General features: G+C 44.4%; 53 protein-coding genes. 23 read left to right on the forward strand and 30 right to left on the reverse strand.

The window, feature by feature from the left end:
* Nucleotides 1-244 precede the first annotated feature (244 nt).
* Genes proX through proV form a run of 3 tightly spaced genes read right to left on the reverse strand, consistent with a single transcriptional unit; the run spans nucleotide 245 to nucleotide 3530 of the window.
* A complete protein-coding gene (gene proX, locus AB6E85_RS22825) occupies nucleotides 245-1252 on the reverse strand; it encodes a glycine betaine/L-proline ABC transporter substrate-binding protein ProX (protein WP_017065372.1) in 1008 nt (335 codons plus the stop codon).
* On the reverse strand, nucleotides 1245-2339 hold the full coding sequence (proW, locus tag AB6E85_RS22830; protein WP_048617625.1) for a glycine betaine/L-proline ABC transporter permease ProW: 1095 nt from the start codon (nucleotides 2337-2339) through the stop codon (nucleotides 1245-1247). The genes proX and proW overlap by 8 nt, the downstream gene beginning before the upstream one ends.
* Nucleotides 2340-2342: 3 nt before the next feature.
* Entirely contained in the window at nucleotides 2343-3530 is a 1188-nt protein-coding gene (gene proV, locus AB6E85_RS22835; RefSeq protein WP_372144349.1) for a glycine betaine/L-proline ABC transporter ATP-binding protein ProV, read from the reverse strand.
* Nucleotides 3531-4170: 640 nt separating this feature from the next.
* Between proV and AB6E85_RS22840 the strand changes: the two genes are divergently transcribed.
* Nucleotides 4171-4908: an HAD-IIB family hydrolase gene (locus tag AB6E85_RS22840; RefSeq protein WP_372144350.1), complete on the forward strand. Its 738-nt coding sequence runs from the start codon at nucleotides 4171-4173 to the stop codon at nucleotides 4906-4908.
* 40 nt (nucleotides 4909-4948) lie between these two features.
* On the opposite strand, the gene AB6E85_RS22845 is transcribed toward AB6E85_RS22840, so the two are convergent.
* The 3 genes from AB6E85_RS22845 to AB6E85_RS22855 all read right to left on the reverse strand — a co-directional run bounded on the left by AB6E85_RS22845 (nucleotide 4949) and on the right by AB6E85_RS22855 (nucleotide 8867).
* Complete coding sequence (locus AB6E85_RS22845) at nucleotides 4949-5161, reverse strand: TIGR02450 family Trp-rich protein (protein WP_048609433.1); 213 nt, start codon at nucleotides 5159-5161, stop codon at nucleotides 4949-4951.
* Between the two features lie 141 nt (nucleotides 5162-5302).
* Complete coding sequence (locus AB6E85_RS22850; protein ID WP_372144351.1) at nucleotides 5303-7750, reverse strand: molybdopterin guanine dinucleotide-containing S/N-oxide reductase; 2448 nt, start codon at nucleotides 7748-7750, stop codon at nucleotides 5303-5305.
* Between the two features lie 22 nt (nucleotides 7751-7772).
* Nucleotides 7773-8867: a NapC/NirT family cytochrome c gene (locus AB6E85_RS22855; RefSeq protein ID WP_372144352.1), complete on the reverse strand. Its 1095-nt coding sequence runs from the start codon at nucleotides 8865-8867 to the stop codon at nucleotides 7773-7775.
* 307 nt (nucleotides 8868-9174) lie between these two features.
* On the opposite strand from AB6E85_RS22855, the gene AB6E85_RS22860 reads away from it, so the two are divergent.
* Both AB6E85_RS22860 and AB6E85_RS22865 read left to right on the forward strand, forming a co-directional pair.
* Entirely contained in the window at nucleotides 9175-9450 is a 276-nt protein-coding gene (locus AB6E85_RS22860; RefSeq protein ID WP_050645067.1) for a nitrogenase-stabilizing/protective protein NifW, read from the forward strand.
* 135 nt (nucleotides 9451-9585) lie between these two features.
* Nucleotides 9586-10710, forward strand: coding sequence for a M14-type cytosolic carboxypeptidase (locus AB6E85_RS22865; protein ID WP_048614453.1), 1125 nt, complete (start codon nucleotides 9586-9588; stop codon nucleotides 10708-10710).
* A gap of 158 nt (nucleotides 10711-10868) precedes the next feature.
* On the opposite strand, the gene AB6E85_RS22870 is transcribed toward AB6E85_RS22865, so the two are convergent.
* Both AB6E85_RS22870 and AB6E85_RS22875 read right to left on the reverse strand, forming a co-directional pair.
* The gene (locus tag AB6E85_RS22870) at nucleotides 10869-11225 is read right to left on the reverse strand and encodes a hypothetical protein (RefSeq protein ID WP_017060329.1); all 357 of its coding nucleotides are present in this window, start codon (nucleotides 11223-11225) and stop codon (nucleotides 10869-10871) included.
* A 267-nt stretch (nucleotides 11226-11492) separates the two neighbouring features.
* A complete protein-coding gene (locus AB6E85_RS22875; protein WP_372144353.1) occupies nucleotides 11493-12119 on the reverse strand; it encodes a LysE family translocator in 627 nt (208 codons plus the stop codon).
* Between the two features lie 209 nt (nucleotides 12120-12328).
* Here AB6E85_RS22875 and AB6E85_RS22880 point away from each other — a divergent pair, with 209 nt between their 5' ends.
* From AB6E85_RS22880 to AB6E85_RS22890, 3 genes are all read left to right on the forward strand, one after another.
* The gene (locus AB6E85_RS22880; protein ID WP_086970315.1) at nucleotides 12329-13567 is read left to right on the forward strand and encodes a DEAD/DEAH box helicase; all 1239 of its coding nucleotides are present in this window, start codon (nucleotides 12329-12331) and stop codon (nucleotides 13565-13567) included.
* A gap of 253 nt (nucleotides 13568-13820) precedes the next feature.
* Nucleotides 13821-14042, forward strand: a complete 222-nt coding sequence (locus tag AB6E85_RS22885; RefSeq protein ID WP_017057116.1) for a hypothetical protein — start codon at nucleotides 13821-13823, stop codon at nucleotides 14040-14042.
* Between the two features lie 127 nt (nucleotides 14043-14169).
* Nucleotides 14170-14472, forward strand: a complete 303-nt coding sequence (locus AB6E85_RS22890) for a thiamine-binding protein (RefSeq protein ID WP_050652252.1) — start codon at nucleotides 14170-14172, stop codon at nucleotides 14470-14472.
* A gap of 57 nt (nucleotides 14473-14529) precedes the next feature.
* Here AB6E85_RS22890 and AB6E85_RS22895 read toward each other — a convergent pair whose 3' ends face one another.
* Together AB6E85_RS22895 and AB6E85_RS22900 are read right to left on the reverse strand one after the other, a co-directional pair.
* Nucleotides 14530-14697 carry a hypothetical protein gene (locus AB6E85_RS22895; protein WP_009846446.1) on the reverse strand — a complete coding sequence of 56 codons (168 nt, stop codon included), beginning with the start codon at nucleotides 14695-14697 and terminating at the stop codon, nucleotides 14530-14532.
* Between the two features lie 109 nt (nucleotides 14698-14806).
* Entirely contained in the window at nucleotides 14807-15070 is a 264-nt protein-coding gene (locus tag AB6E85_RS22900; protein WP_082241990.1) for a DUF1289 domain-containing protein, read from the reverse strand.
* A 188-nt stretch (nucleotides 15071-15258) separates the two neighbouring features.
* Between AB6E85_RS22900 and AB6E85_RS22905 the strand changes: the two genes are divergently transcribed.
* From AB6E85_RS22905 to AB6E85_RS22925, 5 genes are all read left to right on the forward strand, one after another.
* Nucleotides 15259-15705, forward strand: coding sequence for an META domain-containing protein (locus tag AB6E85_RS22905; protein ID WP_004734625.1), 447 nt, complete (start codon nucleotides 15259-15261; stop codon nucleotides 15703-15705).
* Between the two features lie 382 nt (nucleotides 15706-16087).
* Entirely contained in the window at nucleotides 16088-17251 is a 1164-nt protein-coding gene (locus tag AB6E85_RS22910; RefSeq protein WP_372144354.1) for an ABC transporter substrate-binding protein, read from the forward strand.
* 5 nt (nucleotides 17252-17256) lie between these two features.
* Nucleotides 17257-18957: an ABC transporter permease gene (locus AB6E85_RS22915; RefSeq protein ID WP_372144355.1), complete on the forward strand. Its 1701-nt coding sequence runs from the start codon at nucleotides 17257-17259 to the stop codon at nucleotides 18955-18957.
* Complete coding sequence (locus AB6E85_RS22920) at nucleotides 18923-19573, forward strand: ATP-binding cassette domain-containing protein (protein WP_372144356.1); 651 nt, start codon at nucleotides 18923-18925, stop codon at nucleotides 19571-19573. The genes AB6E85_RS22915 and AB6E85_RS22920 overlap by 35 nt, the downstream gene beginning before the upstream one ends.
* Complete coding sequence (locus AB6E85_RS22925; RefSeq protein WP_372144357.1) at nucleotides 19563-20180, forward strand: CDP-alcohol phosphatidyltransferase family protein; 618 nt, start codon at nucleotides 19563-19565, stop codon at nucleotides 20178-20180. Before AB6E85_RS22920 ends, AB6E85_RS22925 begins: the two co-directional genes overlap by 11 nt.
* 81 nt (nucleotides 20181-20261) lie before the next feature.
* Here the strand turns inward: AB6E85_RS22925 and AB6E85_RS22930 are convergent, their stop codons facing one another.
* The 4 genes from AB6E85_RS22930 to AB6E85_RS22945 form a co-directional block, all read right to left on the reverse strand.
* Entirely contained in the window at nucleotides 20262-21215 is a 954-nt protein-coding gene (locus AB6E85_RS22930) for a class I SAM-dependent methyltransferase (protein WP_372144358.1), read from the reverse strand.
* Between the two features lie 8 nt (nucleotides 21216-21223).
* Entirely contained in the window at nucleotides 21224-21922 is a 699-nt protein-coding gene (locus AB6E85_RS22935) for a TIGR01621 family pseudouridine synthase (protein ID WP_050634665.1), read from the reverse strand.
* A gap of 178 nt (nucleotides 21923-22100) precedes the next feature.
* Entirely contained in the window at nucleotides 22101-23717 is a 1617-nt protein-coding gene (locus tag AB6E85_RS22940) for a methyl-accepting chemotaxis protein (RefSeq protein ID WP_019824264.1), read from the reverse strand.
* Nucleotides 23718-23924: 207 nt separating this feature from the next.
* Nucleotides 23925-25358, reverse strand: a complete 1434-nt coding sequence (locus AB6E85_RS22945) for a sodium-dependent transporter (RefSeq protein WP_082151314.1) — start codon at nucleotides 25356-25358, stop codon at nucleotides 23925-23927.
* A 367-nt stretch (nucleotides 25359-25725) separates the two neighbouring features.
* On the opposite strand from AB6E85_RS22945, the gene cls reads away from it, so the two are divergent.
* Together cls and AB6E85_RS22955 are read left to right on the forward strand one after the other, a co-directional pair.
* On the forward strand, nucleotides 25726-27180 hold the full coding sequence (gene cls, locus AB6E85_RS22950; protein WP_048609417.1) for a cardiolipin synthase: 1455 nt from the start codon (nucleotides 25726-25728) through the stop codon (nucleotides 27178-27180).
* A gap of 183 nt (nucleotides 27181-27363) precedes the next feature.
* Nucleotides 27364-28548, forward strand: a complete 1185-nt coding sequence (locus tag AB6E85_RS22955) for a cystathionine beta-lyase (RefSeq protein WP_048614468.1) — start codon at nucleotides 27364-27366, stop codon at nucleotides 28546-28548.
* 86 nt (nucleotides 28549-28634) lie between these two features.
* On the opposite strand, the gene AB6E85_RS22960 is transcribed toward AB6E85_RS22955, so the two are convergent.
* The 9 genes from AB6E85_RS22960 to pspA all read right to left on the reverse strand — a co-directional run bounded on the left by AB6E85_RS22960 (nucleotide 28635) and on the right by pspA (nucleotide 37469).
* Nucleotides 28635-29105, reverse strand: a complete 471-nt coding sequence (locus tag AB6E85_RS22960) for a hypothetical protein (protein ID WP_372144359.1) — start codon at nucleotides 29103-29105, stop codon at nucleotides 28635-28637.
* The gene (locus AB6E85_RS22965; RefSeq protein WP_372144360.1) at nucleotides 29096-30034 is read right to left on the reverse strand and encodes a transcriptional regulator; all 939 of its coding nucleotides are present in this window, start codon (nucleotides 30032-30034) and stop codon (nucleotides 29096-29098) included. Before AB6E85_RS22965 ends, AB6E85_RS22960 begins: the two co-directional genes overlap by 10 nt.
* Before the next feature lie 109 nt (nucleotides 30035-30143).
* Nucleotides 30144-30710, reverse strand: coding sequence for a DNA-3-methyladenine glycosylase I (locus tag AB6E85_RS22970; protein ID WP_048609413.1), 567 nt, complete (start codon nucleotides 30708-30710; stop codon nucleotides 30144-30146).
* 78 nt (nucleotides 30711-30788) lie between these two features.
* A complete protein-coding gene (locus tag AB6E85_RS22975) occupies nucleotides 30789-33899 on the reverse strand; it encodes an efflux RND transporter permease subunit (RefSeq protein WP_372144361.1) in 3111 nt (1036 codons plus the stop codon).
* Entirely contained in the window at nucleotides 33892-34977 is a 1086-nt protein-coding gene (locus AB6E85_RS22980; protein WP_048609411.1) for an efflux RND transporter periplasmic adaptor subunit, read from the reverse strand. Before AB6E85_RS22980 ends, AB6E85_RS22975 begins: the two co-directional genes overlap by 8 nt.
* Nucleotide 34978: 1 nt before the next feature.
* On the reverse strand, nucleotides 34979-36013 hold the full coding sequence (locus tag AB6E85_RS22985) for an efflux RND transporter periplasmic adaptor subunit (protein WP_372144362.1): 1035 nt from the start codon (nucleotides 36011-36013) through the stop codon (nucleotides 34979-34981).
* Nucleotides 36014-36170: 157 nt separating this feature from the next.
* On the reverse strand, nucleotides 36171-36557 hold the full coding sequence (gene pspC / locus AB6E85_RS22990) for an envelope stress response membrane protein PspC (RefSeq protein WP_372144363.1): 387 nt from the start codon (nucleotides 36555-36557) through the stop codon (nucleotides 36171-36173).
* The gene (gene pspB, locus AB6E85_RS22995; protein WP_004734605.1) at nucleotides 36550-36783 is read right to left on the reverse strand and encodes an envelope stress response membrane protein PspB; all 234 of its coding nucleotides are present in this window, start codon (nucleotides 36781-36783) and stop codon (nucleotides 36550-36552) included. Before pspB ends, pspC begins: the two co-directional genes overlap by 8 nt.
* A 14-nt stretch (nucleotides 36784-36797) precedes the next feature.
* On the reverse strand, nucleotides 36798-37469 hold the full coding sequence (pspA, locus tag AB6E85_RS23000) for a phage shock protein PspA (protein WP_372144364.1): 672 nt from the start codon (nucleotides 37467-37469) through the stop codon (nucleotides 36798-36800).
* A 274-nt stretch (nucleotides 37470-37743) separates the two neighbouring features.
* Between pspA and pspF the strand changes: the two genes are divergently transcribed.
* The 7 genes from pspF to AB6E85_RS23035 all read left to right on the forward strand — a co-directional run bounded on the left by pspF (nucleotide 37744) and on the right by AB6E85_RS23035 (nucleotide 44923).
* Nucleotides 37744-38766 carry a phage shock protein operon transcriptional activator gene (gene pspF / locus AB6E85_RS23005; RefSeq protein ID WP_050621873.1) on the forward strand — a complete coding sequence of 341 codons (1023 nt, stop codon included), beginning with the start codon at nucleotides 37744-37746 and terminating at the stop codon, nucleotides 38764-38766.
* A gap of 102 nt (nucleotides 38767-38868) precedes the next feature.
* Nucleotides 38869-40491, forward strand: coding sequence for an ABC transporter substrate-binding protein SapA (gene sapA, locus AB6E85_RS23010; RefSeq protein WP_048614481.1), 1623 nt, complete (start codon nucleotides 38869-38871; stop codon nucleotides 40489-40491).
* Nucleotides 40491-41453: an ABC transporter permease subunit gene (locus tag AB6E85_RS23015; RefSeq protein ID WP_048609408.1), complete on the forward strand. Its 963-nt coding sequence runs from the start codon at nucleotides 40491-40493 to the stop codon at nucleotides 41451-41453. Before sapA ends, AB6E85_RS23015 begins: the two co-directional genes overlap by 1 nt.
* Nucleotides 41440-42327 (forward strand): putrescine export ABC transporter permease SapC, encoded by an 888-nt coding sequence (gene sapC / locus AB6E85_RS23020; protein WP_017065331.1) that lies wholly within the window; start codon nucleotides 41440-41442, stop codon nucleotides 42325-42327. Before AB6E85_RS23015 ends, sapC begins: the two co-directional genes overlap by 14 nt.
* Nucleotides 42327-43328, forward strand: a complete 1002-nt coding sequence (locus AB6E85_RS23025; RefSeq protein ID WP_017060305.1) for an oligopeptide/dipeptide ABC transporter ATP-binding protein — start codon at nucleotides 42327-42329, stop codon at nucleotides 43326-43328. The genes sapC and AB6E85_RS23025 overlap by 1 nt, the downstream gene beginning before the upstream one ends.
* On the forward strand, nucleotides 43325-44107 hold the full coding sequence (locus AB6E85_RS23030) for an ATP-binding cassette domain-containing protein (protein WP_017060304.1): 783 nt from the start codon (nucleotides 43325-43327) through the stop codon (nucleotides 44105-44107). The genes AB6E85_RS23025 and AB6E85_RS23030 overlap by 4 nt, the downstream gene beginning before the upstream one ends.
* Nucleotides 44108-44143: 36 nt before the next feature.
* Nucleotides 44144-44923: a DUF2927 domain-containing protein gene (locus AB6E85_RS23035; protein WP_061039418.1), complete on the forward strand. Its 780-nt coding sequence runs from the start codon at nucleotides 44144-44146 to the stop codon at nucleotides 44921-44923.
* Between the two features lie 97 nt (nucleotides 44924-45020).
* On the opposite strand, the gene AB6E85_RS23040 is transcribed toward AB6E85_RS23035, so the two are convergent.
* Both AB6E85_RS23040 and AB6E85_RS23045 read right to left on the reverse strand, forming a co-directional pair.
* Nucleotides 45021-45410 (reverse strand): DUF2750 domain-containing protein, encoded by a 390-nt coding sequence (locus tag AB6E85_RS23040; RefSeq protein ID WP_004734596.1) that lies wholly within the window; start codon nucleotides 45408-45410, stop codon nucleotides 45021-45023.
* Nucleotides 45411-45559: 149 nt separating this feature from the next.
* The gene (locus tag AB6E85_RS23045) at nucleotides 45560-46465 is read right to left on the reverse strand and encodes a manganese-dependent inorganic pyrophosphatase (protein WP_017060302.1); all 906 of its coding nucleotides are present in this window, start codon (nucleotides 46463-46465) and stop codon (nucleotides 45560-45562) included.
* Nucleotides 46466-46666: 201 nt separating this feature from the next.
* On the opposite strand from AB6E85_RS23045, the gene AB6E85_RS23050 reads away from it, so the two are divergent.
* On the forward strand, nucleotides 46667-47881 hold the full coding sequence (locus AB6E85_RS23050) for a putative manganese transporter (RefSeq protein ID WP_372144365.1): 1215 nt from the start codon (nucleotides 46667-46669) through the stop codon (nucleotides 47879-47881).
* Between the two features lie 294 nt (nucleotides 47882-48175).
* Here AB6E85_RS23050 and torA read toward each other — a convergent pair whose 3' ends face one another.
* From torA to torE, 3 genes are read right to left on the reverse strand one after another with little or no spacing between them, the layout of a single operon-like run.
* Nucleotides 48176-50638: a trimethylamine-N-oxide reductase TorA gene (gene torA / locus AB6E85_RS23055; protein ID WP_061039416.1), complete on the reverse strand. Its 2463-nt coding sequence runs from the start codon at nucleotides 50636-50638 to the stop codon at nucleotides 48176-48178.
* A 24-nt stretch (nucleotides 50639-50662) separates the two neighbouring features.
* On the reverse strand, nucleotides 50663-51844 hold the full coding sequence (gene torC / locus AB6E85_RS23060; RefSeq protein WP_017060299.1) for a pentaheme c-type cytochrome TorC: 1182 nt from the start codon (nucleotides 51842-51844) through the stop codon (nucleotides 50663-50665).
* Nucleotides 51845-51894: 50 nt separating this feature from the next.
* On the reverse strand, nucleotides 51895-52077 hold the full coding sequence (gene torE, locus AB6E85_RS23065) for a trimethylamine N-oxide reductase system protein TorE (protein WP_008222628.1): 183 nt from the start codon (nucleotides 52075-52077) through the stop codon (nucleotides 51895-51897).
* A 437-nt stretch (nucleotides 52078-52514) separates the two neighbouring features.
* On the opposite strand from torE, the gene AB6E85_RS23070 reads away from it, so the two are divergent.
* Together AB6E85_RS23070 and AB6E85_RS23075 are read left to right on the forward strand one after the other, a co-directional pair.
* Nucleotides 52515-53309: an ABC transporter permease gene (locus AB6E85_RS23070; protein ID WP_050621868.1), complete on the forward strand. Its 795-nt coding sequence runs from the start codon at nucleotides 52515-52517 to the stop codon at nucleotides 53307-53309.
* A 272-nt stretch (nucleotides 53310-53581) separates the two neighbouring features.
* Entirely contained in the window at nucleotides 53582-55030 is a 1449-nt protein-coding gene (locus tag AB6E85_RS23075; RefSeq protein WP_372144366.1) for a hypothetical protein, read from the forward strand.
* 152 nt (nucleotides 55031-55182) lie between these two features.
* Here AB6E85_RS23075 and AB6E85_RS23080 read toward each other — a convergent pair whose 3' ends face one another.
* Nucleotides 55183-56901: a DUF262 domain-containing protein gene (locus AB6E85_RS23080; protein WP_372144367.1), complete on the reverse strand. Its 1719-nt coding sequence runs from the start codon at nucleotides 56899-56901 to the stop codon at nucleotides 55183-55185.
* A gap of 55 nt (nucleotides 56902-56956) precedes the next feature.
* Entirely contained in the window at nucleotides 56957-57259 is a 303-nt protein-coding gene (locus AB6E85_RS23085; RefSeq protein WP_272236413.1) for a hypothetical protein, read from the reverse strand.
* Nucleotides 57260-57297: the final 38 nt, after the last annotated feature.

A 57297-nucleotide genomic window follows, 5' to 3' on the forward strand; every position in this document is an offset into this window, starting at 1 on the left:
CTAGAAGCTAGAAGCTAGAAGCTAGAAGCTAGAAGCTAGAAGCTAGAAGCTAGAACTGCAGCATAAAGCATAGAAACAGAAAACAAAAAGCCAGCAATCCAAATGGACCGCTGGCTTTATAATGTTCACTCTTGTCGCCCTTTCACTTGATTTGAAGGTGATTGAGTGACTCTACACAATCACTCAACACGCTCATCATTTCAAATCAAAATGCCTGGTAAGACAGAGCACATACAAGTCAACGTTACAGTGCTGCTTTCTTCGCTTCTGTAATCCAACCATCGAACGTACTTTGGTTCGCTTTGATCCAACCGTTTACGTGCGCTTCGATATCCGCAGAGCTGTTCTTACCTTTACTCATCATCATGTTCTGAGCACTTACATCATTGATGTTAAGTTTGATGATTTCAAAAAGCTTCGCTGCTGATGGATTGTTCTTAGCAAACTCTTTGTTCGCAATAATGCGCATAGAGTTCATTTCGAAGCCGTAGTTTTTGCCGTTAGATAACGTCGTATCCACGTTCGAACGCTCGCCAGGAAGTGCTGAGAAAGGAACTTCTAACCAAACTACATCTTCGTTAGGCACCAATACGCCACTTACCCAGTAAGGTGTCCACGTGTAGTAAAGGATTGATTCACCTTTTTGGTAACGAGAAATCGTATCTGCAATGATTGCAGCGTAGTTACCTTGGTTGTGAGTTACCGTATCGTCCAGTTTGAACGCTGAAAGTTGATGTTCAATTACCATCTCACAACCCCAACCTGGGTTACAGCCTGTTAGGTCTGCTTTGCCATCACCGTCCGCATCAAACAGCTTCGCGATTTTTGGATCGGTTAATTGACCAATGTTTGTGATGTTGTACTTTTCAGCCGTTTTCTTATCAATTAGGTAACCTTGAGCGGCGCCGCTTACATATTGGCCTTCACGGTAGAATTTCTCATCACCACCAGCCATTGTGTATTTGTCAGCATGAAGCGGGAACCAACCTACCGTTAGGAACGTTGCGTCACCCTTTGCAATCGAGGTGTAGCCTACGTTGTAGTCCACTTCTTGAGTTGATTTCACGTCATAACCCAGCTCTTCTAAAGCACGGTTAACGATCAATGTTTGGAACGTCTCTTCCGCTACAGACGATTGAACAGGCTGAACTGATACGCCCTCACCCGGTAGGCTTGCTGCCCACACGTTAGTTGATACCGCTAATGTCGAAACGATGCTTACTGCAAGTTTACTCTTCCATGAATTATTCATTGGTGTTTTTCCTTAATTGAAGTTCTGATTTGTTACCGCGATTAAGTACATTCAGTACAAGGGAAACAGGCCCCATGCGATACCAGCGTAATTTTGTATTACCAGCGTTGACACCCAGTACTTGGGTGATGCGGTCTAATAAGATGGCTAAGATAACGATGCCTAAACCACCAACAGCGGCCAGTCCCATATCCAAACGGCCGATACCTCTCAGTACCATTTGACCTAAACCGCCTACCGCAATCATTGATGCGATAACCACCATCGATAACGACAACATCAGTGTTTGGTTCACGCCCGCCATGATAGTTGGCAATGCAAGTGGCAATTGAATTCGGTAAAGCATTTGCTTTTTGCTTGCACCGAATGAGTGACCCGCTTCGATCAATTCTTCCGGAACTTGCTGAATACCCAAGATGGTCAAACGAACAACAGGAGGAAGTGCGAATATGATGGTCACCACGACACCCGGAACGTTACCGATACCAAACAACATTACGATCGGTACTAAGTAAACGAAGGCTGGTGTGGTTTGCATAGCATCCAAAATTGGGCGCACGAATTTAGCCGCCGTGTTACTTCGGGCGAGCCATATCCCCATGGGTAAGCCAATTAACAGACAGAAGAATACGGATGTCATGACCAGTGACAATGTGGTCATTGCTTCAGACCAAGCGCCAATCAAGCCGATGAAAGTCAAAGACACGGCCGTTGCAACGCCAAGCTTCAAGTTTGAAAACTGCCACGCCACTAGAAACAATATGATCAACATGAAGGGGGCTGGTGTAGACACCAACGCCGTTTCAAATGAACTTAGAATAAAATCGATAGGCACACGAATCGCTTGGAATAATGGGCGTCCGTGCTCAACTAACCAATTCAGTCCAGACTCAACCCAAGTGTCGACAGGCAACACAGCCTCTGCAAAAGGGTTCAGTGGATCAAAAGGTGTCGTTTCAACGGTTTCGCTGCTTAACCAATCCGCTGATGGTGAGGTATCAGTGGCTTGACCCCAAGGATCACTTGCAGGTTGAGCTGCAGGAGCCGATTGAGACCATGGATCATTGTTTGTTTGTTCAGACGACATGATCTACCCCTTATCCAATGTTTGTAACAGTCGTGACTTAGTCACCACGCCAAAGTAATTACCTTGCTCATCCACAACAGGCACTGAGTAAGGCACACCACCAACTAGGCCAAGCACATCATTGATTGGTAAATCAGGGTTCAGCGTTAATCCATCATCAAGCTGCGCGCTGACGAGTGATTTGTTCTCTTTGTGGGCTTTGCGAAGCGATTCGATAGAGACAATGCCGGAGTAACGGCTGCTCTTCTCAATTACGATGCCGTATTCGCGGTCATTATCCATCAAAATTTGTAGAGCGGACGCTGGGCCATCGTGTTCTGACTTTTTAAATACCGCAGCTGGCTTCTTACGCGCAATGTCTTTCACAGTAAGCACGCTTGCCACGTTCACACCGCGGAAGAAAGCTTCGACATAATCGTTGGCTGGGTTATTAAGAATATCGTCTGGAGTACCTACTTGAACCACTTCGCCATTTTGCATAATCGCAATTCGGTCACCAATACGCATCGCTTCATCCAAATCATGCGAGATGAAAACGATGGTTCGTTTATCGTCATTTTGAAGGCGAATAAGCTCATCTTGCATTTCAGTACGAATCAAAGGATCGAGCGCCGAGAACGCTTCATCCATCAACAAGATATCTGGGTCACATGCTAGTGCTCGAGCCAAACCAACACGCTGCTTCATACCACCAGATAGTTCATCTGGGTAAGATTCTGAATATGCGCCAAGGCCAACACGCTCTAGCGCTTCAAGTGCTGAGTGCTTTCGTTGTTCAACTTCAACGCCCGCAAGCTCTAGACCAAACGCGGCATTTTCGATAACCGTCATATGCGGCATCAAAGCGAAATTTTGGAAAACCATGGAGATGTTGTTGCGGCGAACTTCGCGGAGTTCATCTTCTGAGATGTGGGCAATGTCTTTGCCTCGAAGAAGCACATTGCCTTTGGTAGGTTCGATCAAGCGGTTAAGAAGGCGTACTAGGGTTGATTTGCCAGATCCTGACAGTCCCATTATGACGAATATCTCGCCTTCTTGAATACTAAGAGAAACATCGTTAACGCCGATCGTTAGCCCTGTTTCTTCAAAAACTTTATCTTTGTTCGCGCCTTCATTAATCATTGTAAAAGCACGATCGGTGTCTTCACCAAACACCTTGTACAGTCCCTTAACTTCCAGTATGGGATCCATGTAATCTAATCCTTTCTCAGTTATTTAAACTTAAAAATGGTTATTTAAACCCGAAAAACGATTAGCACTCTAAGTAATTAACGCGTGCAAATCAAGGAGCATCGTTCGGTAAAACAAGGCAAAAGACCAAAACTAGGCCAGTGACACCAAGACAAAAAAATAAGTAAAGATACAACAAATTACTGATAAATAAAGATTTAAATTACACAAGCACGCGAGCGATATTATGTATTACTTAGTTGTAGATTATTGAATATTAATTTTACATTAGAGTAATTAATAGGCCAAATGAACCAACAAAAGCCACAATTAGTTCGTGCACAAATAATTCGAATACAAACTATTTATTAAGCTTTCATGATGTTTCCGAGGCGAAAGTTCGCTCGGTAGAAAAGATAAGATCAGATATCAATCTCTACCTAAAAACCAAAGGTCAACCGGCTAAAGTCAGCGAGTCGAAATCAACTTTTTCAACCAAGAATTTTAATACATCACACCAACTGTGATACTTGCTGCAAACTCTCAATTAGCGATTACCTAAGCTGGACTTCAACTTGTAGAGTGCTCATTGCTGAGCCATTCTTTATAAAAGAAATAAACATTTTCCCGTGACGAAATAGGAAAAAGATAAGGAATTCGAATGATAAAAATGTTGGTGTGTGATTTTGACGGTACCCTTGATGGAGGCTCATCTCACGGTGTTAACCAGCTATTTGATTACCTCACAGAGCAACCTGATATTCGCTTTATCATCGCGACGGGAAGGACATTATCTTCGATTCGAGTGGGTTTAGAATCGGATAACTACCCGAAACCACACAGTATTATTAGCGATGTGGGCACCAAAATTCATCATGTCCATTCCCAAAAACCAGACCATGTTTGGCATAACCAACTGGAAGCTTCTTGGAACAAATCAAAAGTAGAGACGGCTCTCGCACCCCTTGATTTTATGGGTGAGCGCATAGAAAACCATCAAGGCGATTACAAGATCACCTTTGAAGGAAAGCTTTCAGAGCCTCAACATGAACTGATTGAATCTAGCTTGGAGATGCATGGATTAGATGTTCATCTTACTTACTCTCATGATTGGTACTTAGATATCACACCAAAAGGCGTCAACAAGGCGACGGCGATTCATCACCTACTCGAACAACACGATTTGAGCGTTGCGGAAGTGTGTGTCGCAGGTGACTCAGCTAACGATACGTCAATGCTCACCATTGAGGGCGTAAACTCGATACTGGTCGCTAACCATTACCCAGAAGTTGCTCATCTCTCGGATAGAGACAACGTATACACGAGTAGAGCAACACATGCTGAGGGTGTCTTAGAAGGCCTTAAATACTGGCAAGGGCGTGCAGCAGCGGGTAATTAGAAATAAGTAGAGGTGACCGACTGCTCCCTACTTCCTATCCTTATTTCCAACCGGGAAGCCAATGATCCTTGTCGGTGAGATCCCGCCAGTTGATGTTTTCCTCTCGTTTGGTCATCACCGCTTCTATCAAACAACGAATGACCTCCCCTTCTTCAAACTCGACCTCTGTGACCATAAAGTGTTTTTCTTTCTTTATTGGGCTAACGGCCGTCCATTTACTGCGAAGTAGTTTCTTTGGATTGATTCGATTCATGAGCTTATTTCTCGCTTAGATGTCATTGATTATTATGGGTTGTCTAGCCGACATTGAGTAATAGTCTTCATCGCAAGAAAAGGATCAAAAAAAGCCAGCGATTAGGCTGGCTTCGTTCAGTGAGCTATTTCTCGTTAAAGATTAGCCGTTTTTAGGTGGATCAAATGCCGTGAGTTCTAATACTGGACCTGTGTATTTTTCAATCTTCACAAGCGCAGAGTTTGCAGCACAGCCATTCGCCAAACGAGAAGTCGGGATATCCAACGTAAGCACGTTACAGCCACCGTTTTTACATAGACCAGTGTCTTTATCTAAATCTGGCCAACCGCCTTCATGGATACATACAGAGCCTTGTTTGATGCCGTCCGTCACTAATGCACCCACCAATACTTGTCCACGACCATTGTGTGCACGAACCAAGTCACCCGTTTTAATGCCTCGAGCTTTCGCATCTTCAGGGTGAATTGAAATCGGCTCACGGTCTGCAATCGCGTACTCTTCGCGGATCTTCGCGTAGTTGAACTGGCTATGCAGACGGTGCGCGGCGTGCGCTGTCATTAGTTGCAGTTCGCCATCTTTAGCGTTGCCTGTGTACTCTGTTGGTTCTAACCAAGTTGGGTGTGCTGGGCAATCATCTAGTTGGTAACCTTCAATGGTTCTTGAGAATATCTCGAACTTGCCACTTGGTGTACCTAGTGGGTTCATGATTGGGTTCTCACGAAAATCAGCGTAACGAACAAACTGTGCGTTCTTCTCGTTCCACTTCATCTCGATCAACTGATTATCTTCCCAGAACTTGCTGAAGTTAGGCATTACGATACGCTGACCACGGCCACCTTGCTGTGCGGTTTTGTAGAAACCATACAGCCATTCCATCTCGGTCTTGCCTTCGGTGTACACATCACGACCACCCGGAGCAAGTAACTCAGACATGTCCGCAAATACATCGAAATCGTTACGAGCTTCACCTTGTGGCTCAACCACTTTCTTCATTGGTACTAAGTGTTGGTTACTGTAGTCACCCGTCATCGTCATGTCATTACGTTCAAACGATGTAGTAATTGGCAGAACAATATCCGCGTGCTTAGCTGCTGCTGTCCAGTATGGTTCTGAGATAACAATCAGCTCAGGTTTTTGCCACGCTTTGATTAGGCGGTTGGTATCTTGGTGGTGAGTAAAGTTCGCACCGCCTGCCCACCAGATCATTTTAATCTCAGGGAATGTTAAGTTGTGACCATTGTGATGGTAGCTTGAACCCGGGTTTTCTAGCGCTTCAACAATACGCGCTACAGGGAAGGCATTAACAGAACCCGATACCGCCCAGTCGTTACCAGCCGATGAACCACCGCCAAGAGACGCTGAAATCGCAGGAAGTACACCCGCATCGCGTGCAGGGTTACCACCGTTTGAGTAGTGGTAAGAAAGGCCAAAACCACCACCTGGTAAACCAACTTGACCTAGCATCGTCGCTAACGTAACCAACATCCAGTGGCGTTGTTCACCGTATTGTTGACGCTGCATCCCCCAGCCAGACATCATCATAGTACGGTTCTTACTGAAGATATCCGCTAGCAGTTCCAGTTGCTTCACTGGTACACCACAGATCTCAGACGCCCACTCAGCAGATTTTTCCACGCCGTCTTCCTTACCCATCAAGTAAGCTTCGAATACGTCGTAACCTGTTGTGTATTTACCCAAGAATTCTTTATCGTGCTTGCCCTGTTTCACTAACGTGTGTGCGATACCCATCATCATGGCTACGTCAGTCATCGGGTGAGGAGCAATCCACTCTGCGTTATCACCAAAGAACTCAATAGTCTCAGAGCGCATTGGGTCAATCGCAATCACTGTCTTGCCCGACTTCTTCAACTGGTGGAAGAACTCAAGACCTGCACAGTCGGTTGAGCTCCAAGCGATCTTCAAGGTGTTAATTGGGTTTAGGCCCCAAAGTACCACCACATCACTGTGCTCAAGGATAACTGGGTAAGTCGTCTGCTGTTCATACACCTCAATCGAACCCACAACGTGCGGCATGATAACTTGTGCAGCACCTGTTGAGTAATCACCTAAGTGACCAGAGTAACCACCAGCCATGCTCATGTAACGTTGTAGAAGCGTTTGCGCTTTGTGCAGAACACCACTTGAACGCCAGCCATAAGAGCCTGCGAATACAGATTCCGCGCCGTACTCTTGACGAATACGTGAGTGTTGTTGGTGAATCAATTTGTACACTTCATCCCAAGAGATACGAACAAATTCATCACTACCACGTACACCTTCAGGTGCAGATGGGTTAGCCAAGTAGCCTTTACGAACCATAGGGTACTTAACACGCGCTTTGGTGTGTACTTGATCAGGGCCTGTGGTCTGCAGGCTATTTGGAACCGTTTGTGCCAGTGCATTCGTCGTCGACACGAGTTTGCCGTCTTTCACTTCACACAGCATTGGGCCCATACGGCCTGATGTTAGAACACCAGAACCACGTTTGTCCGAAGCAATTGCGCTCATCGGCGTCAAAGATGTGAATGCCAACGCACCAGCTGTGATACCTGTGCCTTTCATAAATCCACGACGTGTCATATTAGTCATAATTTTATCCTTCTAATTCTCTTTAGTGACCAACAACGTCTTTCGCGTGGTTTTGGAAGTACTTAGTCAGCAGCTCAAGGTTTTGCTCAGAAATGTCTGTACGGTCGCCCATACTTTTCGCAACAGGTCCCCAAGCATTCACAGTGAAATGGTTTGAAGGAATTTTCGCGTGACACGTTGCACAGTAAACGTTGTCCAACTCTTCTGCATAAGACCAGATTGGGTCTAGTTTATCGACAACTGGAGAAGTGATATCACCCGTTAGCGCAACTGAACGCCACTCGTTACCGTAAGCATCGGCTTTATAGTCACCAGTAGTCAGTGCTTCTTGACCTTTGTCTGTCAATGTCGCAACGATTGCACGTTGGCCTTCACCGAAGTAAAGCACTTGCTCTGCACCTTTCATTTGGAATGCATTCAAAGTCACAGTACGGTTGTCGCCTTCAGCCTTAACCACTTGCAGTTCTGCTGTTGGGTTTACACTGCCGAAGTCACCCATTGCGATATCAGTTACTGGGTAAACCACTTTCGCATCTGCTGGGGTGTTTTTCGTAAATGCAATCAGGGTATCGAACGCTTTGCTATCTAGCTGAGCTTCAGGAGCAAAGTGTGCGACGCCTTTGTGACAATCGATACACGTTTGGTTATTTTCACGACCATAAGCATGCATTTTTGCTGCATCACGAGATTGCTCGAACTCTTCCATTGCATCGAATTCGTGACAAGAGCGACAAGTCGCTGAGTCATTCTCGCGGAATTGAGCCCAAACTGTCTCAGCCATCTCTTCACGGTGTGCTTCATATTTCTCAGGCGTGTCTATCTTCCCTGAAATAAATTCGTGGTAGATGTCTTTGGACGCTCTTACTTTGGTGATCACATAGTCAATCGGATCAGTTGGAATGTGGCAATCGGCACATTCAGCTCGAATGCCTTTTGCGTTACTGAAGTGTACTGAACCTTGGTATTCTTTGTGGGGTGCTTCCATTGTGTGGCAAGAAACACAAAACTCAGTGCTCGATGTATAGTGCATAACGGCTGCAGTTCCCCCTAAGGTTAACCAGCCAATACCTATACCAACCGCCGCTATTAGTGCGATATAACTTTTTTTTATTGTCATAATTCTTAATCATCTTCAACAATTGGTTACAATTAAGATCAGAGTAGTACTTTAGGGGTAGGTCGGTTTGATTTGGATCATAAATGGTATTCTGAGGAACAAAAATTGAACCTTTATGAGAACCCAAGGCCACTTCACGAAATTATCCCCCACCAGATACAATCACCCGCCAAATAAGAGGTGGCGGTTAAATATCTATTATTGATTAATCTAACATCAACGAGACAAAACGGCTTTCTAAGTCAAAGAAGTAAATTGTAAATCTATTACAATATCGGCTATCTATTTTTCATAAACTCCTCACTCAATGAACCAAACAGAATTCCAACAAAAAATGGCGAGTTTTACCTCGATTGAACAAGCGCTTGATTACTTCGAAATTGGGTTTGATAGCAAGTTCATCAACCAAAATAGAGTCGAGCTTGTGAAACGCTTTAATGGTTATCTGATCCTGTCAAAACCCGATGATTGGTTCTCAGGAAGAAGAGCGCTGAAAAACGCTTATTGTAAGGTTCAACGCAGCAAGTTAGATCGCCACACGCGTTCTGCCTGTCGTGGGTGTACAACTTGCCAGCGTCGATAGGTCGGAAGTACTGTTCAAAATAGAGAACTAAAAAGTAGATAGTTGAAATAACATCTCATTACGATTTAGTTAGTGGTTTGCTCGAAAAAAAGTGTGCTAGTCTTACGGCAACTCAACTACGAGATAAAAACTACAATGAAAATTTTCAGCAATTTCGAAAGCGGCAACATTCACGTCGTTTCAGCAGATTCACCACAAAACATTCAACTGACTATCCCAGCAGACTACCAAACTGAAATCTCTCAGTGGTTTCACTTCCGCTTAGAAAGTGAAGCTCAACAAGCTCACCACTTTGAAATCGGTCAATTGGCGACATCTGCCTACCCTGAAGGCTGGAAAGATTACGATGTGGTTGCATCGTATGACCGTGAAGAGTGGTTCCGTATCCCATCTCAGTTCGATGGCGATACATTAAGCTTTGATATCATCCCTGAACACGATTCAATGTACTTCGCGTACTTCGCACCGTACTCATACGATCGTCACCAAGATCTTCTGCACAGTGCTCAAACGCACCCAGCTTGTAAGCTCGAAACTCTAGGTCACACGCTAGACAACAACGACATCACTTTGCTAACTATCGGTGAGCCAAGTGAAGAGAAGAAAAACATCTGGGTTATTGGTCGTCAACACCCAGGCGAGACTATGGCTGAATGGCTGATCGAAGGTCTGCTACAACGCCTACTTGATGAAACAGATACGGTTGGTCGCTCTCTGCTAGACAGCGTTGTGTTCCGCGTTGTACCAAATATGAACCCAGATGGCAGCATCCGCGGTCACCTGCGTACTAACGCGATTGGCGTAAACCTGAACCGCGAATGGCAATCACCTTCTATGGAACGCAGCCCAGAAGTATTCCTTGTTCGCGAGCGTATGCTAGAAACGGGCGTTGACCTGTGTCTAGATATTCATGGCGATGAAGCGATTCCGTATAACTTTGTAGCGGGTAGCGAAGGCACACCTTCTTACAACGAGCGCATCGCGAAGCTAGAGAACCACTTCAAGCAAGCACTGCTCACTATCACGCCAGAGTTCCAAGATGAATTTGGTTACGATAAAGACGAACCGGGCAAAGCAAACATGACTGTTGGCACAAACTGGATTGGTGAGCAATTCAAGTGTTTGGCTTACACCGTCGAGATGCCATTTAAAGATCACATCAGCCACGCTGACGAACTTTACGGCTGGTCTCCAGAACGCAGTGTCGCGTTTGGTCACGACATGCTAGCCGCAGTTTGGGCAACAGTAGACGAGCTATAAGGCGAACTAAGCTCATTAGCTTTACCTGTATCGCCTTTGGTTTATAAGAATCTGGGCTATAGATAGAACAAAGCCCAGCACTTGTAAAAGTGCTGGGCTTTTTAATCTCTGCTTAGAATGAGCGATTTGCGCCTTAAGGAATCTAACGTCAGTCGCTTTTAAGCCACTCTTAGACTTGCAAAAAATACCGGGTATCTTTGCCTAATATGCCTTTGTTCAGACACCATATCTTTGAAGCTTGGGCCTTGTGATAGCTGAACGATCACTTCATCGCCCTCTTGTCTCAACACTGCACCACTAATATCGATACTGTTGTTGTCATGCAACCTCAAGGTGCCGGCCATTGAAAAGCCACGATAAACAGGAATGATGTTACGCATCATCAGGCGTACACCCTTTTCAGACACTTCACTGACATGAAAAAGCTCATCCTTAATTCGCATCACCGGACGTGCCTTTTGAGGGTACTTTAAGCGGTAATATTTGCGTTTCTGGGTGAATGAATCTTCACGCATTAGTGACTCCCTGTCTCTGTTATGTCGGTCAAGCAATAGACTGTAGCTTCAATTGGTCTCAAATAAACACATTCACCCAATTGATAGCTAATTATTATATCGACTTTCCGAGCTAATGCTTTAGAGATTTATACAGAGAAACACGGATTGCTTAGCATTCAGTAAAAAATGAGAACTGAATCGGAAATAAAAACTAAGATGGAAACGAGAACTAAGCCGGAAATGAACTAAACCGATGGCTAATAACCCAATTCTTCGCGTCGCACCCTAAAGCTGAAACAATGCCAACTGAATGCTGAAGCCCACGAATAGAATCCCACACACAATGTTCATCATTTGCGAGGTGCGCTTTTGAACTAACAAGCGCTTAAAGGTATCCGCCATTAAGATCACAACTAAGAACCACATCGACACCACTGACGCTTGAATTGCACCGAGTATCAAACTGTCTGTCACAATCGCCTCTGTTGAAACAAATTGAGGGAATATAGAAAGATAAAACAGGACGATTTTAGGATTCAGTAGATTAGTGAGGAGCCCTTTGAAAAATTGATTATAAAATTTACTTCCCGATGCACTGACCACAGAAAGTACGCCCTCTTGAGCACTCAGTGCCGCACGAAAATGGTTATACCCAAGCCAGACAAGATACAAAACCCCAGCCCACTTTAGCCCTTCAAAGGCCATGGGAGTGTTCGACAGTAATAGGCTTATGCCGTTGGCCGAGATAAAGGCATGAAAAAAGAAACCACATGACACGCCCAACACGTTCACAAATGCGAACAGCTTCCTTTGAGTTAAGGCTGTGCTTAATACCAACAGCGCATTTGGGCCCGGAATAATGGCAATAAAAAACACGATAACAATAAACAGCCAGATACTGTCCCAACTCATTTCGATCTCATTCCATGAACATTTTTAGGGCGGACATTGTACGTCCATTCAGTGCCATTACAATATGATAAACGCTTAATTATCGCGTATGGCTAACAGACATAATTCGCGCGTATAATGAATGTGTTTATCGTGTAACGTACAAAACTGATTTTCTAACATTTGTAGCCCTGTTAGACTCCACCTCCCTTTTGATACTTGGTTCATTTATGTCATTTGCTAGCCTAACCCTTAACGCAAAAACCGTCTCCGCGCTCCCATCTCAATTCAATAAGCCGACAGAGATACAGCAAGCGGTAATTCCTACCATTATTGCGGGGAAAGACGTACTTGCATTGGCTCAAACGGGCAGCGGTAAAACATTGGCGTTCGGCTTACCTTTACTGAATAACATCAACCAAGATGTAAATGAACTTCAAGCTCTGGTCATTGTTCCAACCCGTGAACTTGCATCTCAAGTGACCAAATCTTTAGAGCCGATCGCAACAACTCTCGATATCAAATTGGTAACGCTAACGGGCGGCGTAAATACTGATGATCAACAGCAACAATTATCGACTAAACCACAATTAGCCATCGCCACACCGGGCCGCTTACTCGCTTTAATCAAAAGCGATGAACTGGATGTAGCTCAGTGTTCATCATTGGTTCTTGATGAAGCCGACCGCCTGATCGACATGGGCTTTTGGCCAGATATTCAAGCGATTACTGCAGCACTACCGAGCAAACGTCAGTCACTGTTGTTCTCTGCGACACTTCCGCCCGAATTAGTAGGGCAAGCTGAAGAGCTTCTTTCAAATCCAGTTAAAGTCACGACACACCAAGAAAACAGCGTGGTCGCGGCTATTGAAGAAACCCTGTACTTAGTCAACAAAGGCAGTAAAGCTCAAGCGCTCATCGCACTACTCAATCAACACACATGGCCGCAAGTATTGGTATTTATTGGCGCAAAAGACAATGCCGATGCGTTAACCAAACGATTGAATAAAGGCAAAATCAGTGTGAGTGCGTTACATGGAAATAAGAGCCAAGAAGAACGAGAGCAAGCATTAGAATGTTTCAAAAATGGCGAAACTCGTGTGCTTATCGCGACCGATGTGATGGCTCGAGGCATTCATATTGATCAGTTACCTGTCGTGATCAACTTCGAATTACCGTCACACGCAGCAACTTATGTACACCGCGTTGGTCGCACAGCACGAGCAGGAAGTACTGGCTTCGCGATCTCTCTGGTTAGCCACAGCGAAACTGACTACCTCAATGCGATTCGCACCCTGACCAATAAGCCGTTAGTGTTGCAACCATTAGAGGGTTTCCCTGTTACAGACAAACCTGCATCTGAAGCGACCGCTCGCAAGCGTCCACCTAAAGATAAAATGGCCAATCGAAGAACAGCCAAAAAGAAGAGCATTAAGCAATTTAAAAGCAAACCAAATAGCTCCAAGTAACCAGAAATAGCGCTAAGCAGCCAGAAATAGAATGGTCAGCCCAGTTTGTACTGGGCTTTTTTATATGCAACAAAACATAAATTCACACCCAAAAACTTACCTAAAGTTGCCAACTTAAATGACACTTTTGTGAATTATGATGCCAACGTATTGATTCTTGGTTGCTCAAAAAAAATACTCATAAATCACGTTGACGCCCCTATGTCTGGCAACTAGATTTTTCTATTAGTGTCTACAACAGGAGGTCATTGAAATGAAACGTGCTAGCTCTACATATCGATTACAACTGATTAAGGAAGTGGCAACCCGCCGAGATCGTCAACGTTCCAATGACCCGATGGCAAACTACATACAAACCCTAATAGACAATAAAGATGATTGTGATACTTCGGTTGAACGCAACCAGAGGTTCAGTGGCAGTCATTTTGATGAGCACATAGGTGGTTGGGTAAGTGACCACTGGGGTAACAAGTAGGACAACGAGAGTAATCCAACCAGCACAACCGCTGTAGAATTCGTCTCCGCATTAACCTATCATCTGCAACAATTCCCTATCCTAGAGTAAGCAGAAAGTGTCTGAGTTAAAAAGAGAAAAAGAAGTAATGGTTGCCTTCCAAGTGATACCTCGCGTTAAAGAAGGCAACAACTTCGAAGTGGTTGATAAAGCCATTGAAGTTGTGAAAGCTGCCGATGTGCCTTTCCAAGTCGGTGCGATGGAAACCACGATGAAAGGTGAACTCAGCCAATTACTCGATATCGTTAAAAAAGCAGAACAAGCTTGCTACGATGCAGGGGCTGTAGAAGTGATCACAAACATTAAGATTCACAGTAAAACCACCGAGGCCGATGATACATTTTGCACGTACCATCGTGGTGTAACGAAAGCGAATCACATGTTTGTTTAATCACATTTTTGTTTCTGAAAACTGAGCTTTAAGAAAGACTCTGAAGAACAAGTGGTGTTATTGGAAAGGCATGTCTGAAAGGTGAGAAAGGATTTCCATTCGTTCTTCTTCTGACATCGAATGCCAATCACGCGGAGTCTCTTCAGGGTCATCTTTCGCCCCGATCGGTTTTCGGTCCAGTGCTTTGACTGGCTCTTTTTTGAGTTTTACGTTCTTTTTATTCATACCGACACCACTCCTTCAGGTACAAAGGTACCTACCTTGATATTACACCCCAACCATTATGTAAAGTAATAGTTACTTCGGAGTTAAATAAAATCTAAACACTTCATCTTTAGCCAAAAAGGTCTCTTTGGGGACTGGTATTTCCCTCTTCGTCGACCTGCTTACCAACCAAGTTTTTTTGCTTCATTATTTTTCTTCTATAGCGCTGGCGACACAGCTTTATCACGTGCAATTGTTCTGACGCTGTCATCGACATCCAATTAAACCGCTCTTCTCTTTTGCGCATACAACCATTGCAATAGCCTTTGTCATCGCTTGAACAAACCCCAACGCAAGGGCTTGGAACTTGGAAAAACTCTAACTGCTCCACCATGCCTCCTTACACATTCAAAATTACGCTTACTCTCTCAAAAATAAGCGATTAATTTGTCGCCTAGCTCATGGAATCCATACTAAACTATGACCTTATACTGACACATATAGTGTTTTGTAAACTATACTTTGAACCCATCAAGTTACACTTATTCGGTAACTTCGTTCTTTCCTTTGGAGCCTTATAATATGAAGTTTAGTTCAAAAAAATTACTAGCAGTAGCCGCTTTACCTATGATGCTAGCAGCATGCACAACAACAGGTGACAACGCGATGCAAGTAACACCAACCGATCTACAGCACCATAATTGGGAACTTGCGCAAATTGATGGCAAGGACATTGTGAAAAGCGAAGACCAAGCAGCTCCTCGTCTAGAGATTGGCGAAAAGATGACTGCAAACGGCATGGCTGGTTGTAACAACTTCTTCGGCCAAGGCGAGCTGAAAGACGGTCAATTCCGTATCAAGCAAATGGGCATGACAATGAAAATGTGTCACGGCTCTGCGATGGAAATCGAACAATCGGTTTCTGCTACTCTAAGCGAATGGAGCGACGTAACGCTAACAAACGATACGCTAGTACTGAAAAACGATGTACACACGCTAACGTACACCATTCGTGACTGGGTAAACTAATCCGTCATCGAAACCAAATATTGATTAAAGGAGCCTGATGGCTCCTTTTTTATTGCCAGCTTGCCCTCACTACTTCTTCAAAATTGACGCTCATCGCCGACTTTTCGTACCAACCTCCAATAAACCTCAAAAATCTCTCATTTAGATGCAATAAATTCAACGGTTCAGCGGTCTGTTGCTAGGATGGCAAAAGCCTAGAGTCTGTCGAGTTTTCGAGATGATTACATATCGAACAAAACTGAACCTCCAACTCCCTGCTTGTTCTCAAGTAATTGATTGAATTTACTGTTGAATTAGAATTTATTTCAGAAACAGATAGAATAACTGTAGGGAGTTTGAAAATACAATGCTCTTGCCCGTTCACTACCAAATGGAAAAGTTTATGAACAAGATAGTAAGTACGTTAGGAATCATGGCAACCGTTGCATACAGCGCAACCATTTATGCTGATGAAGCATCCACCGACAGCTGGAACCAAATAGAACAGCAGGCAGAAGGAGAAACTGTCTACTTTCACGCTTGGGGCGGAAGCCAAGAGATCAATCGTTACCTACAGTGGGCAGGCAAGAAATTACAAAGTGACTATGGTGTCACGTTAAAGCATGTGAAAGTAACCGATATTGCGGAAACCACCACTCGACTGCTTGCTGAAAAAGCAGCAGGAAAGAACAGTGAAGGCAGCGTCGATATTGTCTGGATCAATGGCGAGAACTTTCGCTCGATGAAAGACAACGCGCTATTGTTTGGGCCATTTACAGAATCACTTCCAAATTGGCAGTATGTCGATAAGTCTCTGCCAATTGATGTCGATTTTTCAGAGCCGACAGAAGGCTTAGAAGCACCGTGGGGCGTGGGACAACTTGTGTTCATTCACGATCAAGAGACGCTGCACAATCCACCACAATCATTCTCAGAGATGTTGAGCTACGCTCAGGCTTTCCCGAACCGCTTAAGCTACCCTCGCCCACCAGAATTTCATGGCACGAGCTTCATTAAGTCTCTATTGATTGAACTAACAAACAATAACCCTGCGCTGGCTCAGCCGGTTTCAGAAGACAACTTCCAAGAAGTCACGGCACCACTGTGGGCTTACTTAGATAAATTCCATAAAGTGGCTTGGCGTGGTGGTAAACAGTTCCCAGCTGGCACATCGGAAAGCATCCAACTTCTGGACGACGGACAGATCGATCTCGCGATCACGTTCAATCCAAACTCTGTTTATTCAGCACAAGCCAGTGGTCGCTTAGCCGAAACCACTAAGGCTTATGCTCTAGAAAGCGGCGCTCTATCTAACATTCACTTCCTTGCGATTCCTTGGAATGCCAATGCAACCGCAGGTGCTCAAGTGACCATTAACTTCTTACTGAGCCCGGAAGCACAGTCTCGCAAAGGTGACCTCAATGTTTGGGGCGATCCTTCGGTTCTGAGCAGCAAGTACCTCACTGGCAGCGCTAAAAACACCCAGCAATTTAAATCGGTTGATGAACCACACCCTAGCTGGCAAAACGCGCTCGAGAAAGAGTGGCTTAAGCGATACGGTAACTAGTCTGCATGCTACGCGCTCTATATTTTGTTGTTATAGCTGTATGCATTATCCCAACCATTCCTGGGGTAGCGGGAGTCGTGGCTTCGTCACTGAGTTTAATCCCACCTCTAGGTTTAGAGGAGCCAACACTCAACGGTTTTAGCCAAGTCTTTCAGTGGGAAGGTGCTTGGCACTCTATTGGCTTAAGCCTAGGTTCAGCAATTGCAAGCAGCTACATAGCCTGCTTCCTGACCTTTTGTATTCTTCAAGCCTCTTGGGGAAACAAGTTTTGGAGAAAGATTGAGTTTACGCTATCACCAATGCTTGCCATTCCACATGTGGCTTTCGCTATCGGCTTTGCTTTTCTGTTTAGTCCAACGGGGCTTGGCGCAAGAGCAATACATCACTTACTCGGCGAATCGGCTACGAGCTCTGAATTGGCGTTATTGGTGAAAGACCCATACGCGTTCGGCTTAATCATTATGCTCGCACTTAAAGAAGTCCCCTTCTTGTTGCTGATGAGCATTTCGATACTTCAGCAAATTGATGTAGAACGTATCACCAAGGTCAGTGCATCACTCGGTTACAGCCGCGCTCAGATCTGGTGGAAATGTATTTTCCCTCAATGGTTTACTAAGCTTCGATTCCCAATGCTGGCGGTACTCGCTTACAGTGTCTCAGTTGTCGATATTGCTCTGATCATTGGCCCAACCAACCCGCCGACCTTTGCTGTTTTGGTATGGCAATGGTTCAACGATCCGGATCTTAACCTACTTCCGCGAGCTGCTGCTGGCGCGATCGTTTTATTTGGTTTAGCTTCGTTGATCATCGCCTTGGCGCGTTTAGTTGAATGGGCGGTTCTTAAGAACTTTCGAACTTGGCAGTATTCAGGAAGAACAGGGGCTAACATGCCGGGGAAAACCATATTCACAGTGCTTGCTAGCCTTTCATTGCTGATCATTCCATTGATGGTGATTTGGAGTGTTGCCCAACGTTGGCGCTTCCCTGATTTACTGCCGAGCCGCTACAGCATGCGTTTCTGGGAGTTCGAGTGGGATGGCATCATGAGTACTGTGGGTCAAAGCTTATGGATTGGTCTTATTGCTGCTTCAGTCGCTCTGTTACTTGCGCTGATTGCTCACGAATACAGAATCAAATACAAGTGGCAAGTTCCGGGCTTCATTATCGCTATCCCAATGTTAATACCTCAACTCTCGGTATTGTTTGGTATGCAGGTCACGACCCTCTACATCGGCAGTAGTGCCTATGAGTTCTGGGTGATTTGGGCGCATGTTTTCTTTGCTTTCCCGTTTGTGTATCTGTCTTTGGACGGCCCATGGAAAAGCTTCAATGATGGGTTGATTAAAGCCTCGCTCAGCCTAGGTAAATCGCCATTTCAGAGTTGGTATTCGATCAAACTACCAATCTTGCTTCCTGCGATTGCCTTTGCTTGGGCGGTCGGGATCAGTGTGAGTTTGGCTCAGTACTTACCAACATTGATGCTAGGCGCAGGTCGTATTAGCACCATCACTACAGAAGCTGTCGCCCTAACCAGTGGTTTCGACCGCAGAGTGACCGCAATTTATGCCATTTGGCAGGCCTTATTGCCTCTGTTCTTTTTCTCTTTAGCGATATTAGTCAGCCGACTTCAACTCAGATATCGCCGTCTTACTTTCAAAGGTTTCTTAAGTAATGAGTCTGTACCTCAACGACCTCGCCATCCATAAAACCGGTGGTGATTCGCTGTTCTCAGCGCTAAACGTAACATTAGAATCGGGCCAGATACTGGCGTTGATGGGCCCGAGCGGTTGCGGCAAATCCACCTTATTGGACGCCATCGCAGGCCACTTGAATGAAGAGTTTTCGTATTCTGGAAGTGTTTTTTTGAATGACATTCAACTGGATGATCTCCCATCACATCAACGTGAGGTCGGTATTCTTTTTCAAGATGATCTATTGTTCCCTCACTTAAAAGTATGGGAAAACTTGGCATTCTCACTACCTAATTCGTTTAAAGGCTCTGCTCGCCAACAGCAAGCCATGGCAGCGTTAAAAGACATTGAACTGACACACTTAGCAGAGTCTTTTCCCGATCAGATTTCTGGTGGTCAACGAGCGAGAATCAGTTTAACTCGTATGTTATTGGCGAAGCCTAAGTTGGCTCTACTTGATGAACCGTTCAGTAAGTTAGACCAAGAGCTCAGAGCACAATTTCGGGACTGGGTATTTGAGCAATTAACCAAAGCCAATATCCCTACGCTGATGGTGACACACGACGAAGCAGATGTGCCTCAAGGGGCTCAAGTACTCTCTTGGCCATGGAGAAGCAACCATGCTGGATAAGTACTCCATTAAGGTCATTAAGTGGCCATTAAACCAGTCTGCAAAAGTACTGAATCGAGTCGGTATTACCGCTAATCAAACCACCCTATTTGGTTTTTTGGTCGGCTGTTTAGCGTTTCCGGCGTTGGCGTTTGAGCAATATGAGTGGGCGTTAGGTTTCATCATTTTCAATAGAGTTTGTGATGGGCTTGATGGCGCCTTGGCCCGAATCCAAGGTATCAGTGATGCAGGTGGCTTCCTAGATATCAGCCTAGATTTCCTTTTCTATTCGCTGATCCCTTTTGGCTTTGTGATTGCTAATCCAGAACACAACGCCATTGCCGGTGCATTTTTAATCTTCTCTTTTATCGGTACAGGCAGTAGCTTTCTGGCGTTTGCAGTCATGGCAGGCAAACGAGGAATCGAAAACCCCGTTTATAAGCATAAGTCTCTGTACTACATGTCGGGGCTAACCGAAGGCACTGAAACCATCGCTTGTTTCATCGCGTTCTGTATTTGGCCTCAACACTTTGCAGTTATCGCCTACACCTTTGGTGCAGCTTGTTGGCTAACTACGTTCATGCGTATTTATTTTGGGTTCCAGACTCTCAAGAATCAAACCAACTAGTATTAGTTTCAGGTTCCTTTCAAACTAAAACGCCGCTCAGATGAGCGGCGTTTTTATATTCTAGCTAATACTTGAAGCCAATTAGGCATCTGCAGAAGCGTTAATTTTAAATCTCAACACCTTCAAGCTTGAATCAAGGTCGACATCGACAAACTCAGGCGGGTTGTCCAGACGCTCAATGAACTCAACGCTTGGTGCTTCTTCTGCCATCGTCTCAATCAGGAAGTTTGGTGATACTGCTGGTGAGTTCACACACGCAATCACTTCACCGCCTTCAGTTAGAAGTTCAGGCAAACGACGTAAGATCTTTTTGTAATCTTTGGTTAGAGCAAAGCTGCCTTTTTGGAACGAAGGCGGATCGATGATAACGAGCTCGTAAGGGCCGCCCTTCTTGATTTTTCCCCACGACTTAAAGATATCGTAGCCAAGAAAGTTAACCGAGCGCATATCGTGATCATTCAGACGGTGGTTATCGCGGCCTTTGTTTAGCGAGCCTCGTGACATGTCCACGTTCATGCATTGACGAGCGCCACCAGCGATAGCCGCGACAGAGAAACCACAAGTGTATGCGAACAGGTTAAGAACATTCTTATCCTTAGCATTATCTTGTACCCACTGACGACCATTGCGCATGTCTAGGAACAAACCGAAGTTCTGATTACGGCCAATGTCTAATTGGTACTTAAGACCGTGCTCAACCACAATCGGAGAATCATTCAACTCGCCCCATAGAACCTCTGAAGGCGCGCCATCGGCATAACGGTGTTGCAGAACAATGCTTGTGCCCTGCTTTGATTGCCAGATATCTTTGTTGGTGAGTTCAACCAATCCAGCTTTTAGAGATGACAAGAATTCGTCGTCTACTTCTTTAAACACGTTAACCAATAGCTGTCCATCAACCCAGTCACATGTCAGTTGCTCTAGACCAGGCCAAAACTTACCGCGCCCGTGGAAAATACGGCGTAGCTCGTTTGGTACTTCATTAAGTTGCTGTTCAATATGACTAAAAAACAGAGGTAAAGCTGATGCTTCCATTATTTCACTCACTTAGTGTTTAGCTTTGGCCAAGTTAATGACCAAGGTTCAAGCCAACTGTCCAAACCGTTCGACACGGTTTCCTGATGCCACTTCTCACCCAAAGAGTTTAGGCTCCTTGGGTCGCAGACATATTCGTAGGCTTGTGATTGATAGGTAAATCGAATCGCGAAGGCATGTAGATAACCTCTGTCAGCCTCACTCGATGGATTATAAATAGGGTCACCAACAATGGCTGAGCCGATCGACTTCATCGCGACACGGATCTGGTGAGTTCGCCCCGTATAGGGTTTGCATAACAGCAGACGCTCACCGGGTTCAGCCGTTGCTGATAAAAACTGAGTAATCGCAGGATTCTCTTTGGATGTAAGAAGTTTCCAACTTGAGCGTCGTGAACGCTCCATGTCTCCTGAGATCAAACCTTGCTTTTTCTTTGGTTTCTTAGAACCGATCGCAAGGTAGTATTTCTCTACTTCACGCTTTGCAAATAGCTGTGAAAGCTCGCTCGCCGCCGACGCATTTTTTGCCAGTAGCAGAATGCCCGAAGTCATTTTATCTAGTCGATGAACGAGATACAGCTTAGGCTCATTGATTGCCTTAGCAACTTCTTGAAGCAACATGGTATCGCCATCGTCTTTGTGGACGCTGACTCCAGGATGCTTATTGATAAGTAAAAAATCAGAGTGGTTCAGAAGAATATCGAACATGTAAAGGCTAGCTCCATTGTAGAACGTGGAGTATACCGCGTCTGAACCCAGATTCCAGCTACGAAAAAGCCCAACTCACTCAATAAATATTGAATCATCGGGCTTCTTTTCAGCAAGTGGCAATAAGTGCTTGGTCTTTACTCAATTACCACTTGGCAAATAGAACCAAGCTACCGCTTTACGCCAGTTTAAACTTACCAACTAATGCTTCTAGCTCAGCAACCTTAGCGTTCAAGCCTGATGTATTTTCAGAGCTACGAGTTGCTAGCTGCAGAGATTGCTCAGAGATATCGCTAATCGCGGTAATGTCCGCTGCAATTTCTTTGGTCACAGCCGTCTGTTCTTCTGCCGCAGTTGCAATAGAGTTGACCATGCTTTGTACATTGCCTGCACCACTTACAATCGCTTCTAGCGCAGAAACCGCGCCTGAGCTTTGCTCGACGCCAATCTCAACTAAGCGACAGTTGTCTTGAGTGTAAGTCACCGCTTCTTGAGTGCCCGATTGAATCGATTGAATGATGCCCGAGACTTCTTGTGTCGCTTTGGTTGTTCTTTCTGCTAGCGCTCGCACTTCATCGGCTACCACAGCAAAACCACGACCAAATTCGCCAGCACGTGCCGCTTCAATTGCAGCGTTAAGAGCTAACAGGTTGGTTTGCTCAGCAATGTCTTCGATTACCTTGATAACGCTACCAATCTGCTCACCGTGAGAACCTAGAGTATTCATTTGCAACGACATATCGCTCATTTGAGTCGACACTTGTTGAATACTCGCCACCATCTCAACAATCACGTTGCGGCCATCTTCTGCAGAGGTTTCTGAGCGACGTGCTTCTTCATAAGTTGAAGTACCTTGCTGCGCCACTTCAGAAATGGTCAAGCTTAGCTCTTCAGCAGCCGTTGCAATCAAGTTAGCTTTGTCTGCTTGAGCTGATGCACCAGTAACGATGTCTTGGCTAATAGAAGAGAGCTCTCCTGTCACAGATTGGACTTGGTGAGTCACGGACGAGATTGAACCTAATAGGTCTACTAGCGATTTCTGCATCTGGTTAATCGACTTAGCCAGTTCAGCCAATTCATCACCAGAATCATCAATAATGTCGCCTGCCGTTAGGTCACCATTTGCTACACGTCGTGCTACTTGTTCAACACGAGTCAGGCGGTTGGTAATAGAGCTAGACAATAGATACGCAATCACACAACCAAAGACAATCGCAATAGCAGACAACACCATGATGGTACGTTCGATGGTGGTAAACGTATCGGTTAGTGTCAGTAGTGACTGTTCTGTATCTGCACGCTCACTTGCTGATGCTTGATCCAGTAAGTTCTCAATAGGGATAAGATTGCTCTCATACAAAGATCGTAGCTGTTGAATGTTGGCTAGAAGCGCAGCTTCATCATTGATCTTCGGCACAAGCTTTGATTCAAACTCTTGAGTGAAACGTCCCATCAAATCTTCAATTCGCTGAATACGACGGTGATCTTCCGAACCTCTACTCTCCAAACGCTTCGCCTGCTCGATTGCTTGGGCAAATTCGTTCTTATTGGTTCGATAATCGTTCAGCGCGTTATCAACCTGAATAATCGCACCCAACGCATCTCGGTAGACATCCCCAGCTTCATCTATCAGAACAAGATAGGTAACAGTGCCCGGTACATCGTCCATTCTGATCTCATCAGCACTTTTATGGGCGCCAATAACTTCTATCCACACAATACTGACTAACGTGACAAGCACCGCCAATATTGAGCCAAAACCGGCATACAGTTTCTTTCTCACCGATAATTTCATACAACACCTACCTAAATAAAATACGGCTTAGAAAACCTTTAATATTCAATATATCGGCTAGCGCACGGATAACTTGAGTGAATAGACGACATTTATTTTCCATCAATAATTAAGTTTTGGACATAAAAAAACGGGAGCCAATGGCTCCCGTTTCTTAACTTACTTTAACTCGCGATTCTAGCTTCTAAGAATTATGGTTTCTTAGAACTATAGCTTCTTAGAGATAAGCGCAGAACCAGCAATGATACCAATACCTAGTAGCATGATTGCACCTTTACCGCTGTCGAAGCCAGAAGAGATACCCATGAACGCTACGATAGCGATAGCTACTGGGATGATGTACTTAACTAGTGTGTACCATAGACCGAATAGAGGGAAAGATACTTCACCGTCGTTAGTGATTTCTTTCTCTAGGTCTGCACGGTTTAGTCTCCAACCAGCGAAGATACATACCAACATACCGCCAACTGCTAGGAAGATCTTATCAGTTAGTAGGTCGAAGATATCGAATGCGCCAGTACCGAACAGTGTAGGACCGAAGCCACCAAGTGATAGAGAAGCGAAGATACATAGAATCGCCATTACTACACTTGCAGACAGTACAGCTGTTACACGCTTCATGCCTTTCTCATCGATTAGGTAAGAAACCACAACTTCTAGTAGAGATACTGAAGAAGTCAGTGCCGCAACACTTAGACCAACGAAGAACATTAGAGCGAATAGAAGACCAACTACGCCGCCCATTTCAGCGAATAGCTGAGGAACAACAACGAATACTAGACCAGGACCAGCTGCAGGTTCCATACCGAATGCGAACATTGCAGGGAACATTGCAACACCAGCTAGGATAGCAACACCTGTATCCATTGCCGTAACCATAGCTGTAGTTTGAACTAGGTTCTCTTTCTTCTTAAGGTAAGAACCGTAAGTCAACATACAACCCATACCAAGAGATAGTGAGAAGAATGCTTGACCTAGTGCAGCTAGGATTACACCGCTGTCTACTTTAGAGAAATCAGGGCTGAATAGGAATTCAAGACCTGCCATCGCGCCCGGAAGCATGATGCCTTTGATTGATACCACGATAAGGATAATGAAAAGAAGTGGCATCAGGATCTTACCCGCTTTCTCAATACCACCAGAGATACCCTTCATAACAATAACAATGTTAAGTAGTAGGTATAGGCCCATCCACATAAGTGGTTGAACTGGGTTTGAGATAAAGCCACCGAAGCTGTCACCGATTGCTTCAGGTGCATCTAGTAGACCACCAGCAATCTTACCGATGTATGCGATAGACCAGCCACCTACTACAGGGTAGAAACCCATGATAAGTAGACCACTGACTACGCCGATAACACCAGCGAACGTCCAACGACGGTCAGTTGATTTAAATGCACCTACTGCTGATTTTTGCGTATGACGGCCAATCGCAAATTCAGTCAGCATTACACTGAAACCGATAAAGATTACAAAAAACAGGTAAATTGCAACGAATGCACCGCCGCCACTTTCGCCTGCTGTGTAAGGGAATTTCCAAATGTTACCTAGACCAACAGCAGAACCTGCTGCAGCCATTACGAATCCTAACTTCGAACCCCAGGTATCGCGGGGTGTTGTGGTTGTATTACTAGTAGCCACGTGTACTCCAAACTTTTGTGTTATGTGATGTTGTGTTTTGCTTTGGGTGGCGTCTTTAAAAGATAAGGCGTATAAAAAAATTTACACACCTAAAAGATTTGATTGACGCTCGTTATCTGGCAAGTAAACCAGTTTAAGAATAAAATTGGAAGCCCGAACCGTACATATTTCGTTACCAATGTAAATTTTTATGGTTAAATGCCGCCTTTTCATACAAAACAATCGTTTTCGTCTTAAGTTAACCAAAACTTAACAACTATAACCTGTTTACAGCTTTAGCTCTAATTTGTAAATAGTTGATTCCTTAAATTCCCATATCCGCAAAATAGCATTACTATCTAAGTGTCTCTTTTTTCGAGTATTCAATGTGGAAAAGCTCTACCATTTTTTAACTTTAGCTTCTGTCGCTTTGTACTGGGTACTTGTAGCCGGTGTGACTTTCCGTGTCGTGCTAAAACGACGCTCTGTCAGCGTTTCTCTCGCGTGGTTGATGGTTATCTACATTATCCCAATTGTAGGTGTCGCTTGTTACTTCCTTTTTGGAGAGCTAAACCTAGGTAGAAAGAGGGCTGAGCGCGCTCACCGCATGTTTACTCCGTTTGGCGATTGGTTCCGAAAACTAGATGATTGTCAGCTCCACCTGCCAGGAAAGGTCGGCTCCCCAATCCACAAGATCGATGAACTTTGTAATAATCGAATGGGCATTCCTGCACTCAGCGGAAACACACTTTCACTGCAAGCGTCTCCCAATGAGATCTTACACGCAATTATCGAAGATATAGAAAACGCCCAAACCAGTATTAAGATGGTTTTCTATATTTGGCACCCTGGCGGCTTAACGGATTCGGTTGCTTCCGCACTCATTCGAGCTGCGAAACGTGGCGTGGATGTTAAGGTCTTACTTGATTCTGCAGGTAGCCCGCGCTTTTTCAAAAGCCACTGGCGTTCAATGATGAAAGACGCCGGTGTGCAAGTTGTACAAGCACTAGAGGTTAGCCCTTGGCGTATTTTAATACGCCGCCTAGATCTCAGGCAGCACCGAAAGATCATCGTGATTGATGAAACCATTGCCTATACCGGTTCAATGAACATGGTTGATCCTGCTCACTTCAAACAGAGTTCAGGTGTTGGTCAGTGGATTGACGTAATGGTTCGTGTAACTGGCCCAACCGTAAATGTGCTGTCAGCCATTCATGGTTGGGATTGGGAAGTGGAAACAGGTGAACGCATCCTCCCTGATTTGCCAGAGTGTCCGGTTGAAGAGGTAATGACGCATCACCCTGTTCAGGTAGTACCATCAGGCCCGGGCATGCCGGAATATTTGATCCTACAAGTTCTGACCATTGCGATTAATCAGGCAAACCATTCAGTTCGTATCACAACACCCTACTTCGTACCGAGTGCCGATTTATTAGAAACACTCAAAATGACTGCGCAACGTGGTGTCAACGTAGAATTAATAATCCCACATAACAACGATTCACTGATGGTTAAGTGGGCTTCACGCGCTTTCTATACGGAGTTACTTGAAGCTGGCGTTAAGATTTACGAGTTTTACGGCGGGCTTCTTCACACCAAATCAGTAGTGATTGATGAAGAGTTTTGTTTAATCGGAACGGTCAATATCGACATGCGCAGCTTATGGCTTAACTTCGAAGTGACACTAGCCGTTGACGATGTGCACTTCACTCAGCAGCTATCTGAACTTCAGCAATCTTACATCAAGTCATCGCACCCAGTAGAACTCGAGCAGTGGGAGCAGAGGAATCTGCGTAACCGCTTCTTCGAAAGGTTGTTCTATCTGTTCAATCCACTGCTGTAATCCAATCAATGGGTCCATGCCGACTCATCTCTCACTGCCTATCTGATTTTTAACCTTTCACGATTAACGACGTGAAAGGTTAAAAAGAGAAAGAAAAGCATAAAAACTCCCGCTTCACTCTTGCTTTGAAGGCTATTGGCATGTTTTAAATAGGACATAACCGATTGATAAGGAATTCACAGCATGTCCGAGAACAAAACCACTAAGCTGATCACTGCAGGTCGTGATAAGAAGTGGACCAATGGTGTCGTTAACCCACCAGTACAGCGCGCTTCAACTGTCGTGTTCAACTCAGTAGAAGAAAAGCGCAAAGCTACGATTAATCGCGCTAACAAAACGCTTTTTTACGGACGTCGTGGAACCAACACTCATTTCGCTTTCCAAGATGCCATGGTTGAAGTGGAAGGCGGTGCTGGCTGTGCGCTATACCCTTGTGGTACGGCAGCCATTTCTAATGCCATCCTCTCTTTTGTAGAAACTGGTGACCATATTCTGATGGTCGATACCTGCTACGAACCGACGCGTGATTTCTGCGACACCATCATGAAGAAGATGGGCGTAGAAACGACTTACTACGAACCAACGATTGGTGAAGGCATCCAAGACCTTATTAAGCCAAACACTAAGGTTCTGTTTACCGAGTCTCCGGGTTCAGTCACCATGGAAGTTCAAGACATTCCAACGCTCGCGCGTATTGCTCATGAACATGACATCATCGTTATGTTAGACAACACTTGGGCAGCCGGTGTGAACTTCTCACCGTTTGAATTTGGTGTTGATATCTCTATTCAAGCAGCGACTAAGTACATCGTTGGTCACTCTGATGTGATGCTAGGGACTGCGGTAGCCAATGAAAAATGTTGGGACCAGTTAAGAGAGCAGAGCTACCTGATGGGTCAATGTGTTTCGCCAGATGACGCTTACCTCGGTCTTCGTGGTATTCGTACTCTTGATGTTCGCTTACGCCAACACGCAGAGAGCAGCTTGAAAGTCGCAAAATGGTTAGAAACTCGTCCTGAGGTTGACCATGTTCGTCACCCAGCACTAGAGTCTTGCCCAGGCCATGAGTTCTTTAAACGAGATTTCACTGGCGGCAATGGCTTGTTCTCTTTTGTGCTAAAGAACTCAAATACAAAAGCGACCACAGCGCTACTTGATGGGATGACGCACTTTAGTATGGGTTACTCATGGGGCGGCTTTGAGAGTTTGATTCTAGCGAACGAACCGAACAGCTTTGATAGCCTAAGAACAGTAGCGAACCCTAATTTCGAAGGTACCTTAATTCGAGTTCATATCGGCTTAGAAGACGTTGATGACCTGATTGCAGACCTAGAAGCCGGGTTAGAACGTTATAACGCCCTCGTTTGATTTAAAGCGTTAACAGACTCAGACCAAAAAGGCAGGATATTCCTGCCTTTTTCAGATTAGCGTATTAGACACATAGCTTTAAAAAGCTACTGAACGTTAAAACACGCCCAATTGAATATTTCAGTTCGATGTTCATTGAACATATACAAAGACTGATCCTTCACTGCAATAGCGTAGTCAATCGTCACCCCTTTATACTCACTGTAATCCTGATTAATAACAGGATCATGAAAAGGCGTTGCCGTTCTCACATCAAGAATGCTCATCGACAGGTTTTTTCCATCCAGTCCGTAGTAGCCGGAATAAAGGTTTTCCATCGTACTCTCGTTACCGTCTTGTTCAGTAATCGTCACGAACTCTCTAATGCTAAAAGTATGGTCAGACTGAAAAGTAAGGCTTATGCGCTCGTACAGTGCTTGATATGGTTGGAATGCCTGAGATAAGAAATCCGTTTTGATCGTTTTACAGTGCCATCGAGTGCCTGCTAATTCGTTTTGCTCTAACAAGAAGCTCGAAGCCGCGATTGCACAAAGAATGAGTAAGCCAATTAGTCGCAAAAGTAACTCCTCTTTTCCATGAACTGAGCAAACGAATCAAAAGACGACGCTACATTGAAAATAGAAGCGCTGTAATTCAACGCTTCACCATCCTTCTTTTGAACCAACATGTATAACGTATCATTTTCAGGTTGGTCTACAGACGGATATATACGGACAAAAACATCAACGTTGCAATGACTTGGTATCGCATCCGTTAGCTTTTGAGTGATCGCAGGCAACGAATAGGATTCATTGTGCGCAATATGGAAAAAGTAGTGATTGGTATTATCTGTGTAGCTGTCGCGATATTCGGCTTTATCAATAAAATAAGGCAGGGGCGTATAATAGGTTTGGAAAAGGTTGAACGCCGTAACGACGACACAAATCAATGCGACTAAATAGCCCGCTTTAACAAGGTGCGTATTGCTTTTTGAATTTGAAGGTTCTAATTCAGCTGAGTTCGGTTGTTGGTTGGAGGACGTCTTGAGATCTGAATCAGTGACTGTTGACGCGTTAACATCTGTAGAGATTTCAGTCGTAGCCAACACTTCTTGCTCGACTGGCAAAGGGTTTATTTTAGATACCTTCTCAGTCACTTGAGAAGGCACCGTTTCAGTTTTGCTAGGCTTTATCGACTCATCGATTTCAAGTGAATAGCCCGTTTTACTGACCGTGCGAATCGTCGCACAGCCACAAGTCACTCGTGACAGCGTTTTTCTAATCTTAGATATCACGTTAGTGAGCGCTTGCTCTGAGACAATCACATTGCCCCAGCACCTATCAAATATCAGGCCTCGTTCAACACACTCACCAGCATTTTCAAGTAAGAACAGAAACACCTTACCTTCTATCGGCGCGATAGTTTCTACGTGGCCATCTTCACGCACAAACTGCCTAAGCAAGGGATCATAACGAGCATCACAGATTTGGTAGCTTTGTTGTTTCACTATCGTCTTCTAGGTTTGAATTTGGTCGCATATGATATTGAATAGTTTATAAATGACCAGTAAATTTTCCTATATTAACGCAATTATTTTTCGACGATAAATAACACTTTTATTTGTGCGGACAACCTACGATATGGTCATTAACCATGCCTGTCGCTTGCATGAACGCGTAACAGATTGTTTCCCCTACAAACTTAAAGCCTCTCTTCTTCAAAAACTTACTCATCGCTTTAGATTGCTCGGTAGAAGCGGGAACTTGAGACATCTCGGTCCATTGATTCACGATCACCTCATTATCGACAAATTGCCATAAGGCATTAGAAAGAGAGCCGAACTCTTTCTGTAATTCAAGCGTTGCTCGTGCATTGTTGTATACCGAAGCAATCTTGCCCTTGTGTTTAACCACATCGAAGTTTTCAATGATGTGCGGCACGTTGTCTTCATTCAACTCAGCTAGCTTGTTTAGATCGTAATTATCGAACGCGGCACGATACCCTTCACGCTTTTTCAGGATCGTAATCCAACTCAGGCCCGCCTGAGCGCCTTCTAAAGTAATGAACTCAAACAGAACTTGGTCATCATAAACAGGCACGCCCCACTCTGCGTCGTGGTACTCCCTTTCAAGCTCATGTTTAAGCGCCCATGCACACGTTCTATCTGATGTATTTACGTCCATTTTTGTATTCTCTTTTTATCAATCGGTATATAAAAATAATGCCCCAATTAGGGGCATTATTTCAAAGGTCAGTTAACGTTAAGCCACTTCAATTTTATGGAACAGACGATACAGCACAGGTACTACGATTAGCGTGAGTACAGTCGCAAAGCCTAAACCAAACATGATGGTTACAGCCATTGGCTTGAAGAAGATATCTGGTAGTAGAGGGATCATACCAAGAATGGTAGTGATCGCCGCCATACATACCGGACGAACACGACTCAGTGCCGCATCAACAACCGCTACATACGGATCTTTACCGGATTTCATCTCAATCTCAATTTGATCAAGCAGTACGATACCATTCTTCAGAAGCATCCCAGATAGGCTCAAGAAGCCCAACAGCGCCATAAAGCCGAATGGTGTATTCAAGGCTAACAAGCCTGTCGTCACCCCTATCAACGCCAATGGAACCGTTAACCAAACAATCAGAGGCTCTTTCACCGAGTTAAACAAGAACACAGTGATTAAGAACATGAACAAGTAACCCAGAGGCATGGTTGTGAACAGTGACGCCTGTGCATCTGCTGACGACTCATATTCACCACCCCATTCCAATGAGTAACCCGGCGGCATCTCAATCGCTTCAATCTGTGGTTGTAAGCGTTTCTGTAGAGTTGAGGCTGTCTCTTCACCCAATAGATCAGGATCCGCCATTACCGTCAGCATACGCTTACGGTTCTTACGGATGATCAGTGGATCTTCCCATTCTAGCTCGTAACCTAACGTTACTTGTTGAAGTGGGATGTACTCACTTAATGCCGGGCTCCAGATCTTCATGCCTTCGATGTTACGAATATCGACACGCTCATCTTCAGGTAAACGAGCCACAATCGGCATCAACGTTGTACCATCACGATACACACCAATCGACTTACCAGAGAAAGACATTGCTAGGAAATCATCAACGTCAGATTTGGTAATACCATAACGACGCGCTTGGCTTTCATTGAACTGAGGCTCTAATACCTTCGTTCTTTCACGCCAATCGTGACGAACGTTAAATGCGCCTTCATCTGCACGCATGATGTCCATAACTTGAGCAGCGATTGAACGTAACACTGTTGGATCAGAACCCACAATTCGCGCTTCAATTTTCGCACCGCCACCAGGACCTAATTCAATCTGTTTAAGCTTGTAATCAATCTCAGGGAACTGGCTACCCACATGCTCACGGAAACGTTTCATTAGCCCTTCAAGCACTTCATAGCTCTTCACACGAACCGTTATCTCGCCGTAAGCGCTATAACTTTTCTCAGGAGAGTAAGTCAACATGAAACGTTGCAGGCCTTTACCCGCCGTTGTCGTGATGTGCTCAACTTCGTCTTGTTCTGCTAACCAACCTTCAAGCACTTTAAGCTTGGTATTGGTCGCTCGAATATCGGTACCTTCAGGCATCCAAACATCCACTTGGAACATAGGTGTGGTTGATGACGGGAAGAAGGCTTGCTTAACGAAACCAAAACCGTAAACACTTGCGCCTAAACCAATAATCAGAACAAACATGGTTAACCAAGCACGCTTCATACAGAACTCAAGAAAGTTTTTATAGATAACAAAAACCATCCCGTTGTATGGGTCCTTACCTTCGTTATCTGGGTCGACCTTCTGACCTTTAAAGAACATGTCAGCAAAGAACGGCGTGAGCGATATGGCAGTAAACCAACTCAGCATCAAGGAGATCAGTAGCACCGTGAACAAGGTGCCACAGTATTCGCCTGTTGAGTCTTCCGATAAACCAATTGGAGCAAACGCAGTCACCGCAATAACCGTCGCACCAAGTAGCGGCCATTTGGTTTGGGTTACGATATCTGTGGCGGCCTGCATCCGGGTTCGCCCCTTCTGCGTGCCGATCAATATCCCTTCCACCACCACAATGGCATTATCCACCAACATCCCCAAGGCGATAACCAACGCGCCCAGTGAAATACGTTGTAGGTCGATCTTGAAGTACTGCATGAAAATGAAGGTACCAAAAACGGTCAACAACAATATCAAGCCGATCAACAGTCCCGAGCGTAGTCCCATGAAGAACAGTAACACCACGATTACGATCGCAACCGCCTGCCCTAAACTCACCACAAATCCGCTTACCGACTTGTCTACCTCTTTGGGTTGGTTATAAACCTCGGAGATGTCGATACCGACGGGTTGTTGATATTTTAGCTCGGCCAGTCTTCGGTCAAACGCTTCACCAACCGCTACTACGTTCACGCCTTGCGCAAAAGAGACACCAAGGTTAAGTGCGAGTTTGCCGTTATAGCCAATGATGTTACTTGGCACTTCAACATAACCACGAGTGACGTTCGCCACATCTTTTAGATAGATGAGACCTTGAGCGCCGCCTTCTGTCAGAATCAAATCACCAAGCTGTTCAACATTCTGGAACTCACCCGTTGGATGGATTCGAATGTACTCGTCGCCAATTCTGACCGCGCCAGCACTTGATACAATATTTTGAGTCGATAAAAGGTTAAATACCGTGCTTGGAGACAGACCCAGAGAGCTTATCCGTTTCATCGATATCTCAATGAACACTTGCTCTTGCTGTTGACCGGATACCGAGACCTTACTGACCCCATCGACCAACTCAAGCTCTCGCCTTAGGTAATCAATGTAATCCAGCAGCTCTTTATAGCTATAACCATCACCCGTCACCGCCAGCAAAATACCGTAAACGTCACCGAAGTCATCGATGACTTGAGGGTCATTGACCCCGGGTGGCAGCTCCACCTTAAGATCATTTACTTTTCGGCGAAGTTCATCCCAGATTTGCGGAAGATCGTCCGGGCCATAGTTATTCTTCATCGTCACCGTTACCTGAGACAGGCCACGGCTTGAAATAGAGTTCACTTCGTCGACATAGGTAAGCTGTTGAATCGCTTTCTCTAGTGGGTAAGTAACTTCTTCTTCCACCTGCTGAGGCGTTGCCCCCGGGTATGAAGTCACGACCATTGCATCTTTGATGGTAAAGGCAGGATCTTCTAAACGCCCCAAACCGAAGAATGCAGAAATACCACCAATAAGAAAGATCAGAGATAGCATCCAGCTAATGACTTTGTTACGTATAAAGTAAGAAGCAACACCTGTGATCTGATCATCACCCTGTTGATCGTCATTTTGGGGCTTGTTATTTACTTCACTCATTGTTCATCTCCTGAGACAAAACTTCCACTGTCATCCCATCTCGCAATCGCGATACGCCTGCAACAACGACATGCTGCCCCATTTCCAATCCTTTCATGACCTGCAATGTTTTCTGATTTGCTTTTCCTAATACGACTTGCTGTTTCGAAACGGTATTGTCGTCATTAAGCACCCATACATAAGAGTTTTGACGCGTTAAATCATCACCATCGGCATTAAATACCGCTTCAATTGGAATCAACACACCGGCTTTTAGCTCTAAGCCGATTTCTCGCCCATTTGAAGTCACCTCAACCGCCATACCGTCCAGAATTAAATCATCTTCAGGCATAGGCAAAGCAAGCGTCACCGTAAATGTGCCCGTACTTGGATCCGGTTCTGTTGTGAACTCCTTAATACCTGCCGTGTATTCATTGCCACTTGGCACTCTAACCACAGCCTCAACGTTTGATAGCAGTTGTTCACTCGGTTGGTTGACGTAGATTTGGTCAGGCAGTTGAATAACGACTTCAACATCTTCGACACTGTGGATGTTCACCACTTGTTGGCCAACTTGAATGTTTTCATATTGGTCGACACTGACACGAGAAATGATCCCATCAACAGGTGCACGAAGCATGGTGAACGATAAGCGCAGTTTCGCCAATTCCAACTCGGCATAAGCAATCTGGCGTTGAGCGGCAATTTCATCGAATTGCGACTTAGCCAATAAGCCTTTCTTCACTAGCGGACTCGAACGTCGGTATTGGCTATTGATTACCGTGTAACGCGCTTGAGCATTGTCCACATCCAATTGATAATCGGTTGGGTCAAGCTCAGCAATGATGTCCCCTTTGGAAACACGCTCACCTTCTTTCACATCTAGCTTGAAGATTTCACCGGCCACTCGGAAACTAAGGTGAGCTTTCTCAGCAGCGTTTGCTACCGCAGGGAAATAGAGTTTGTCGCTAAAATCGATGACTGAAATCTCGATAGCTTTAACCAAGGGCGTGTTATTCACTTCTACAGCTTGCTTATCTTCACAAGCCGTCAATAAGGCTAAACACGACAGGCCAGCGGCCACTTTAAGTGTTTTCATGTTATAGCCCCCTTTCCTTGATCCACTCTCGAACTTTAATGCCCGATTCAAGACCATTGACGCCAGAAGTCACAATGCGATCGCCATCGTTCAATCCAGAGACGATATGACGTTTTTCATCGATGACAATGGCAACATTTTCAACAATGCCATCGCTATTCACACGCCACACAGAGACATCATCTCCGTCGGTCATCATTGCCGACGTTGGAATTTTGGTGGCAGCCGCTAACGATGAAACGAGATTTACCGTGCCAGACATACCGGGCAAAATACCCACATCGGTTGGCCTTTCCATTACCATGGTGACCTTGTACGAACCTGTTTTCGGGTCGGCTTCGGTATCCACTTCTTGGAAGGTTAAAACGTAAGAGTTTTCAGGAAACGCATCAAAAACCATGGTTGCATCTGTCTCGAACCCTGATGAAAAGCGCGTAATAAGTTGGTCGGGTAATAAGAAGACGACTTTAAGAATCTGATTGGTTTGAATATTCATCACGCCTTGTTTAGCAGCAATGTATTCATGATTTTCAGCCGGAATAATGGAAATCGTTCCATCGTAAGGCGCAACAAGAGTGGTATAGCGAAGGTTTGCTTTGGCTTGATTAAGCATCGCTTTAGCAGAATTGTGATTGGCTTTCGCTTGGTCGAAATCTTGCTCTGATACGACTCGGTCTTTACGTAGCTTAATCGAACGTTGGTATTGAACGTCAGCAAGCTTAAAATTGGCTCTTGCTTGCTTCTCTAACAGCTGATATTCGTCGGGATTGAGCGTTGCCAGCCCTTCACCTTTACTGACCTTTTGACCAGATGTGACATCGATAGTCTGAAGTAGCCCTGGAACACGAAATGCGAGCACTGCTTTGTCACCTGCTTCAGTGGTGGCAGGAAAGCTACGTTCAAAGGCATTATTACCGACGGAGACAGTGAAGAGTTTGGCGGGTCTAGAATCAGGTTCAGGTACGGGAGGAAGCTCCTTACCACACCCAGACAACCCAGCTAAGGCTGTCAACAGGACAACGGAGGCTCTATACATTGGTGATCATCCATATCTATAAATATTTTTATAACATAGATTAATCACATGTAACTTACCAGTTATCGTAAGATTTATTTAGACAAAATTATTAAAAAAAATAACGGCTTGGAATAAATTTTCCTAAACCGTTATCTAATCTTTTTTAAACTTATCGTTACATGTTCTTAAATGCGCGGTCGACTTTAAACGTGTCGGAGATCACATAAGCTTCCATGTTGCGGACACTGGTCTCTAACTTCTGGAAATCACCCTCTAAAGTGCCCAGTAACGACTCTGCCGTTTGCCCTTTTTCCCAAGGCTTTTGCTTGAGCGTGTGCTCTTGCTTGGCTTGCATCTCATCAACATAGTGAGGTGGTTGTTTTTCAAGCATAAATGTCAAAGCTAAATACGCTAATAACACCAGAAAACTACCACCAAGCAGTGCCGCAGAGATAACTAAGATGCGAACCAACCACACTTCAAGGCCAAAGTAGTTCGCCAACCCTGCACACACACCAGACAATTTGCCGTTAATCGTGTCGCGATACAGTTCTCTACTCATAGTTTCGTCTCCAGTTAGGCGACTCCGCATCCAGTATTTTTTCTAGCGTTTTCACTCTGTCTTGCATGGATTCGGCTTGCGCAGAAAGCTTATGCAGACGTTGAAGATCCGTTTCAGAAAGACCATTGCTGGATTTCTTCTTGCTGCGGTAATGTAAAAATAACCATAGCGGTGCCACGAAGATTAAAAAGACAATCAGTGGACCTGCAATTAGAAATGTTGACATAGACAACTCCTAAATTATTTATCGCGGTTTTCAACTTGTTGCTTCAGTTTCGCTAGCTCTTTTTCGATTTCATCTTGAGCTTGTAGTTCGGCAAACTCTTGGTCTAAAGATTTTGCGTTGCCAGTCTTAGCGTAAACGTCCGCTTCAGCTTCTAATTCATCCACTTTACGCGAGAATTGCTCAAACTTCGCCATTGCTTCGTTGGTTTTGCTTGAATGCAGGTGTTTTTGAACATCACGACGATTGCTCGCCGCATTATTACGAATCATTAATGCTTGTTGCTTTGCGCGAGTTTCTGCAATTTTGGTTTCAAGCTTGCCGATCTCACTGGTTAGCTTTTCGATGGTTTCATGAACCAAAGTTTGCTCGGTGTGAAGGCTCTTGATGACGTCTTCCAGTTTTTGCTTTTCGATCAGCGCCGCTCTAGCCAGATCTTCTCGTTGCTTAGTCAGTGCGAGTGTCGCTTTGTTTTGCCAATCTAGAATCTGAGTTTCGATAGCTTCAACTTTACGTGCTAGCTCTTTTTTATCTGCGATGGCTTTTGCTGAGTTAGTACGAACCTCAACCAGCGTGTCTTCCATTTCTTGGATAATCAGGCGAATCATCTTTTCAGGATCTTCGGCCTTATCTAATAGTGCACTGATGTTTGAATTTACAATGTCTGCAAAGCGAGAAAAAATACCCATGAGGAACTCCTTAATTACAATGATGGCAAATGCGTTTCAAATCGTTGTGCGACTTTATCAATCCACTTGCTCAAAAATTTACGTTTGTTGTTAAACCTACCATAAGTAATCCAAGTAGCGTGCCAACTTTTAAGCCATTTATTATCAGTTACTTACAATAAAATGGTGATTAACCCGAACCATGCTATGATGAATTTAGCCAAGTATTGGTATTTTTCACCACTACGGCTCTTACATGACTATCTCCAGCGATTAATTCATACAAGGACCCGCTATGCAGCAGAACCTCATTGGTGAATCACCTAGCTTTCTCTCTGTGTTAGATAAAGTTTCCCAACTCGCACCAATAGAAAGGCCCATTCTGATCATTGGCGAACGTGGCACAGGTAAAGAGCTGATCGCACAAAGGCTGCATTACCTTTCAAGACGTTGGGATCAACCTTTGATCTCATTGAACTGCTCAACCCTCAGTGAAGGTTTGATTGATTCAGAACTGTTTGGTCATGAGTCGGGGTCGTTTACGGGTTCGAAAGGTCGTCATCAAGGTCGTTTTGAAAGAGCAGAAGGCGGAACGCTGTTTCTGGATGAGCTGGCGACCACTCCCCTTGCGGTTCAAGAGAAGCTATTACGCGTTATTGAATACGGGCAATATGAACGTGTCGGTGGGCAAAAGGCGCTAAGTGCCAATGTAAGACTGGTGTGTGCAACCAATGCCGACTTGCCAGACATGGCATTAAAGGGCGAATTCCGAGCAGACCTATTAGATAGACTGGCGTTTGACGTCATTACTATCCCTCCTTTGCGTGAGCGAAAAGAAGACATCATGCTACTGGCAGAATACTACGCCATTAAGATGTGTCGTGAATTGGAATTGGAGTTGTTCGTTGGCTTTGCCCCTTCTGCCGTTGAATCGCTTTTAGATTATTCTTGGCCAGGGAATGTACGAGAGCTCAAAAACGTCATTGAGCGAGCTATCTATCAGCATGGAAAAGACCCATATCCTATTGAATATTTGGTGTTTAACCCATTTAAACCCGCATGGAAAACAGAGCAAGATTCCTCGCCGGAAACTGGCAATGAGCCGTCTAACAGCCATACTTCATCAGAGAGCTCGTTTTCTTTGCCGCTTGATTACAAAGCATGGCAAGAACAACAAGACATCAAGCTACTCAACCAAGCCCTAAAACAGAGCAAATATAACCAGAAACAAGCCGCAGAATTACTTGGGTTAACCTACAACCAATTACGTGGAATGGTGAGGAAGTACGCGATTGTCGGACAAGCTAACGATAAATAGCTGTCCACACTTGATTATTATTTGGAGCCGAATAAATAAAATGTTAAATTGTCCGGATCTTGAGGCTCCTCTAACGCCTCGTTTCGAAAAGTATTTCTTTTTATGAAAGCACTAATAAGACTATCACTGAGCATCTGCACGCTGAGCTTTCTCGCTGGATGTGGTGAGAGTGTGAATCACGAGCAAATCCGTGAAAAAGGCTTCATTTATTGCGGCCAAGGTAATCCTAGTACCTTCAACCCACAGCTGGTTGATAGTGGCATTACCGCAGAATCGCTGAGTCCTCAAATCTTCGATACACTGCTCACTCTTGATCCCATGACGTACCGACCAAAACAGAACTTGGCGACAAGTTGGTCTGTTGATAAATCAGGTACAGAGTACACGTTCAAACTGCGCCCAAATGTTGCGTTCCAAACGACAGACTGGTTCACCCCAACTCGTAGCATGAATGCACAGGATGTGGTGTTTAGCTTTGAACGTGTTATTGATAGTTCAAACCCATTTCATTATGTGGGTGGCGGCCTATATCCGTGGTTTGCCGGTATCGACTTCAAGAACCTGATTGTCGATATCACCGCAGTCGACGACCTAACAGTGAAATTCCAATTAAGTCGCCCAGACAATTCATTTCTCAACAATATCGCCACCAGCTATGCAGTCATTCACTCTAAAGAGTATGCCAACAAGCTCATTGCTGCGGATGAGAAAAATCGAATCGATTCCAACCCTGTCGGCACTGGCCCTTTCTACTTGGATGAATACCAAATCAACGACCTAGTGCGCTTGAAAAAGAACAAGCACTACTGGAAGGGTGAAGTACAAATGGACCAAGTTGTGTTCGATACTTCGCAACGTGGAACAGGCACACTTGCCAAGCTTCTTCGCAGTGAGTGTGACGTGCTCAACTCACCAATTTCTAGCCAAATTCCTATTATTCAGGCCCATGAAGAGTTGAAGATTTCTGCCACACCGGCGGTTAATGTCTCTTTCATCGCACTGAATACTGAGCACCCTGCACTGCGTGATTCTCGAGTTCGTAAAGCGCTCAACTTAGCCATCAATCGTCAGAACATTCTTGATTCTGTGTATTACGGTACAGGAACCAAAGCCTACACCTTGCTTCCTCCTACTTCTTGGGCTCACCAAAAAGACAGCGTTCAAGTTCGCTACGACCGAAACTATGCGGTTGCGCTTCTCAAAGAAGCTGGCGTTGAACCTGGGTTAGAGCTTTCAATGTGGGTACCACTAGAGCCACGCGCATACAATCCAAGTCCAAGAAAAACGGCAGAACTTATCCAAGCAAACTTAGCCGATATTGGTATTGAATTGAAACTCTATACCGACGACCGATTTGACCGCACCCAGTTATCCTCTATTTCCTCAACAGACTTGTTGCTTACAGGCTGGATAGGCAATACCGGTGATCCAGATAACTTCTTGCGCCCGCTGCTCTCATGCAGCTCTGAACGTGCAGGGTTAAACGTCTCAATGTGGTGTAATTCAGACTTTGATTTCCTTCTCGACTTAGCATTAGAGATCAATCAACAAAGGCACCGTGTGAACTTGTACCGACAAGCCCAAAACATTCTCAATGAAGAAGTTCCTGTGATTCCTCTGGCTCATGGCGTGCAATTCCGCGTGCACGATCGTTCGCTAACAGGCTTTAAAGCAAGTCCTTTCAATGCCCAACCTTTTGATCAAGTCAGAAGAGAGGTGCAGTAATGTTTTGGTATACATTAAGACGTGTAAACTTATTCGTTATTACGCTAGGGATTCTGACCTTGGTGGGTTTTTCCCTGCTTCGATTAGACCAAACCTCACCTTGGGCAATTCAAGATTTTTGGCCCGGTTGGATTAGCTATATCACTGAATTATCGACGCTGAACTTTGGCCTAAGCAAACACGGTGTACCTATCATCGATGAATTGGTCGTGGTGTTCCCTGCAACGCTAGAACTGTGCTTCTTTGCCTTTGTGTTGGCACTCATCATCGGTATCCCTTTCGGCACCATTGCTGGTATGAGACAGGGTAAGTTTGTTGATACCACCATATCGTTCACCTCAATGGCCGGTTACTCTGCACCTATCTTTTGGGTCGCGTTGCTGATGATCATGGTGTTTTCACTGCACTTTGAAATGTTCCCTGTTGGTGGCCGATACGACCTACTTTACGAGATTGAACACGTGACTGGCTTCGCGATGATTGACGCCTTTTTTGCCGAGGGTCGCTACCGTGCGCACGCACTACAAAGTGTTATCGAGCACATGGCGTTGCCTTGTCTTGTTTTAGCACTGGCGCCAACGACTCAGGTCATCCGATTGATGAGAGCTTCAGTGGCTGAAGTAATGACGCAAAACTACATCCGCGCCGCTCGAATTAAGGGTCTTTCAACGAGAGAGATCATCACACAGCACGTGCTAAGAAACGCGATACCTCCGATTATTCCAAAGGTCGGCGTTCAACTATCGAGTATGTTGACGCTTGCTATTATTACCGAGTCTATCTTTAACTGGCCGGGTATTGGCCGCTGGTTATTGGATGCATTATCGAATCAAGATTACGTTTCAATTCAAGCAGGTGTAATTGTGGTGGCAACCTTGGTTTTAACCGCCAACATTCTGTCCGATCTACTGGGCGCGATGATCAATCCACTGGTAAGGAAGGAATGGTATGCTAACAAATAACGTCTACCAAGAAGAACAGATTCCAACCCAGTTCGAACGTTTCTGGCGCAGCTTCCGCAGCAATAATCTGGCTATGTTTGGCTTGTGGTGTTTGGTGCTTATCATTCTGGTCACCGTCACTTCACCGTGGCTGGCCCCGCATGATGCTCAAGAACAGACAGGTCACCTATTAACGCCGCCCTCTTGGGATCCAGCAGGAACGGTTGAATACTTTCTAGGTACTGATGACTTGGGCAGAGATATTCTCTCTCGCTTGATCATTGGTTCTCAGCTGACGTTTGGCGCCGCAGTGGTGATTACCTTTATCGCAGCCGTCATTGGGTGTCTGATTGGCGTACTTGCTGGTATGACTCGTGGTTTGCTATCAAGCACACTAAACCACCTGCTTGATACCGTTATGTCGATTCCATCTCTTCTACTGGCGATTATCTTCGTAGCATTCCTTGGCTTTGGCGAGTTTAATATCTTGCTCGCCTTGTGCTTGGCACTGATCCCGCGCTTTATACGCTCGGTGTACATTGCCGTGCATGCTGAAGTAGAAAAAGACTATATTCTGGCTTCTCGCCTTGATGGTGCGAACGATTTTTACCTCCTATGGAACTCAATCCTTCCGAACATTCTTACCGTGATCGCACTTGAAGTTACGCTGGCACTGTCAGTTGCAATTCTTGATATCACGGCTTTAGGTTTCCTAGGGCTTGGCGCTCAAGCACCGAGTACCGAATGGGGCTCAATCTTGGGTGATTCGGTCGAGTTGATTTACCTTGCGCCATGGACAGTAACCCTACCCGGCTTAGCAATTATGTTTACAGTGATCGTGATTAACCTCGTCGGTGAAGGTGTTCGCCAAGCGCTAAATGCAGGAATCGAATAATGCCGTTACTTGATATTCGACATCTAACCATCGAGATTGAGACCCCTCAAGGGATGGTTAAAGCAGTAGATCGAATGAGTATTACCCTCAATGAAGGGGAAATTCGTGGCTTAGTAGGTGAATCAGGCTCAGGTAAGAGTTTGGTTGCAAAAGCGATTGTCGGAGTTTGTAAAGAAAACTGGAAGGTTTCCGCAGACCGAATGCGCTTAGGTAATATCGACCTCCTGCAACTGACGCCGAAAGAAAGACGCCGAGTGATCGCCCGCGATATCGCGATGATCTTCCAAGAGCCATCGACCTGTCTTGACCCTTCTGAAAAAGTAGGCAACCAGCTCGTTGAAGCGATCCCTTCTCATTCGTTTGAAGGTCGTTGGTGGCAACGATTTAAGTGGCGTAAGAAGCAAGCGATCGCGTTACTGCACAAAGTCGGCATCAAAGACCACTCTCGCCTAATGGACAGTTACTCTTATGAGCTGACTGATGGTGAGTGTCAAAAGGTGATGATCGCAATGGCGATTGCTGCCAAGCCAAAAGTCTTGATTGCTGATGAGCCGACTAACGATTTAGATCCGATTACACAGTCTCAAATATTGCGTCTGTTGAGTCGTATGAACCAGATCAATAACACCACCATCGTGTTGATCGGCCATGACTTAACCACCATTACCCAATGGGCGACTCGTATTACCGTGATGTATTGTGGTCAATCGGTAGAATCCGCTGATACGCCGAAGTTGTTGGATGCACCCAAGCACCCATATACCGTTGCTCTGCTAAAAGCGATGCCAGACTTTAACGATTGGATTCCCCATAAAGAGAAGCTCCAGTCTTTGCCGGGGTCAATTCCACCGCTGCAACATCTTCCTATTGGTTGTCGATTAGGCCCTCGCTGTCCATACGCACAAAGGCAGTGTGTCGAGATCCCACATACTAAACGCATCAAGAACCATAAGTTTAACTGTCACTTCCCTCTGAATATGGAGAAGAAAAAGAAATCATGAGTGCATTATTAGAAGTCAGTGATTTGTCTAAAGACTTTACGACTCGCTCTGGTCTTTTCCGTAAAAAGATTCATCAGGCGGTGAAGCCAGTAAGCTTTTCCCTTGAAGCAGGCCAGACAATTGGATTTATCGGTCAGAATGGTTCTGGTAAATCAACATTAGCCAGAATGCTCGCAGGCATGGTCGAACCAACCGCTGGCGAGATCCGCGTGAATGGCGAAAAGCTAGAGCACAAAGACTACTCGACTCGTTGTAAGCTGATTCGAATGATCTTCCAAGATCCGAATACGTCACTTAACCCGCGCATTCAGATCGGTCGAATTCTTGAAGGTCCATTAAAGCGAAACACCAACATGCCACCAGAAGCCCGTATGCGTCGTGTGAAAGACACACTACTGCGCGTAGGCCTTCTACCGGAACATGCTTACTTCTACCCTCAAATGCTTGCTGCGGGCCAGAAACAGAGGGTTTGTTTGGCTCGTGCCTTAATACTTCAACCATCCATCATTGTCGCTGATGAAGCGCTGAATGGTTTGGACATGGCAATGCGCTCGCAAATCATCAATCTGTTCTTAGAGCTTCAAGAAGAGATGGGCGTATCTTTCGTTTATGTATCTCAACACCTCGGTATTGTTAAGCACATTACCGACAAGATTATTGTAATGCACGAAGGCAATGTGGTTGAGAGTGGGGAAACGGATCAAGTGCTGACCAATCCAACTCACCAAATCACCCAAAGATTAGTTGAGAGCCATTTCTCCAAAGCGCCGAACCACTAACCTTTAATCACGCTAAATTCAGCAGAGGGGAAAAGTATGTATCGAACAGCTTCAATGCTTCCCCTCTTGTTGGTACTGCTTTCCTTTAACGCGACAAGCACACCGCTCACATGGCTAGATAGAAGCTTCGTCGAAACTGCCTTTTATAACGTCGCGCTTCAACACGAATACTCCCAAGGCAGCAAACCGCTCGCCAAGTGGAAACAACCTATCAAGATTTGGATCGATCATAGAGTGGGCGACGAGGAACTGCATCAAGAGCTCACAGAGCTTCATATCAAACACTTATCTGAAGTCACCCAGCATCCGATAACAATCGTCAGTAAAGAGTCCGAAGCGAACGTTAAATGGATATACACAAGGCAGAGTCAGTGGATATCTGAGGCGAAATCGGTGCTCAAGCTCAAATCAACTCAGCATTTAAATAGCGCCATCTGTACGGCGGGTTATCGAACCAATTCTAAAGGTGAGATTGTTTACGCTGGGATTGTAATCCCGGTTGATCAGGCCAGATCGCGAGGTAAGCTGGTCGCCTGTATCGTGGAAGAGATCACACAGGTTCTCGGCCTGCCGAATGATTCAGATAAAGCCTACCCTTCTATTTTCAATGACCATACGCCAGAAGACTTATTATCGCCCTTAGACGTAGTGCTACTGCAACTGCTGTATGAACCAGAACTGAAAGCGGGAATGACAAAATCTGAAGTAAAACCTATCGCTCGAAAGATACTCAAGAGATACAGCAAAACAGGTGTGCTTCAACAAGCTTCTAAAGCCGCACAGCAAGCGCCTTTGTATCAGTTGATTGGGTATTGAAGAAAATACGTTGAAACAACTTAGATGGGATAATTGAATGATAGCGCTGCCTAAGAAAGGCAACGCTGACTTACGATGTTACTGTATTACGAAAGAACTAGCGCTTAGCTGCCTGCTTTTTCAATTCGAAGTCGAACTCATCCGGAAACAAGATAACGCCTTCTTCTTGCTCGTTCGGGAATACTACAACAGCAAGTTCGTCGTCTTCTAGACCGTTCGTCCAGCGACTGTGCCATTTGTTCAACGAAATAGACTCAGCTTTACACTCAGACCAATCACCCGTTGCCCATGATTCGGCGAACTCTTGGTTTGGCCATACTGGAACACAGTCTTCATCTTCTGTGTTCAGCATTACACAACCGTGTTCATCGGTTAAGATCCATACTTCACGGTTTGCTACGATTTCTTTCACACAGTATTTCAGGCGTTGCTCGCCCGTATACTTGTTGATTTCAGCGATTTTTTTATCGTCTAGCTGTGTAGTCATCTTAATTTCCTACTTTAGTCAGTAACTTTGCTCTTAAAACTATTTTATGCCGAGTGTTTTTAACTTCAAACATTATCGATGAAGAAGAAAGTCTACTTCAAAGAAAAACGCCTGCTAAATAAGCAGGCGTTTAATATTAAGCGACTTGATTAAACAAGCTCACCTTGTAGCCAAGGCCAGCCTTGCTTCTTACGGCTTAGTGTATTTTCCATCATCAATACGCCGTCTTTCTCGTGCTTAACCAATTTCTCAGCCCACTCACCTTTGTAAAGAAGGCGAGTTTGCGCAGTAGTGATGTCAGTTAGCATTACCGCAGCAAATGCTAAACCATCTTTCTCACAACGCTCTTCAAGATCAGCTTCTAGAGCTTCAATCATGCCGTCTACTTGCTCAAGAGTCGCAAGTTCAACTTGACCAACAACAACATCACGACCGTTGAATGGGTAGCCTTTAAGGTCTTTTTCTACTAGCTGTGCAGCAGATAGGCCTTCGATGTTTGTTTTAGCGATTAGAAGCGCTTTGATGAATGCATCAACGTCAGTTACGCCAGCGATTTCAGCAAGCTCAGCAACTGCGTCTTTGTCTTTTTGAGTACATGTTGGAGAAGCGAAACCCACTGTGTCTGAAAGAATTGCAGACATCATTAGTTTAGCGATTTGTTGAGAGATTGCGTGACCTTCAATCTTGAACATGTTGAAAAGTACAGTGTTTGTACAACCAACAGGCCAGATCCAAGCTTCCATTGGGTTTACTGTCATCACGTCGCCTAGACGGTGGTGATCGACAATACCTACGATCTCTGCATCAGCAACATCATCTGGTGCTTGTGCTAGGTCTGAGTAGTCTACTAGCCAGATTTTCTCACCAGCAACAGAAGTACGAAGCTCTGGCTTTTCAGCACCAGCGACTTCTAGAATGTGTTGAGTTTCGCGGTTGATCTCGCCTTGGCGAATTGGTGTCGCTTCCTCGCCACGAGCTTTAAGAAGCTCTGTTGCAACTAACGCACTACAAATACTGTCACTATCAGGGTTTTTGTGACCAACAACTAAAATCATGTTTCTTCCTATTACACTAACAATTATGACTCTACCTTTAGAGCCTCTCTTTATTAGCCATACTTTACCTCATTTTTTTAGATTGGTCATGTTTCGTGGGTTTAGCCAATAGTAACAATAGATAAAAAAACAACAAATGCAATTGATAATTATTATCATTCGTATATATTTATCTTAAGCCACTAATTTTGAGTAACACCTATGGATCGACTAGTCTCTTTTTTGCCCAGCAGCAGCGTTGCGAAAACAACTCAGTTTTCACTGTCATTTAAGCGCCTGCTTTTGCCTATCTCACTTTCAGCTTTAGTAGCGGCTCCTGCCACGCGAGAATTGACAGTCACCACCTTGTCAGACGCGTTCTGGGCAGTGTCTTGTTATGTCGCTTTAACCTTGGCGATTTACCACTGGTTAAGCCTGTACATCAACAAAGATAACGTCTTTAACAAGCTCGTCCATCAATCTCGTTCAAACCAAGTGGTATTCGCGGCTCTCATGGGGGCGCTACCCGGCTGTGGCGGTGCGATAGTGGTGACCACACAATTTATCTCGGGAAAACTCGGATTTGGTGCGGTAGTTGCGGTGCTCGTCTCAACCATGGGTGACGCGGCGTTCCTACTCATAGCGAGCGAGCCGAAGACAGGTTTAGCCATGATGGCGATGGGCGTGATTGTGGGTACTGCGTCAGGCCGAATTATTAACTTATTTCATGCAGACGACTTCTTGCGCCCGAAACAAGCAGAGAAAAATGAAGCCACCAACAGCTGCGCTTCTCAATCTCAAGACAAAGAATCGGTCTCTAAAAAAGCGATAAACCTGCAAGGTTACCTGTGGTCTGTACTGATTATTCCGGGTGCTGCCGTTGCCCTACTTGGCTCTTTTCAAGTCGATGTGAACGAACTGCTCGCTTTGCCTGAAATGTCGATGGAATGGGCGGGGACAGTTTTGCTGATCAGCTCGATGTTTCTGTGGGGGCTAACTCGCGAAATTGAGGATTACAAATCGGCCGTAAGTGAAGATGAAAAGTGTGTAGGCTCTCATCCACTGCAAAAAACCGCTCAGGATACGAACTTTGTTACCGCTTGGGTGGTGGTTGCCTTTCTTTTCTTTGAATTTGGTTCTGTGATAGCAAATGTTGATTTTGCGACGCTATTCTCAAGCTGGGGAATTATGCTCCCCCTGGCTGGCGTGTTGATGGGTTTGCTACCGGGCTGTGGGCCACAATTATTGGTGACTAGCTTATACCTTTCAGGCGCACTGCCACTTTCGGCTCAGGTAGGTAACGCAATTTCAAATGATGGTGATGCACTATTTCCAGCGATTGCGATGGCACCGAAAGCAGCGCTGGTCGCAACCTTGTATTCAAGTGTGCCTGCACTAATCTGTGCTTATGGCTATTGGTTTATGTTTGAGATCTAACTTGAGTAGAGTTAACTCCATAGGCTTCTGTAAGGTCGGTACTTTGTATCGGCCTTTTTGTTTCCGTCTGCTTAAGTCTTTCCACAGGTTCTTTTTACATTCCCTTCCTGCTTCACTGCTTCTACCACCTCTCTCAAACAGCGCGTTACAGCCTGTCTCAAAACGCCCTCTATTAGCCCTGTACAAGGCTTATTTAGAAACACCAATACAGACATCTAAAATACAAAAAGCCCCTGTAAGAGTGCTTACAGGGGCTTTAATTCAAGCTTTAATCTTAGCTTTTAAGCGATATGCTTAAGAAACTTCGATTGGACCACCGAATGAAGTTACTGGAGGCAATTTGCCTTGGAACTTCTCGAAGTCTACCAAACATGTGTTTGCTGACGTTGCTTGAGCAAGTTCAGACGTACCGATGTCTTGAGTTAGTGTGTTTGGATCGCCGTATGTATCTAGCGCGCCCACTTTCTCGTTGATCGGACCGTACCAAGCACCTTCTTCGATACGAACAACACCAGGAGCATAGCTATCCATTAGAACAGCACCCGCTAGTAGTTGACCACGGTCGTTGAACACACGTACTACGTCGCCATCTTTGATGCCTTTCTTCTTAGCATCTACTGGGTTGATGTAGATTGGCTCACGGCCTTGTACCGCGTAAGTCGCACGCCACTCTTCAGATTCACACATCTGAGAGTGAAGACGCTTGTCTGGGTGACAAGATTGTAGCCAGTACGGGTGTTTGTCAGAACCTGGACCACCGTGTGAACGTTCAGATTTCTCGAACCACATTGGGTGCTCTTGACAGTGCTCATAACCCATGTTGCCTACAGTACGGCTTGTGATTTCGATGAAACCAGAAGGTGTACCTAGAGCATTGATCTCTGGGTCTTCACGGAATGAAGCATGACGAGTCCATGGCTTACCTTTACCAAAGTCTAGGAAACCTTTTTCCCAGAACTCAGCAAACTCAGGCATTTCGAAGCTACCTTCGTTTGAAGCGCGACATTCGTCGTACAGAGATTTAACCCACTGCATTTCGTCCATACCACGCGTGTAATCGTCGTAACGACCCCAACGCTTAGTTAGGCTAGACATGATCTCGAAGTCAGTCTTAGACTGGAACAGAGGATCAACTAGTTTGTGCATCGCGATCAAACCACGGCCAGAGTATGCACCGTAACCATCAATATCGTTGCGTTCCCACTGAGTACATGCTGGAAGCACGATATCAGAGTGACGACAAGTTGCAGTCCAAGCGAAATCAACAGCCACTACAGTTTGTAGGCTCTTGAATGCTTTACGCATCTTGTTGCGATCTTGGTGGTGGTGCCACGGGTTGTTACCACTGAATACCATCATTTTGATATCAGGTAGTGTTACCGTTGAACCGTTCGCTTTGATCTTCTTACCTGGCTCTAGCAAGCTATCTACCCAGCGAGCAACAGGGATTACACGGCTGTAACCGTTGTAATCTGTGTTGGTGTGCTTAGGTGATTGACCTTGGTCGATGTTCAGCGGGAATGAACCCGGGGCAGCGAAGCCAGTTGAAGATACACCGATACCTGAGTAGTGGTGACCGTAAGAGATACCACCGCCAGGTAGACCAATTTGGCCAACCATTGCTGCGATAACTGCACACATCCAGTAAGGCTGTTCACCGTGCTCTTGACGTTGGATACTCCAACCCACAAGAATTTGTGTACGACCGTTAACTAGCATCTTAGCGAAGTCACGGATAGAGTCAGCGCTTGCACCACAGATAGCTGAAGCCCATTCTGGTGTCTTCTCAACTTTGTCTTTCGTTTCACCTTGAACGTACTTGATGAAATCTTCAAAACCTAGACAGTAAGTTTCGATGAACTTCTTGTCGTATAGATCTTCGTTGTAAAGAACGTGAGCAACACCAAGCATGAACGCCACATCAGTTTGTGGGTTGATGTACATTTGCTCGTTTTCTAGGTAACGGCCTGTTTTGTTTTTAACAGGGTCAACAGAAACAACGTTGATCTCTTTCTTAGCAACTTTTTCTTTCAGCTGTTCTAGGTATGCGAACGACTCGTGCGTCTCACATGTCCAACCTACTTGCAGGTTTTTAACTGGATCGTTACCCCAAAGAACAATGTTGTCACTGTTTTCTAGGATAAGTTCCCAAGATGTACCTTGCGCGTAAACTTCAGTCGAACCTAGCACGTAAGGCATGATCGTTTGACCAGCACCTGTTGAGTAGTCACCGATTTTCTTCACAGAGTAACCGTGAAGTGCCATTGCACGTTGCATGTGGTTAGTACAGCTGTGGAACTGACCAGTTTGTCTCCAACCAGTTTGACCGGTGTGAAGCGCCCATGGACCGTAATCTTTCTGTACGCGCTCTAGCTCGCGGTAAACAAGGTCTAGTGCCTCATCCCAAGTCACACGAATAAAGCGGTTGTTACCACGCGTGTCTGCGCTGTACTTATGCTTCTTCAACCAATCTAGGCGAACCATTGGGTAACGCACACGTGATGGGCTGTAGATAATACCTTTAATACCTTTCAACATCTCAGTTGGGTGTTGATCGATTTCTAGAGGTTTAATTTCTTGTACTTTACCCGCATAAACACGAGCTCGGAATGCACCCCAGTGAGAACCAGAGACTTTCCACGCGCCGTCTGTTTCTGCAGCAGACGCTGATGCCGACGCCAATAAGCTTGGACCGATAACCGATGCCGCACTTGTAGTAGCGACACCTTTCAGAAAACTTCTTCTTGTAATTGCCATTGTGTTACTCCAATTGACGTCTTATTAGTGATGGCCTTCAGAAAAATCTGATGAGTGCTTCTGTAGATACTTAAGAACAAGTGCTTCTGTATCTGTATCGAAGTTAACGAACGCAATCATACCATCTAGCATGCCTACCCAACCGTTAGCGCTGAAGTGAGCTTCATCTGGCTGTGAGTGACACGTTGAACAGTTAGATTGGTACGCTTGACCAGCTGCGTTCCAGATTGGATCGAAGTTATCAACCATAGACTCTTTCTTCATCCAAAGTGCTAGGTTAACTTCTTCCCAAGGAAGACCAGTTAGCTCATCTTCTTTCTTCTCACCAACAGTGATTACGTCACTTTGAGATACTTCTTTCGTCAAGATTGCAGTCGAGATATTCATACCGAAGTCTTCTTGGATTACACGTCCGAAGCCTTTCGCTTTACGCCAACCGTCGATTTGAATCTTGATCATGTCGCCTTTTTCGTCGATCACAGCAACTTTACTTGCAGGGCTTAATAGACCCGCTTCAACTTCAGCTGTTTCATCTGTGTACATTGGTAGGTGACGAATAGAGATCACGTCTGAACCATTTGCGTAAGATGTGCTGCTTGCTACGTTTTCTAGCTCGCCAACAATACCGCTCGCTGATGCCATATCTAATGGAAGGTTGTGAGCAATACCTTTGTGACAGTCAACACAGCTTTGATCACGCTCTGCCGCGTTCTTCATCTGGATACGCGCTGTTGGGCGCATGTTTTCGAAATCCATTGAATCGTAGTTGTGGCAGTTTTTACACTCTAGAGATTTGTTCGAAGAGAAGCGATCCCATTCGTGTTTAGCCAGTTCGATACGACGAGCTTCGAATTTCTCAGGCGTATCTAGGTCACCAAATACTTGAGCGAATACTTCTTTAGAAGCTTGCATCTTACGAGCGATTTTTGCTGTCCATTCATGTGGAACGTGACAGTCAGGACAAGTAGCACGTACACCAGAAGTGTTTTTCCAGTGAACCGTTTCTTGTAGTTCTACGTATACGTTGTCACGCATGGTGTGACAGCTTACACAGAATTCTTCTGTATTTGTGTGCTCTAGAGCTGTGTTAAAACCGCCCCAGAAAATAACACCGGCGATAAAGCCACCCATAGTTAGTACACCAAGACTGATGTGTACCGCTGGGCGAGTCATTGTGCGCCACAATTTAACTAAAAATGATTTCATGTTTAGCTCTCTTAAATATTGATTTTAAAAAATGTTGTTACTAGAGGGCATTACATGCCGCCGTGAGCACCAGGAGGTCCGAATACAAACACTTGCAGTGCCCAAACTAGGAAGCCGTAACCACCTACAAAAGCCACACTTAATATTGGAAAGAGAACCACCGCGATGAAGAGGAAAGACTTCCACTCCAACGAGCGTTTTTCGCCAGTTTCAATTTTATTAACATCACTCATACATTTTGCCTATTTTGTATTTAGTAATTTCGAGTAACCCATTCTATGGGGCTAAAGTTCTTAAGTATCTAACGACAAATTTTAGACCATACTCAAAGTAGGGTTCAATCAAATCTCCCGTTATAACCCTTGCTAATCAATACTTTTTTGAGCTCATCCAAAGTTGTTTTTAGTTAAACAAAGTTATTAAAAAGTATTAACAAATGTGAAGAATTAAGTGTATTTCACAAATGTTAAATTCCAACACTTGTGCAACCGTATTGTAACCAATTTTAACGTTTTACCTACTAAGTAGTAGCCAAAAATGCCTCAAACAACCAATATTTTGTGGTTTGATTGTTAAATTATTGAGTGTTTTTTAAAGCAACGGCTGAGAAGCTGAAATGCATCATTTGGCACTTTCAGATATGATGGGGACCTACTTAAAAGGAAACATTATGCAAGACGTTATTGATATATCTTGGTGGCAGTTATTGTTCTTCAGCTCACTTCTCTTGCTACCCATTACGATCAACCACAAGTTAAAGCTCGGCCTTGGCAAAGAAGCTTCTATCAGCATCATTCGTATGGTTATTCAGCTATTTCTGGTGGGACTTTACCTAGAATACTTGTTCACTTTGAATAGTTTGTGGGTCAATTTGCTGTGGTTATTTACGATGATTATCGTCGGTGCAAGCTCGATTGTTGAAAAATCTAGACTGCCAAGAAACCTACTTTTGGCTCCTGTCGCCGTTAGCCTTGCGGTAACTTGTGTACCTATTGTCTTGTTCATCTGCTTTTTCATCATTAAGCCGACACCGGTTTTTAACGCGCAGTACCTTATCCCAATCGCAGGGATGTTATTGGGTAATAGCTTAAGCAGTAATATCGTGGCATTGCAGAACCTGTTTAGTGCCTTTGAAACACAGAAATCAGAATATGAAGCAGCAATCGCGTTAGGCGCGTCTCCTACTTATGCTGCTGCGCCTTTTGTACGTAATGCGATACAGAAAGCGATGTCCCCTATCATGGCCTCTATGGCAACCACAGGCCTAGTAACGCTGCCGGGAATGATGACGGGGCAGATCTTAGGTGGTGCTTCACCGATGATCGCGATTAAGTATCAACTGATGATCATGCTGGCGATTTTCGTGATGATGAGCTGTTCTTTAGCACTTGCGCTTCACCTCTCATTGAAGACATCTCTGACCAAAGAAGGGCGAGTTCTCGCTCAAATACAGCCTTCGAAATAGCCTCCCTACTCCACTTAGATCTGGTTACTCACTGAATTTGAGACAGGTTATCCACAGAAACTGTGGATAAATCCTTAAGTTACACAGGGGGATGGTATCGCCAGATAATAAGATACCTTTCTATGTCACACAAAATGTCACACAAAGTTAGCCACACAATACTTAGAGGGGACGTTTACTATTTCAACTACAGAACCAATGCCAATGGTATAGTTCGATTAAGCCTAAAAACCAAACAAACACATAAAGCCAAAAAATTGGTATCAAGAATTATGGATAAGATTGAAGAAACACATGTGTCATCTCGCGTACTCAAAGCAATAGTAAAAGAAGAAGTCCAACGGGTTATCAACAGAGTAACAGCGTCGCTTAACCCACTTAGCGATGAGTGCCAAGCTGAAATTCAAAGGTTTGAGAACTACAAGGTTGCTACTGGAGAGCCAACATATTCGGAACTATCTCAAAAGTTGCATGGATTGAAAAATTACACGTTTGAAGATTACATCAAGGAGCACACTAGCCGATTCAATGTCGAGGAAAAGCTAAAATCTCTTAATCCAACGTCTAAGGTTGAACATTCGCTAATTCGTCACTGGTACGAAACCTTCAATAACTACCTCACCGAACTCCACGAATCTAAGCAAAGCGAAAAAAGCAAAATCATTGACAACTTAGCCGAAACGTTCGAGCTAGCACCTAAACAGCACCAAGTAACCGCACCATCAGTAGCTACGTCACCGACAATGACATATCGCGCAGCTATGAAGCTGTACACCGCTGATAGAAAAAGCTACCTATATACAGACCCAAAACAATCAAAAGAGTACAGCTTAAAAAAAGTGAATGAAGATTTAGGTTGGGTAGAAACTGTAGGGTGTGAGTATTTTAAAGACAGTGATATCAACGCTATTGATTCAAACAAGTTTGACCAACTACTTATGATACTATCTGCATATCCAAAACGAAAGACTCAGCCTTGGAAAGGAATGACTGTCACCGAATGCTTGCAACTTGCTGAGTCTGGCGACGTGCCTGAAGATATTAGACAAGATAAGCAGCTTGTGAGAATTAAATCTGCTTTCAATAAATTTTTCACTTGGTTATATGACAATCACAAGGTTAACGAAAACCCCGTAGCAACATCTCGATTCAAAAAATTCACCGACCTGTCAAAGCGTGGTGCCTTTAGTCCAAATGAGTTAACAATCCTACGAAACTACTATGACAACCTGGAGCTTGACGACTACGGATGTGCTTTTTACCTGCAATTGTTTAGCGGTATGCGAAACGCTGAATTCCTAGCTATCAAGCCTACTGACATAAAACAAGAGAATGGAGTTACATACTTTCATGTGAAAGGAACAAAAACCGAAAATGCCGAACGTCGTATACCAGTGCATCCTTTTCTTGTTGAGCGAGGAGTGATTACCTACTTAAACAATGAAAATGGATTAAAGGTGGAATCATCAGGTTTATCTATGAGGTTCAAGAGGTTGCTATCTGACTTACAAATTGAAAATATCAACGAACGTGGACACCTGCTCAGTTTCTATAGTCTGAGACATAACTTTATGACTGCCCTAGCGGGTGCAAATGCTACTGATATTAATATCAACGTCCTCGTCGGTCACGCGCAATCTGGAGCTAAAAAGGATTATATCGATTATATGAATATCGATTTAAAGAGCTTAAAGGATATCGTTGACTCTATCCCATCTTGATTAAAATGACACGCAAACTAAAACACCTTGCTTAATGCAAGGTGTTTAGATTCCGCAACATCACAAAGCTATTTTAGAGCTATGTTACAGTCGCCTAGGAATACGACATTTGTAGCGGTAAGGTGCAACGCATAATTACATACTAAGGTTGACTAGTACTTAACCTCACTGTACAAAAATTCCGCAATGGATTTAGCTCGTTTTCTAATTTCAATAGAAGTCCACTCACCCTCTTTAATAAAGTTTTCACTCAGTGCGTAATTATTAGACTTTAGTATTCCAATTTTATCTTTTGCAGCTTTATCTTTCAAAAGATGACCATTGGTTTTTGCATCAGTCATTATCAAATTTCCGATATTTGCAACATCTTCTATTTGCTCACTACTGCCAACAGAAGCCTCCGAAAGCAAGTGTTCGATAGTAAGATTGTCATGAGAAATATTTAGCCCATTTTTCTCGTCGCCTAATAACCTACATAAAGCATATTTGATAATTGATTTGGATTTAGTTTTGTTTGACAGATACTCAAGGTCAATAAACTTGACCTCAAACTCATCATAAGATGGTAATTTCCCTTCCAGCTTTCTAGATAAACTACTGATTACCTTTTGCACACTATCATTGCCATCTGCACTTGCTAAATCAATCGCATGTTGAGAGTACATTGTTGCGATACTCCCCGAAGAACGTTGTTGAGTTACAGCATTGAAAATAAAGTGGAAATGTTCAATTTTTTTGAGCACTTTTAGAAGAGCTTTCAGCGATATTCTTTTATCCGAATAGCAAACTAATAAGGAAAGTACAAATGATGACTGCTGTCTCACTTTAAAATTATTCAGGGCAATCAACGATGATTTAATAACTTCCGATTCTTTTGTCCAAGTACTCGCGCTAGGATTCAACATCTTACAGTAGTCGATAGCGTAGTGAGATAAATCTTCTAATAGCGCTTTAGCGTTGTCCTTGTCATCCAATACATGACTCTTAATTGCCGAGAATAGTTTTTTCTCAGTGGAATATGAATACTTTGAAATCCAATAATGAAGCAAGAAAGTATCAATTACACTCGCCTCTGAAATATCATCAAATTTCTTTATAATTCCATTCCACGCCTCTTTGGGACTGTCTAACCGATAGTTTGAAGATTTAATTGTTTTTAATAGTAAATTTTTCACTAAGTCTGAAGTTTTTAAGTCTCTACCTCGTGCATTTAGTGTTTCAAAAATCAGGTATGCATCATCCTCACTATCCAACTGAATGAATACCAACTTCAAAGACAAGAATTTATCTCTTAAATTTCGTAATGCACTAACAGGGTCATCTCGTTTGAACATATCTATTTGCAAGTTGTCTTTTGTGGAAAGTGGGATTAAATCTTCCAATTTCTGAGACAAAGATTCATAAGCTTGCTTCAATTTGCTTTCTTCAATACCAACATCACAAATAAGGTTCATTGAAGACACATCTTCCTTGAAAGATTGAATGTGACTTTGTAAGTAAGGAAAAGACGTCTCGGCATTCAAAATAAATTCATTTTCATAGTCATTGTTAGGTGTCTCAATAAACTTATGGACACCTCTTGCTAGGTTTGTCTCACCAAGCTTCAAAAAAGCATCTCGAATAACAGAAAGTATGACAGTAATTGTTGTTAATCGTTGCTGTCCATCCACTATCCCAAAGTATGGTTTTTTTGTTTGGTAAACCACCATAGACCCAATAAAGTAGCTATCCGTATTGTCTCCAATGATATCATTCCAAAAATTATCTACTTCATCACGGCCCCAAGAATATGGGCGTTGAAATCTAGGAATTTGAAAGTATCCTGATGAAAAAATTTCTTGAACCTCTTTATCACTTGCTTCAATTTTCACAGTGGTCATCCAAAATGGTAAGTCTTATCCAACTTACTATTATAATTTCATAGACTTAATCTACAACATTACTCTTCGAGACAACTGTCACACAAGATAACTTTTTAAGTGCGAGTATCGCATCCACATAATATTGATATTCAAGCTCACGGAGTAATGCCATAGGGTTGCTAGCTTTCATAACAATATCTTTATATTGCTGAATTTCGCTATCAGTAGCGGTTGTCTCGTCATCGCCTTTGATATGGTATCGAAACGTCCTTAGCATCATTTCAATATCAGTTGGTGTGCTGACACACTCGAAAATAACCTCACTGTCATCTGCTTTTTTGAAAAATTCATCTATCATTGTGCCCAAAGTCGCATCCTCATTTTGTCGTCATCAGTCAGTACAAT

This window comes from Vibrio sp. 10N.247.311.51 (assembly GCF_041467855.1).
Lineage (GTDB): Bacteria > Pseudomonadota > Gammaproteobacteria > Enterobacterales > Vibrionaceae > Vibrio > Vibrio coralliirubri.

Excerpts from the sequence above, each read along its gene's own strand:
- AB6E85_RS23015 (WP_048609408.1), top strand. The coding sequence starts at position 40,491 with ATGTTTTGGTATACATTAAGACGTGTAAACTTATTCGTTATTACGCTA.
- AB6E85_RS23075 (WP_372144366.1), top strand. The coding sequence starts at position 53,582 with ATGGATAAGATTGAAGAAACACATGTGTCATCTCGCGTACTCAAAGCA.
- pspB (WP_004734605.1), bottom strand. The coding sequence starts at position 36,783 with ATGTCAACATTTCTAATTGCAGGTCCACTGATTGTCTTTTTAATCTTC.
- AB6E85_RS23030 (WP_017060304.1), top strand. The coding sequence starts at position 43,325 with ATGAGTGCATTATTAGAAGTCAGTGATTTGTCTAAAGACTTTACGACT.
- AB6E85_RS22955 (WP_048614468.1), top strand. The coding sequence starts at position 27,364 with ATGTCCGAGAACAAAACCACTAAGCTGATCACTGCAGGTCGTGATAAG.
- AB6E85_RS23045 (WP_017060302.1), bottom strand. The coding sequence starts at position 46,465 with ATGATTTTAGTTGTTGGTCACAAAAACCCTGATAGTGACAGTATTTGT.
- pspA (WP_372144364.1), bottom strand. The coding sequence starts at position 37,469 with ATGGGTATTTTTTCTCGCTTTGCAGACATTGTAAATTCAAACATCAGT.
- AB6E85_RS23035 (WP_061039418.1), top strand. The coding sequence starts at position 44,144 with ATGTATCGAACAGCTTCAATGCTTCCCCTCTTGTTGGTACTGCTTTCC.
- AB6E85_RS22860 (WP_050645067.1), top strand. The coding sequence starts at position 9,175 with ATGAACCAAACAGAATTCCAACAAAAAATGGCGAGTTTTACCTCGATT.
- pspC (WP_372144363.1), bottom strand. The coding sequence starts at position 36,557 with ATGAGTAGAGAACTGTATCGCGACACGATTAACGGCAAATTGTCTGGT.
- proW (WP_048617625.1), bottom strand. The coding sequence starts at position 2,339 with ATGTCGTCTGAACAAACAAACAATGATCCATGGTCTCAATCGGCTCCT.
- AB6E85_RS22855 (WP_372144352.1), bottom strand. The coding sequence starts at position 8,867 with ATGACAATAAAAAAAAGTTATATCGCACTAATAGCGGCGGTTGGTATA.
- AB6E85_RS22895 (WP_009846446.1), bottom strand. The coding sequence starts at position 14,697 with ATGAATAAAAAGAACGTAAAACTCAAAAAAGAGCCAGTCAAAGCACTG.
- sapA (WP_048614481.1), top strand. The coding sequence starts at position 38,869 with ATGAAAGCACTAATAAGACTATCACTGAGCATCTGCACGCTGAGCTTT.
- sapC (WP_017065331.1), top strand. The coding sequence starts at position 41,440 with ATGCTAACAAATAACGTCTACCAAGAAGAACAGATTCCAACCCAGTTC.
- AB6E85_RS22985 (WP_372144362.1), bottom strand. The coding sequence starts at position 36,013 with ATGTATAGAGCCTCCGTTGTCCTGTTGACAGCCTTAGCTGGGTTGTCT.
- AB6E85_RS22940 (WP_019824264.1), bottom strand. The coding sequence starts at position 23,717 with ATGAAATTATCGGTGAGAAAGAAACTGTATGCCGGTTTTGGCTCAATA.
- AB6E85_RS22930 (WP_372144358.1), bottom strand. The coding sequence starts at position 21,215 with ATGGAAGCATCAGCTTTACCTCTGTTTTTTAGTCATATTGAACAGCAA.
- torC (WP_017060299.1), bottom strand. The coding sequence starts at position 51,844 with ATGAAATCATTTTTAGTTAAATTGTGGCGCACAATGACTCGCCCAGCG.
- AB6E85_RS22845 (WP_048609433.1), bottom strand. The coding sequence starts at position 5,161 with ATGAATCGAATCAATCCAAAGAAACTACTTCGCAGTAAATGGACGGCC.
- AB6E85_RS22910 (WP_372144354.1), top strand. The coding sequence starts at position 16,088 with ATGAACAAGATAGTAAGTACGTTAGGAATCATGGCAACCGTTGCATAC.
- AB6E85_RS22870 (WP_017060329.1), bottom strand. The coding sequence starts at position 11,225 with ATGCGTGAAGATTCATTCACCCAGAAACGCAAATATTACCGCTTAAAG.
- pspF (WP_050621873.1), top strand. The coding sequence starts at position 37,744 with ATGCAGCAGAACCTCATTGGTGAATCACCTAGCTTTCTCTCTGTGTTA.
- AB6E85_RS22970 (WP_048609413.1), bottom strand. The coding sequence starts at position 30,710 with ATGGACGTAAATACATCAGATAGAACGTGTGCATGGGCGCTTAAACAT.
- AB6E85_RS22875 (WP_372144353.1), bottom strand. The coding sequence starts at position 12,119 with ATGAGTTGGGACAGTATCTGGCTGTTTATTGTTATCGTGTTTTTTATT.
- AB6E85_RS22935 (WP_050634665.1), bottom strand. The coding sequence starts at position 21,922 with ATGTTCGATATTCTTCTGAACCACTCTGATTTTTTACTTATCAATAAG.
- AB6E85_RS22925 (WP_372144357.1), top strand. The coding sequence starts at position 19,563 with ATGCTGGATAAGTACTCCATTAAGGTCATTAAGTGGCCATTAAACCAG.
- AB6E85_RS23025 (WP_017060305.1), top strand. The coding sequence starts at position 42,327 with ATGCCGTTACTTGATATTCGACATCTAACCATCGAGATTGAGACCCCT.
- AB6E85_RS23070 (WP_050621868.1), top strand. The coding sequence starts at position 52,515 with ATGCAAGACGTTATTGATATATCTTGGTGGCAGTTATTGTTCTTCAGC.
- AB6E85_RS22975 (WP_372144361.1), bottom strand. The coding sequence starts at position 33,899 with ATGAGTGAAGTAAATAACAAGCCCCAAAATGACGATCAACAGGGTGAT.
- AB6E85_RS22890 (WP_050652252.1), top strand. The coding sequence starts at position 14,170 with ATGGTTGCCTTCCAAGTGATACCTCGCGTTAAAGAAGGCAACAACTTC.
- AB6E85_RS22900 (WP_082241990.1), bottom strand. The coding sequence starts at position 15,070 with ATGGTGGAGCAGTTAGAGTTTTTCCAAGTTCCAAGCCCTTGCGTTGGG.
- AB6E85_RS22880 (WP_086970315.1), top strand. The coding sequence starts at position 12,329 with ATGTCATTTGCTAGCCTAACCCTTAACGCAAAAACCGTCTCCGCGCTC.
- torE (WP_008222628.1), bottom strand. The coding sequence starts at position 52,077 with ATGAGTGATGTTAATAAAATTGAAACTGGCGAAAAACGCTCGTTGGAG.
- AB6E85_RS22920 (WP_372144356.1), top strand. The coding sequence starts at position 18,923 with ATGAGTCTGTACCTCAACGACCTCGCCATCCATAAAACCGGTGGTGAT.
- AB6E85_RS22840 (WP_372144350.1), top strand. The coding sequence starts at position 4,171 with ATGATAAAAATGTTGGTGTGTGATTTTGACGGTACCCTTGATGGAGGC.
- AB6E85_RS22915 (WP_372144355.1), top strand. The coding sequence starts at position 17,257 with ATGCTACGCGCTCTATATTTTGTTGTTATAGCTGTATGCATTATCCCA.
- AB6E85_RS22850 (WP_372144351.1), bottom strand. The coding sequence starts at position 7,750 with ATGACTAATATGACACGTCGTGGATTTATGAAAGGCACAGGTATCACA.
- AB6E85_RS23040 (WP_004734596.1), bottom strand. The coding sequence starts at position 45,410 with ATGACTACACAGCTAGACGATAAAAAAATCGCTGAAATCAACAAGTAT.
- AB6E85_RS23050 (WP_372144365.1), top strand. The coding sequence starts at position 46,667 with ATGGATCGACTAGTCTCTTTTTTGCCCAGCAGCAGCGTTGCGAAAACA.
- proX (WP_017065372.1), bottom strand. The coding sequence starts at position 1,252 with ATGAATAATTCATGGAAGAGTAAACTTGCAGTAAGCATCGTTTCGACA.
- AB6E85_RS22865 (WP_048614453.1), top strand. The coding sequence starts at position 9,586 with ATGAAAATTTTCAGCAATTTCGAAAGCGGCAACATTCACGTCGTTTCA.
- proV (WP_372144349.1), bottom strand. The coding sequence starts at position 3,530 with ATGGATCCCATACTGGAAGTTAAGGGACTGTACAAGGTGTTTGGTGAA.
- AB6E85_RS22885 (WP_017057116.1), top strand. The coding sequence starts at position 13,821 with ATGAAACGTGCTAGCTCTACATATCGATTACAACTGATTAAGGAAGTG.
- AB6E85_RS22980 (WP_048609411.1), bottom strand. The coding sequence starts at position 34,977 with ATGAAAACACTTAAAGTGGCCGCTGGCCTGTCGTGTTTAGCCTTATTG.
- AB6E85_RS22905 (WP_004734625.1), top strand. The coding sequence starts at position 15,259 with ATGAAGTTTAGTTCAAAAAAATTACTAGCAGTAGCCGCTTTACCTATG.
- torA (WP_061039416.1), bottom strand. The coding sequence starts at position 50,638 with ATGGCAATTACAAGAAGAAGTTTTCTGAAAGGTGTCGCTACTACAAGT.